52 protein-coding genes, 2 tRNA genes, 1 other RNA gene and 6 pseudogenes (1 of these 61 running past the window's edge) are annotated in these 57,671 nt (G+C 34.9%); 34 read left to right on the top strand and 27 right to left on the bottom strand.

The window, feature by feature from the left end:
- Nucleotides 1-5 precede the first annotated feature (5 nt).
- Nucleotides 6-1,457 (bottom strand): transcription termination factor Rho, encoded by a 1,452-nt coding sequence (gene rho / locus AACK98_RS05275; protein WP_410520026.1) that lies wholly within the window; start codon nucleotides 1,455-1,457, stop codon nucleotides 6-8.
- A 1,922-nt stretch (nucleotides 1,458-3,379) separates the two neighbouring features.
- Between rho and AACK98_RS05270 the strand changes: the two genes are divergently transcribed.
- The 6 genes from AACK98_RS05270 to ssrA all read left to right on the top strand — a co-directional run bounded on the left by AACK98_RS05270 (nucleotide 3,380) and on the right by ssrA (nucleotide 9,562).
- Nucleotides 3,380-3,763 carry a hypothetical protein gene (locus AACK98_RS05270; protein ID WP_339040305.1) on the top strand — a complete coding sequence of 128 codons (384 nt, stop codon included), beginning with the start codon at nucleotides 3,380-3,382 and terminating at the stop codon, nucleotides 3,761-3,763.
- The gene (locus AACK98_RS05265; protein WP_339042611.1) at nucleotides 3,667-4,038 is read left to right on the top strand and encodes an IS1 family transposase; all 372 of its coding nucleotides are present in this window, start codon (nucleotides 3,667-3,669) and stop codon (nucleotides 4,036-4,038) included. Before AACK98_RS05270 ends, AACK98_RS05265 begins: the two co-directional genes overlap by 97 nt.
- A gap of 133 nt (nucleotides 4,039-4,171) precedes the next feature.
- On the top strand, nucleotides 4,172-5,497 hold the full coding sequence (gene murA, locus AACK98_RS05260) for a UDP-N-acetylglucosamine 1-carboxyvinyltransferase (RefSeq protein ID WP_339040521.1): 1,326 nt from the start codon (nucleotides 4,172-4,174) through the stop codon (nucleotides 5,495-5,497).
- Nucleotides 5,498-5,768: 271 nt separating this feature from the next.
- Nucleotides 5,769-6,891 (top strand): peptide chain release factor 2 gene (gene prfB / locus AACK98_RS05255; RefSeq protein ID WP_339040519.1). Its coding sequence is split into 2 segments (ribosomal slippage): nucleotides 5,769-5,840 and nucleotides 5,842-6,891, totalling 1,122 coding nucleotides; the frame shifts between segments, so codons are not numbered across the junction.
- Between the two features lie 370 nt (nucleotides 6,892-7,261).
- A complete protein-coding gene (gene lepA, locus AACK98_RS05250; protein WP_339040517.1) occupies nucleotides 7,262-9,067 on the top strand; it encodes a translation elongation factor 4 in 1,806 nt (601 codons plus the stop codon).
- Between the two features lie 3 nt (nucleotides 9,068-9,070).
- Nucleotides 9,071-9,562, top strand: a transfer-messenger RNA (tmRNA) gene (ssrA, locus tag AACK98_RS05245).
- Nucleotides 9,563-9,893: 331 nt separating this feature from the next.
- Here the strand turns inward: ssrA and AACK98_RS05240 are convergent.
- The 3 genes from AACK98_RS05240 to AACK98_RS05230 form a co-directional block, all read right to left on the bottom strand.
- Nucleotides 9,894-10,967, bottom strand: a complete 1,074-nt coding sequence (locus AACK98_RS05240) for a TAXI family TRAP transporter solute-binding subunit (protein WP_339040515.1) — start codon at nucleotides 10,965-10,967, stop codon at nucleotides 9,894-9,896.
- 117 nt (nucleotides 10,968-11,084) lie between these two features.
- The gene (locus tag AACK98_RS05235; protein WP_339040512.1) at nucleotides 11,085-11,480 is read right to left on the bottom strand and encodes an IS1 family transposase; all 396 of its coding nucleotides are present in this window, start codon (nucleotides 11,478-11,480) and stop codon (nucleotides 11,085-11,087) included.
- On the bottom strand, nucleotides 11,449-11,742 hold the full coding sequence (locus tag AACK98_RS05230; RefSeq protein WP_339040266.1) for a hypothetical protein: 294 nt from the start codon (nucleotides 11,740-11,742) through the stop codon (nucleotides 11,449-11,451). The genes AACK98_RS05235 and AACK98_RS05230 overlap by 32 nt, the downstream gene beginning before the upstream one ends.
- 276 nt (nucleotides 11,743-12,018) lie before the next feature.
- Between AACK98_RS05230 and tilS the strand changes: the two genes are divergently transcribed.
- The 3 genes from tilS to AACK98_RS05215 all read left to right on the top strand — a co-directional run bounded on the left by tilS (nucleotide 12,019) and on the right by AACK98_RS05215 (nucleotide 15,937).
- Nucleotides 12,019-13,344, top strand: coding sequence for a tRNA lysidine(34) synthetase TilS (tilS, locus tag AACK98_RS05225; protein WP_339040510.1), 1,326 nt, complete (start codon nucleotides 12,019-12,021; stop codon nucleotides 13,342-13,344).
- A gap of 141 nt (nucleotides 13,345-13,485) precedes the next feature.
- On the top strand, nucleotides 13,486-14,139 hold the full coding sequence (gene cmk / locus AACK98_RS05220) for a (d)CMP kinase (protein ID WP_339040508.1): 654 nt from the start codon (nucleotides 13,486-13,488) through the stop codon (nucleotides 14,137-14,139).
- A gap of 85 nt (nucleotides 14,140-14,224) precedes the next feature.
- Complete coding sequence (locus tag AACK98_RS05215; RefSeq protein WP_339040506.1) at nucleotides 14,225-15,937, top strand: 30S ribosomal protein S1; 1,713 nt, start codon at nucleotides 14,225-14,227, stop codon at nucleotides 15,935-15,937.
- Nucleotides 15,938-16,308: 371 nt separating this feature from the next.
- Here AACK98_RS05215 and tnpA (AACK98_RS05210) read toward each other — a convergent pair.
- A pseudogene (gene tnpA / locus AACK98_RS05210) lies at nucleotides 16,309-16,710 on the bottom strand (IS200/IS605 family transposase); the annotation flags it as partial.
- Nucleotides 16,711-17,803: 1,093 nt separating this feature from the next.
- On the opposite strand from tnpA (AACK98_RS05210), the gene AACK98_RS05205 reads away from it, so the two are divergent.
- From AACK98_RS05205 to tnpA (AACK98_RS05185), 5 genes and pseudogenes are all read left to right on the top strand, one after another.
- Nucleotides 17,804-17,890 (top strand) — tRNA-Leu (locus AACK98_RS05205).
- Between the two features lie 78 nt (nucleotides 17,891-17,968).
- Entirely contained in the window at nucleotides 17,969-18,415 is a 447-nt protein-coding gene (gene tnpA, locus AACK98_RS05200; RefSeq protein WP_410519973.1) for an IS200/IS605 family transposase, read from the top strand.
- Nucleotides 18,416-19,297: 882 nt separating this feature from the next.
- On the top strand, nucleotides 19,298-19,720 hold the full coding sequence (locus AACK98_RS05195) for a hypothetical protein (RefSeq protein ID WP_339040504.1): 423 nt from the start codon (nucleotides 19,298-19,300) through the stop codon (nucleotides 19,718-19,720).
- A complete protein-coding gene (locus AACK98_RS05190; protein WP_339040502.1) occupies nucleotides 19,717-20,058 on the top strand; it encodes a cell division protein ZapA in 342 nt (113 codons plus the stop codon). The genes AACK98_RS05195 and AACK98_RS05190 overlap by 4 nt, the downstream gene beginning before the upstream one ends.
- Before the next feature lie 313 nt (nucleotides 20,059-20,371).
- Nucleotides 20,372-20,773: pseudogene (gene tnpA, locus AACK98_RS05185) on the top strand (IS200/IS605 family transposase); the annotation flags it as partial.
- Nucleotides 20,774-21,178: 405 nt separating this feature from the next.
- On the opposite strand, the gene AACK98_RS05180 reads toward tnpA (AACK98_RS05185), so the two are convergent.
- Nucleotides 21,179-21,712 (bottom strand): DUF3576 domain-containing protein, encoded by a 534-nt coding sequence (locus AACK98_RS05180; RefSeq protein WP_339040226.1) that lies wholly within the window; start codon nucleotides 21,710-21,712, stop codon nucleotides 21,179-21,181.
- A 230-nt stretch (nucleotides 21,713-21,942) separates the two neighbouring features.
- Here AACK98_RS05180 and AACK98_RS05175 point away from each other — a divergent pair, with 230 nt between their 5' ends.
- Nucleotides 21,943-22,293 (top strand): hypothetical protein, encoded by a 351-nt coding sequence (locus tag AACK98_RS05175; protein WP_339040500.1) that lies wholly within the window; start codon nucleotides 21,943-21,945, stop codon nucleotides 22,291-22,293.
- Complete coding sequence (locus tag AACK98_RS05170) at nucleotides 22,262-22,651, top strand: IS1 family transposase (protein ID WP_339040210.1); 390 nt, start codon at nucleotides 22,262-22,264, stop codon at nucleotides 22,649-22,651. The genes AACK98_RS05175 and AACK98_RS05170 overlap by 32 nt, the downstream gene beginning before the upstream one ends.
- Nucleotides 22,652-23,078: 427 nt before the next feature.
- Here the strand turns inward: AACK98_RS05170 and yidC are convergent, their stop codons facing one another.
- The 4 genes from yidC to AACK98_RS05150 all read right to left on the bottom strand — a co-directional run bounded on the left by yidC (nucleotide 23,079) and on the right by AACK98_RS05150 (nucleotide 26,739).
- Entirely contained in the window at nucleotides 23,079-24,767 is a 1,689-nt protein-coding gene (gene yidC / locus AACK98_RS05165; protein ID WP_339040498.1) for a membrane protein insertase YidC, read from the bottom strand.
- 126 nt (nucleotides 24,768-24,893) lie between these two features.
- Nucleotides 24,894-25,412 (bottom strand): ATP synthase F0 subunit B, encoded by a 519-nt coding sequence (locus AACK98_RS05160; protein ID WP_339040497.1) that lies wholly within the window; start codon nucleotides 25,410-25,412, stop codon nucleotides 24,894-24,896.
- Between the two features lie 683 nt (nucleotides 25,413-26,095).
- A complete protein-coding gene (locus AACK98_RS05155; protein WP_339040495.1) occupies nucleotides 26,096-26,542 on the bottom strand; it encodes a hypothetical protein in 447 nt (148 codons plus the stop codon).
- Nucleotides 26,543-26,565: 23 nt separating this feature from the next.
- Nucleotides 26,566-26,739, bottom strand: a complete 174-nt coding sequence (locus AACK98_RS05150; protein WP_339042607.1) for an ATP synthase subunit C family protein — start codon at nucleotides 26,737-26,739, stop codon at nucleotides 26,566-26,568.
- Between AACK98_RS05150 and AACK98_RS05145 the strand changes: the two genes are divergently transcribed.
- Nucleotides 26,684-26,848, top strand: coding sequence for a hypothetical protein (locus AACK98_RS05145; protein WP_339042723.1), 165 nt, complete (start codon nucleotides 26,684-26,686; stop codon nucleotides 26,846-26,848). The genes AACK98_RS05150 and AACK98_RS05145 overlap by 56 nt on opposite strands.
- A gap of 211 nt (nucleotides 26,849-27,059) precedes the next feature.
- Here AACK98_RS05145 and AACK98_RS05140 read toward each other — a convergent pair whose 3' ends face one another.
- The 8 genes from AACK98_RS05140 to AACK98_RS05105 form a co-directional block, all read right to left on the bottom strand.
- Complete coding sequence (locus tag AACK98_RS05140; RefSeq protein WP_339040493.1) at nucleotides 27,060-27,782, bottom strand: F0F1 ATP synthase subunit A; 723 nt, start codon at nucleotides 27,780-27,782, stop codon at nucleotides 27,060-27,062.
- An 8-nt stretch (nucleotides 27,783-27,790) separates the two neighbouring features.
- Nucleotides 27,791-28,084: an AtpZ/AtpI family protein gene (locus AACK98_RS05135; protein ID WP_339040491.1), complete on the bottom strand. Its 294-nt coding sequence runs from the start codon at nucleotides 28,082-28,084 to the stop codon at nucleotides 27,791-27,793.
- Nucleotides 28,085-28,234: 150 nt separating this feature from the next.
- Nucleotides 28,235-28,969 carry a peptidoglycan editing factor PgeF gene (gene pgeF, locus AACK98_RS05130; RefSeq protein ID WP_339040489.1) on the bottom strand — a complete coding sequence of 245 codons (735 nt, stop codon included), beginning with the start codon at nucleotides 28,967-28,969 and terminating at the stop codon, nucleotides 28,235-28,237.
- 79 nt (nucleotides 28,970-29,048) lie between these two features.
- Nucleotides 29,049-29,327, bottom strand: a complete 279-nt coding sequence (locus AACK98_RS05125; RefSeq protein ID WP_339040487.1) for an HU family DNA-binding protein — start codon at nucleotides 29,325-29,327, stop codon at nucleotides 29,049-29,051.
- A 300-nt stretch (nucleotides 29,328-29,627) separates the two neighbouring features.
- Nucleotides 29,628-29,996 carry an IS1 family transposase gene (locus AACK98_RS05120; RefSeq protein ID WP_339042606.1) on the bottom strand — a complete coding sequence of 123 codons (369 nt, stop codon included), beginning with the start codon at nucleotides 29,994-29,996 and terminating at the stop codon, nucleotides 29,628-29,630.
- A complete protein-coding gene (locus tag AACK98_RS05115; RefSeq protein ID WP_339040485.1) occupies nucleotides 29,903-30,286 on the bottom strand; it encodes a hypothetical protein in 384 nt (127 codons plus the stop codon). The genes AACK98_RS05120 and AACK98_RS05115 overlap by 94 nt, the downstream gene beginning before the upstream one ends.
- Nucleotides 30,287-30,417: 131 nt before the next feature.
- Nucleotides 30,418-30,933 carry a MauE/DoxX family redox-associated membrane protein gene (locus tag AACK98_RS05110; RefSeq protein ID WP_339040483.1) on the bottom strand — a complete coding sequence of 172 codons (516 nt, stop codon included), beginning with the start codon at nucleotides 30,931-30,933 and terminating at the stop codon, nucleotides 30,418-30,420.
- Nucleotides 30,934-31,441: 508 nt separating this feature from the next.
- Nucleotides 31,442-32,053, bottom strand: a complete 612-nt coding sequence (locus AACK98_RS05105; protein ID WP_339040481.1) for a nucleotide exchange factor GrpE — start codon at nucleotides 32,051-32,053, stop codon at nucleotides 31,442-31,444.
- A 594-nt stretch (nucleotides 32,054-32,647) separates the two neighbouring features.
- Between AACK98_RS05105 and AACK98_RS05100 the strand changes: the two genes are divergently transcribed.
- The 5 genes and pseudogenes from AACK98_RS05100 to AACK98_RS05080 all read left to right on the top strand — a co-directional run bounded on the left by AACK98_RS05100 (nucleotide 32,648) and on the right by AACK98_RS05080 (nucleotide 36,490).
- Nucleotides 32,648-32,723, top strand: a tRNA-Thr gene (locus AACK98_RS05100).
- Nucleotides 32,724-32,774: 51 nt separating this feature from the next.
- Nucleotides 32,775-33,683: a stomatin-like protein gene (locus AACK98_RS05095; RefSeq protein ID WP_339040479.1), complete on the top strand. Its 909-nt coding sequence runs from the start codon at nucleotides 32,775-32,777 to the stop codon at nucleotides 33,681-33,683.
- 212 nt (nucleotides 33,684-33,895) lie between these two features.
- A pseudogene (tnpA, locus tag AACK98_RS05090) lies at nucleotides 33,896-34,255 on the top strand (IS200/IS605 family transposase); the annotation flags it as partial.
- A 493-nt stretch (nucleotides 34,256-34,748) separates the two neighbouring features.
- Nucleotides 34,749-35,339 carry a ribosome hibernation-promoting factor, HPF/YfiA family gene (gene hpf / locus AACK98_RS05085; RefSeq protein ID WP_339040477.1) on the top strand — a complete coding sequence of 197 codons (591 nt, stop codon included), beginning with the start codon at nucleotides 34,749-34,751 and terminating at the stop codon, nucleotides 35,337-35,339.
- Complete coding sequence (locus tag AACK98_RS05080) at nucleotides 35,336-36,490, top strand: UDP-N-acetylglucosamine--N-acetylmuramyl-(pentapeptide) pyrophosphoryl-undecaprenol N-acetylglucosamine transferase (protein WP_339040475.1); 1,155 nt, start codon at nucleotides 35,336-35,338, stop codon at nucleotides 36,488-36,490. The genes hpf and AACK98_RS05080 overlap by 4 nt, the downstream gene beginning before the upstream one ends.
- 309 nt (nucleotides 36,491-36,799) lie before the next feature.
- Here AACK98_RS05080 and AACK98_RS08265 read toward each other — a convergent pair whose 3' ends face one another.
- The 3 genes from AACK98_RS08265 to AACK98_RS05070 all read right to left on the bottom strand — a co-directional run bounded on the left by AACK98_RS08265 (nucleotide 36,800) and on the right by AACK98_RS05070 (nucleotide 37,828).
- Nucleotides 36,800-36,931 (bottom strand): transposase, encoded by a 132-nt coding sequence (locus AACK98_RS08265; RefSeq protein ID WP_410520025.1) that lies wholly within the window; start codon nucleotides 36,929-36,931, stop codon nucleotides 36,800-36,802.
- Nucleotides 36,932-37,118: 187 nt separating this feature from the next.
- Nucleotides 37,119-37,493, bottom strand: a complete 375-nt coding sequence (locus AACK98_RS05075; protein ID WP_339040222.1) for an IS1 family transposase — start codon at nucleotides 37,491-37,493, stop codon at nucleotides 37,119-37,121.
- Between the two features lie 35 nt (nucleotides 37,494-37,528).
- Complete coding sequence (locus tag AACK98_RS05070; protein ID WP_339040224.1) at nucleotides 37,529-37,828, bottom strand: hypothetical protein; 300 nt, start codon at nucleotides 37,826-37,828, stop codon at nucleotides 37,529-37,531.
- Nucleotides 37,829-39,071: 1,243 nt separating this feature from the next.
- Here AACK98_RS05070 and tsaB point away from each other — a divergent pair.
- The 3 genes from tsaB (at nucleotide 39,072) to AACK98_RS05055 (ending at nucleotide 41,578) form a co-directional block, all read left to right on the top strand.
- Entirely contained in the window at nucleotides 39,072-39,785 is a 714-nt protein-coding gene (gene tsaB / locus AACK98_RS05065) for a tRNA (adenosine(37)-N6)-threonylcarbamoyltransferase complex dimerization subunit type 1 TsaB (protein WP_339040473.1), read from the top strand.
- Nucleotides 39,786-40,051: 266 nt separating this feature from the next.
- Nucleotides 40,052-41,017, top strand: a complete 966-nt coding sequence (locus AACK98_RS05060) for a ribonucleotide-diphosphate reductase subunit beta (protein ID WP_339040471.1) — start codon at nucleotides 40,052-40,054, stop codon at nucleotides 41,015-41,017.
- Between the two features lie 3 nt (nucleotides 41,018-41,020).
- Nucleotides 41,021-41,578 carry a type II toxin-antitoxin system RatA family toxin gene (locus AACK98_RS05055; RefSeq protein WP_339040469.1) on the top strand — a complete coding sequence of 186 codons (558 nt, stop codon included), beginning with the start codon at nucleotides 41,021-41,023 and terminating at the stop codon, nucleotides 41,576-41,578.
- Between the two features lie 25 nt (nucleotides 41,579-41,603).
- Here the strand turns inward: AACK98_RS05055 and AACK98_RS05050 are convergent, their stop codons facing one another.
- Nucleotides 41,604-42,281 carry a hypothetical protein gene (locus tag AACK98_RS05050; protein WP_339040467.1) on the bottom strand — a complete coding sequence of 226 codons (678 nt, stop codon included), beginning with the start codon at nucleotides 42,279-42,281 and terminating at the stop codon, nucleotides 41,604-41,606.
- Nucleotides 42,282-42,687: 406 nt separating this feature from the next.
- Here AACK98_RS05050 and ppdK point away from each other — a divergent pair, with 406 nt between their 5' ends.
- Complete coding sequence (ppdK, locus tag AACK98_RS05045) at nucleotides 42,688-45,351, top strand: pyruvate, phosphate dikinase (RefSeq protein ID WP_339040465.1); 2,664 nt, start codon at nucleotides 42,688-42,690, stop codon at nucleotides 45,349-45,351.
- Between the two features lie 106 nt (nucleotides 45,352-45,457).
- On the opposite strand, the gene AACK98_RS05040 is transcribed toward ppdK, so the two are convergent.
- Nucleotides 45,458-45,826 (bottom strand): IS1 family transposase, encoded by a 369-nt coding sequence (locus AACK98_RS05040; protein ID WP_339042583.1) that lies wholly within the window; start codon nucleotides 45,824-45,826, stop codon nucleotides 45,458-45,460.
- Nucleotides 45,733-46,116, bottom strand: coding sequence for a hypothetical protein (locus AACK98_RS05035; protein WP_339040357.1), 384 nt, complete (start codon nucleotides 46,114-46,116; stop codon nucleotides 45,733-45,735). The genes AACK98_RS05040 and AACK98_RS05035 overlap by 94 nt, the downstream gene beginning before the upstream one ends.
- 847 nt (nucleotides 46,117-46,963) lie before the next feature.
- Here AACK98_RS05035 and AACK98_RS05030 point away from each other — a divergent pair.
- The 4 genes and pseudogenes from AACK98_RS05030 (at nucleotide 46,964) to AACK98_RS05020 (ending at nucleotide 49,120) form a co-directional block, all read left to right on the top strand.
- Entirely contained in the window at nucleotides 46,964-47,245 is a 282-nt protein-coding gene (locus AACK98_RS05030; RefSeq protein WP_339040463.1) for a hypothetical protein, read from the top strand.
- A 66-nt stretch (nucleotides 47,246-47,311) separates the two neighbouring features.
- Nucleotides 47,312-47,680 (top strand): annotated as a pseudogene (tnpA, locus tag AACK98_RS05025) (IS200/IS605 family transposase); the annotation flags it as partial.
- A 105-nt stretch (nucleotides 47,681-47,785) separates the two neighbouring features.
- Nucleotides 47,786-47,956 (top strand): IS1 family transposase, encoded by a 171-nt coding sequence (locus AACK98_RS08260; protein WP_410520024.1) that lies wholly within the window; start codon nucleotides 47,786-47,788, stop codon nucleotides 47,954-47,956.
- Between the two features lie 293 nt (nucleotides 47,957-48,249).
- Nucleotides 48,250-49,120, top strand: a protein-coding gene (locus tag AACK98_RS05020) for an IS630 family transposase (protein ID WP_339040258.1) whose coding sequence is annotated in 2 segments (ribosomal slippage) — nucleotides 48,250-48,573 and nucleotides 48,575-49,120 — 870 coding nt in all. Because the reading frame shifts where the segments join, the coding sequence is not laid out codon by codon here.
- A gap of 9 nt (nucleotides 49,121-49,129) precedes the next feature.
- Here AACK98_RS05020 and AACK98_RS05015 read toward each other — a convergent pair.
- The 3 genes and pseudogenes from AACK98_RS05015 to AACK98_RS05010 form a co-directional block, all read right to left on the bottom strand.
- Nucleotides 49,130-51,139, bottom strand: a complete 2,010-nt coding sequence (locus AACK98_RS05015; RefSeq protein WP_339040461.1) for an ankyrin repeat domain-containing protein — start codon at nucleotides 51,137-51,139, stop codon at nucleotides 49,130-49,132.
- A 30-nt stretch (nucleotides 51,140-51,169) separates the two neighbouring features.
- Nucleotides 51,170-51,439 (bottom strand): annotated as a pseudogene (locus AACK98_RS08255) (ankyrin repeat domain-containing protein); the annotation flags it as partial.
- Nucleotides 51,440-51,468: 29 nt separating this feature from the next.
- A complete protein-coding gene (locus tag AACK98_RS05010) occupies nucleotides 51,469-51,687 on the bottom strand; it encodes a hypothetical protein (RefSeq protein WP_339040459.1) in 219 nt (72 codons plus the stop codon).
- A 1,975-nt stretch (nucleotides 51,688-53,662) separates the two neighbouring features.
- Here AACK98_RS05010 and AACK98_RS08250 point away from each other — a divergent pair.
- From AACK98_RS08250 to AACK98_RS04995, 4 genes and pseudogenes are all read left to right on the top strand, one after another.
- Nucleotides 53,663-54,100, top strand: a pseudogene (locus tag AACK98_RS08250) (ATP-dependent zinc protease); the annotation flags it as partial.
- A 72-nt stretch (nucleotides 54,101-54,172) separates the two neighbouring features.
- Nucleotides 54,173-55,069: a 30S ribosomal protein S6--L-glutamate ligase gene (gene rimK / locus AACK98_RS08245; protein ID WP_410520023.1), complete on the top strand. Its 897-nt coding sequence runs from the start codon at nucleotides 54,173-54,175 to the stop codon at nucleotides 55,067-55,069.
- Nucleotides 55,070-55,278: 209 nt separating this feature from the next.
- Nucleotides 55,279-56,205, top strand: coding sequence for a LysM peptidoglycan-binding domain-containing M23 family metallopeptidase (locus tag AACK98_RS05000; RefSeq protein WP_339040455.1), 927 nt, complete (start codon nucleotides 55,279-55,281; stop codon nucleotides 56,203-56,205).
- Nucleotides 56,206-57,233: 1,028 nt separating this feature from the next.
- Nucleotides 57,234-57,671, top strand: partial view of a divergent polysaccharide deacetylase family protein gene (locus AACK98_RS04995; protein WP_339040453.1) — the 5' portion only. The gene runs 429 nt beyond the window's last position; 438 of the gene's 867 nt are visible here — the first part of the coding sequence; its start codon is at nucleotides 57,234-57,236; its stop codon lies beyond the right edge, outside the window.

The raw sequence follows: 57,671 nt of genomic DNA, 5'->3' as shown, positions 1-57,671 counted from the left end.
CCTCATTATTTTTGCATATTCATTTGCTCAAAGAAATCATGATTGTTTTTGTGATAACGCAATTTATCATTCAAGAACTCTATTGATTCAGTTGCTCCCATTGTATTCATCACACGCCTTAAAACCCACATTTTAGAGAGTATTGATCTATCAACTAAAAGATCTTCTTTTCTGGTTCCAGATTTTGTAATATCAATAGCAGGAAATATTCTCTTATCTGATATCTTTCTATCAAGCACTATCTCTAAGTTACCAGTTCCTTTGAATTCTTCAAAGATGACTTCGTCCATACGAGAGCCTGTTTCTATCAAAGCAGTTGCTATAATAGTCAGCGAACCGCCCTCTTCCGTATTTCTAGCAGCACCAAAAAGTCTCTTTGGCTTCTGCAGTGCATTTGAATCAACACCACCACTCAAAACCTTACCGGAAGACGGCACTACATCGTTATAAGCTCTAGCAAGCCTTGTGATAGAATCAAGCAATATCACAACATCTTTCTTACGCTCAACCATTCTTTTAGCTTTCTCTATTACCATTTCAGCAAGCTGCACATGTCTATAAGAAGGCTCATCAAATGTAGAACTTACTACCTCACCTCGTACTGATCTTGACATATCTGTGACTTCCTCAGGACGCTCACCAATCAAAAGCACTATCAGAGAGATTTCAGGATAATTTGTACTAATTGAATGCGATATATTTTGCATCAAAATAGTCTTACCAGTTCTTGGTGGCGCAACAATAATTGCTCTTTGGCCTCTGCCAAGAGGTGCGACTATATCTATTATTCTACAGCTTAAATCTTTGGTTTGAGAATCAGTTTCCAACTTAATTTGTTTCATTGGATATATTGGAGTTAAATCATCAAAGTGAACTCTGTGTCTATTTTTTGATATTTCAAGTCCAGTTAATACATGTATGTTAGTTAGTGCAAAATACCTTTCTCCTTTCTTAGGAGCTCTTATTGGACCAATTATTGTATCACCTGTTCTTAGTGCAAACTTTTTTATCTGAATTGGAGAAACATATATATCATCTGGCCCTGGTACATAATTTGCTTCAGAAGATCTTAAAAATCCGTATCCATCTTGCAGTATTTCAAGCATACCATCACCAACTATTACGGCTCCTTGATCTGCTAAAACTTTTAAAATTGTGAAAACTAAATCATGCTTTTGCAAATAACTGGGATTTTCTATTTTCAAAGACTCGGCAAGATTTAAAAGCTCTTCAGGAGTTTTATTTTTCACATCCTTAAGGTTAACGATTGTTTTTTGTGCTTGATTATTGTTGTTACCATCATATGCTGCACTACTTCTATCAACACTTGCTCTACTTGAAGCATCTGTCCATCTCCTAGTCTCAGACTTACTCCTTGTTAAATCCAAAACACCGATTTTGCTGTTTTGAATTCCTAATGTTTCTTTCTTATCACTCGCGTCATTTGTCGCATTCATATTATTCTCACATACTTGTACTTCACTATAATCTTGCTGACTTTCACCGAAATCATATCCTAGTTTTGTCTGCACTCCTTGATTCTTTGAATCTAAAACATCAGATGAAGCACTCTGTTCTGAACGATCTTGAGTTTGCTTATTATTTCTAGAATCATGGAAACGCCCTGTTCTCTTAAGTGATGAACCTTCTCTCTTCTTAGAAGTAGTTCTCAGATCCTCAACTTTTGGCATGTCTTCACCCTCTTCATTATTGTTTATTATATTTGAGATAAACATTTGTTGAGCACCCTGATCCTGATTCAAACCTAAAAAGCTAGACTCTTCTAATAAATCTTGATTATCGCACATCTGAGCAACAGGGACTTTAGGATGACGCCAATTTTTTGTATGCATAAGCTATTAATTCTATTAATTTTAATAATTCATAATATTGTAATAAAAAGCACAAAAATCTCCCAAAGAGATGAAAACACACTCAAGTATTAATGCTGCGTTTAAATAACCGCGTTACAAACCAAGAGCATTTTTACAAAAAGAGAGACAAAAAGAATTTTGTGCAAAGTAAGCAGTGTATATCATATTAGATTTTGTACAGCTTTCATAAAATTCACAGTACAAAAAACTAAGGATACACTATGATTTATCGCCAATAAAAGCAGTTAAATCACCAAAGTAAAAACCATAAGTAGTATAACCATAAGCATTACGGACAACACTCTGAAAGAAATGAATTATCATATCTAAACAGATCTACAAAAATGGGTCTCTACACAAAAAGTCAGATACTTACAACCATCCCCCTAATACCCAACTTATTTAACAAACATTTTTTAAAGAAACTCAGCAAGACACACCTAGAACAAGATTAGAAATATAGACAAGCAAAAGCTCATGCTCAGCAAAGATCACGACAAACGTCATATAAACTAACCTAAATCAAGGTCAATAGATAAAGTCCAAAATCTAACACAAGTGAGTAAATAGACCTCTTGCATAACCTCATTCTGAGGTAGAAATTCTTATAGAGTAGATTTTTGCAAAACGTCACCAAACAATGATCCACGTGAGTGTTTTTATGTTTTAGTGACAATCAAATCACAGTTTGGAACAGGTTATGCAAGAGGTCTAATGTACAATCAATGCAATGAGCTAAAGTCCTTGACTGCTCATCTAATTCTTCAAAAATTGTTGCACAATTTATTACCTACAATAAAACAAGGAACTTACTTGCCAACCGATAAAGTTCACGCACCCACTCCCAATACACTCTTAACCCAAACTTCCAAAGCTTTCAGCACACTACACCATCCATATTAGAAAGTAAAACTACTTTCAAGTACAATGCAAAAAATTCAAAGACCCACACTTTCAGATTGAGTAGTTCTTGAGAATTCAATCATTACTTAAAGCTGAGAGAAACAGGCAAAAAACTAGAAGTCCTGAACATTTCAGTTTATCAAAGACAATGCGCACATGCGCAAGGCAAGAGCACATGTAAAGAACAAAACCTGAGAACTTATGTCGTAGTAACTGGCAGTACACTCCGAACAACAAAAGTACACATACCTATACTTTCACCAGTCATAAACCAGCTTTGTATCTCCTAAAAAACAAGAGGCCAGTGACATGTCTCCTAAATATAACAAAAAAACAACATATGCAACCAGCAGAACATGGGATATAGAACACATGAAAAATCACAACACTAATCATTACGCGGTACTACAGACGTAAGTCTTACTGAATTTTACAAAAAGATCAAGTAGATAAGTTTTGCAGACACTAAAAATAAGCGAGAGTTTTCACAAATTAGATAGAAGTATGATATGATCACTTTTTTAAAAACTAAAGAGTGGTTTTATGGTTTGTTGTAAGGGATGTTGCTCTGATATCTTTGTAAAGAATGGCATTGTGAGGGGGTGTACAGCGTTATAAGTGCAGATCATGTTCTAAATTTTGTTGAGGGCGATCTGGGCAAGAAGCCTCAAACAGCTGTTAAGAAAGCATTATGCGTTATGCTATATAGTCTTGGTAATGGCTCTTTTTCTATGTTAGGCAAGATATTAGGGCATTCGCCGTCCATAATTTATCGCTGGGTAGTAGAGGCGATGGGCAAGACTCAGGAGCCAGTTGTCTCTTCGGATATTATGGAGATGGAATTCGACGAGATGTGGCATTTTATTGGTTCAAAAAAAACAAGCTTTGGATCATTAAGGCAGTTGATCGTAGTACAAGGAGAACAGTTGCCTGGGTTACAGGCAATCGTGATACTGCAACATTCCAAAAGCTCTACAACAAAGTGAGTCATCTGAAAGAATGTCATTTTTATACGGATGATTGGGATGCTTTTTCTAAAATTTTACCCAAAGAGCGTCATACAATTGGAAAGTCTGGCACAGTATGTATCGAGAGAGATAATAGCAACACGCGACATCATTTATGCCGAGTGACACGGCGCACTAAAATCGTTTCTAAAAAAGAGTCAATGGTATACGGATCCATCAAGCTTTGGTGCGCTCTTACTATTACACAAATATTCAAACAATGTCAAGAACAGCTCTTATCTATCTTTATGTGAAAACTCTCAAATAAGCTTATAAAAGCATAACTATCAATACGTTACTTGCAACATATTACTCAGAATTCTCTTGTATACTTACCATATGACATTTATAATACCATTGTTTTTAGAAAAATTTTGAGATCGGTTAGTGCAAAGCAACATTAGTTACAGAATAAATGGTGGACTACCAATATCTGGACAAATCACTTGTATGGGTGCGAAGAACTTCGCTACAAAAGCGATGGTTGCTGCGCTTTTGTGTAACGATATAGTTACGCTTAATAATATTCCAAGAATTGGTGATGTAGAAATAACTGAACTACTCATAAAATCGATAGGAGCAGAGGTAACTTGGAAAGATAGCTCTACGATACAAATTGATTCCAGAAATCTTGATTCGCATATCGTTACTTTGCCCGATTCAAAGAGTAATAGAATCCCTATATTGCTTTTGGGCATACTTCTTCATAGGTTTGGGCAGGCAGATGTTCCAACAGTTAGAGGTGACGAGATCGGCAAGAGGAATGTAGACTTCCATATAGATGCTATAATAAAATTTGGAGCAACAATCGAAAGTACTGATTCCAAATATTCTGCTTATGCGCCAAATGGATTAAAAAGCACTCATATAACACTTCCATACCCATCTGTTGGAGCAACTGAAACCTGTTTATTTCTTGGTGTACTTGCAAAAGGTACTAGTGTGATTAGAAATATCGCAATAGAACCAGAAATCATACAGCTCATTACAATGCTAAGATCAATGGGCGCTGAGATTTTTTTGGATTCAGGCAGAAATCTCACTATCTATGGTGTAAAAAAGCTACGTAAGACTAATATTCACGCCATAGGAGACCGTATAGAAGCGGCATCATGGGCATCTCTTGCATGCGCTTCTGGAGGAAAAATCGAAGTAAGCGGCATAAGACCTGAGCTATTAGGAAATTTTCTTTCATATTATAACCAAATTGGCGGTAGTTACCAACTAGTTGATGCCGAAACTATCTTATTTTATAGTAAAGGTGCATTATCACCAGTTACAATCGAAACCGATGTATATCCCGGATTTTCCACCGATTGGCAGCAGCCTTTTGCAACACTTTTGACGCAAGCAAACGGCATGTCTGTAATACATGAAACCGTATATGAGCAGCGATTTGGTTATTTAGAAGTATTAAACAAACTAGGAGCTAAAACACAGACTACTAAGATGTGCCTTGGTTCATTGGATTGTAGATACAAAGGCTGTGATTATGCGCATAGCGCATTGATACACGGCCCAACACCCCTTACATCTATAGATGAACCTATAGACGTGCCAGATATTAGGGCAGGATTAGCTTATTTAATAGCAGCAGCTCTTGCAGAAGGAACAACAATTCTGACAGCTGCAACTCATATAGAAAGAGGATACGGAAACCTCATTGATAAGCTATCAAAAACAAATCTAGAAATAGAGCGTATTCCAACTTGAAGCTGCTTTTCTATATCACAGCAAACTTAGCTTTGATATTAGACTTTTACAAGAAAAAACAATATGGCACTGCCTTCACAGTATTTAAGCGAGGATTTAAATGGCATGATTGTTTAGAATAGCAGGAATACTAGTTAATTTCTGCTTCAAATACTTTTATATATTTGCGAAGAAATTAGCGAAGTAATACTTTAAAAATGAGGCCAAAAAAGTCTGCGCAAGTGCCTTTGCTGGCAGTGCCATGTAATCAACATTTTATTTTATAGCCAGTATGACGAAACAAGAAATAGCAAAGTATAAAGCAGATATAGAGCGCTCCTTGGAATTTTTGATGAGGTATCTTTGACTGGGATAATGCTTGCAAGAAACTCGATGATATAAATGCAAAGTGTGAAATGCAGGGTTTTTGGGATGATCAAGAATCTGCAAGGCGCACATTGCGAGATAGAAATTATCTAGACAAGTCAATAAAAGGTGTTGTATCACTCAAGCAAGATCTTAAATCATGTATAGAGTTAATAGATATGGCAGAGCAAGCATCTGACCTTCAACTTTTATCAGAAGCTGAATCTTTGCTTCAAGATCTCAGCAAGATTGTTCTCGAGAAAGAAATAGATTGCATGCTCTCTCACGAAGCAGATCAAAATGATGCATTTTTAGAAGTGCATTCCGGAGCAGGAGGGACAGAAAGTGATGACTGGGCTTCTATGCTATTTAGAATGTATTCCAGATGGGCAGAAAGGCACAAATATAAAGTGTCGATAGTACATTCAATGCCAGGAGAGAGTGCAGGCATTAAATCTGCAACAATAAAAATAGAAGGCGAAAATGCATACGGCTGGTTGAAAACAGAGAGTGGCGTACACCGTCTTGTTAGGATATCGCCTTTTAATAGTGCTGGAAAGCGTCATACTAGCTTTGCCAGCGTACATGTATACCCAGTAGTTGATGACAATATAGAAGTCGCTATCAACGAAACTGATCTTAGAATAGACACGTATCGTTCTTCTGGCGCAGGTGGACAGCATGTCAATACTACAGATAGTGCAGTTAGAATTACGCATATTCCAACTGGGATAGTAGTACGGTGCCAAAACAACAGATCTCAACATAGAAACAAAGAAGAATGTATGGCAATGTTGAAATCACGGCTATATGAACTGGAGCTTCGAATTAAAGAAGAAAAATTAAATCAGCAGAATAAAAGCAAAACTGAAATAGGCTGGGGACATCAGATTAGATCATATGTACTGCACCCTTACAAAATGGTAAAAGATAGCAGAACATCTTATCAAGAAGGTGACACAGACGCAGTATTGGATGGGAAAATCGATAACTTTATATATCATACTATGAGGGATTTTGTGAAATATAACAGCAATCCCGAGCATTAGCTATAGTACTGCATTCATGAGTGTTTGTGTGTAGGATTTGAAAGAGCATGATTTTTTAGAGTACCAGTTAATTTCTGAGTCAAATATTTATATATATTTGCGAAGAAAGTAACGAAGTAATACTTGAAAATCATGCCAAAAAGGTCTACGCAAGTTGCTTTGCCTTAAGTGCAATATACGAAAATTAGCGCAGAGCTGCTACTAAGCTAAATTTTGTACATTTAATTTTTCGCAAAAATTTATTTGCGCGGCAAATAAATTTTTAACGGACAGACTAACTAATCGTTTTTGATACAAATGACTATCTTTGATGATAGATATACACTAGATTTTATAAGCGTTATACGCTTGCTTAGAATAGAATAATATAATGAAAAAGATCGATAACATTAGGAATTTCTCTATAGTTGCTCATATTGATCATGGCAAATCTACACTTGCAGACCGTCTAATTGAAACATGTGGCGGACTTCAAAGCAGAGAAATGACAGCTCAAGTCCTAGATTCTATGGAAATTGAGCAAGAAAGAGGAATCACTATTAAAGCTCAAACTGTTAGATTGCAATATAAAGCTCAAGACGGAGCGCAGTATATTCTAAATCTAATAGATACACCTGGACATGTAGACTTCTCATATGAGGTTAGCAGATCACTTGCTGCTTGCGAAGGTTCCATCTTAGTTGTAGACGCAAGCCAGGGTGTTGAAGCACAAACACTAGCCAATGTCTATAATGCTATAGAGAACAATCACGAAATCATAGTTGCACTAAATAAAGTAGATCTACCTGCAGCTGACGTTGATAGAGTGAAATCACAGATTGAAGATGTGATAGGTTTAGATACTTCCAACGCAATTCCAATCTCTGCGAAAACTGGCTTGGGCATCCCTGAGCTACTTGAAGCAATAGTGCGATTTTTGCCTGCTCCTAGTACTTCTACTGACTTGCCACTAAAAGCTATGCTTGTCGACAGTTGGTATGATCAGTATCTTGGCGTAGTAATATTGGTGAGAATTATAGATGGCGTCTTAAAAAAAGGTGCAAAAATCAAAATGATGGCTGCTGGCGCATCCTATAATGTGGAGAGTGTTGGTATATTCACTCCAAAGAAGGTGATGATAGAACAACTTGTTGCTGGAGAAGTTGGATTTATAACTGCTGGAATTAGAGAAGTTGCGGATTGTCATGTAGGAGATACAATTACAGATGAAAAAAATCCATGCAATGGGCCATTACCTGGGTTTAAGGAGAGTCAGCCTGTAGTATTTTGCAGTTTATATCCAACAGATGCGGGCCAATTTCCAATTCTTCGAGATAGTCTAGCTAAGTTAAAGCTGAATGATGCAAGCTTTCAATTTGAAATGGAAAGCTCAGGTGCGCTTGGTTTCGGCTTCAGGTGCGGATTTCTTGGCTTATTACACCTTGAAATTATACAAGAACGCCTTGAAAGAGAGTTCGATCTTGACATAATCACAACAGCTCCAAGCGTAATCTATCATGTACACCTTAGGTCAGGACAAATAGTTCACGTGCATAATGCAGTAGATATGCCAGATCCAACACATATAGATTATATAGAAGAGCCTTGGGTAAAAGCTACTATTATGGTGCCAGAAGAATATTTGGGTTCCGTACTTGCACTTTGTATAGAAAAACGTGGAGTACAAGACAATATAACATATGTAGGAAATAGAGTGATGGTGGTATATGAATTACCACTTAATGAAATTGTTTATGATTTTTATGATAGATTGAAATCCTGTTCTAGAGGTTATGCAAGCTTTGATTGGGAAATCAGTAAACACTTAAGAGGCGACCTAATAAAAATGAGTATACTGATTAATGAAGAAGTGGTTGATGCGCTGTCATTGATATTACATAAAAGCCGGGCAGAAACTAGAGGTCGTGAAATTTGCTTGAGACTGAAAGATTTAATTCCAAGGCATATGTTTTCAATCCCGATACAAGCTGCAATCGGTGGTAAAATAATTGCAAGAGAAACCATAAGCGCAATGAGAAAAGATGTCACGGCCAAGTGTTACGGTGGAGATGTGACACGTAAAAGAAAATTGCTTGAAAAGCAAAAAAAAGGAAAAAAGAAAATGCGCTCTATAGGACGTGTAGAAGTGCCGCAAAGTGCATTTATTGCGGTCTTGAAAGTCGGAGATGGGAAATAAAAATCACTTCAAGAATGCTGCAATATATGCTAAAATACATTCGTCTTTGCAAAAAGACTATGGTAATAGAGTGTTGCTTATAATAGATATTTTGGACTCGGGGGCGGTACCCGACACCTCCACCATCTTATTTTGCGCTTTTACATTCAAGTGAGTTAATTTTTAGAAGCTTTAGATTACGTGAAAATTTAGTATATGCAGTGCTTTCATAGCATCTTGGCTATATGTGCAGACCTGCTTTTCTATTTTACGTTTCGATTTTAACTAATGATCTTGATGTAAAATTCTTATGGGGGGTGAAACAGCTTCGACATGTATTCAAAAAAGCAATTGTTACTCAGGATGATACCTTCTGTGATGGGTCAAAAAAAGTAAATGCAAATAAAGTTTTTGCACCTGCTAACGAAAATTTCGACAGCAGAGCTTTCGCTCTAGCTGCTTAATTTTCGCAAAGCGCGGTTCTTGGGGTTTTCCGGGCAACAGAAAAACCCCTTTAAATCATCTATCCGTAATAGCTCTAAGAAGTGCAGGATTTATCTTGGCATGCAAGCAATTATGATGAACCGAAAGTCTAGCAGAAAAAGTAACAAAACTGTAAAAAACCTTATGGATTTTTACTTCTACAAAACATACTACTTGAAGCCTTAGGTACGAACTTTCTTTAATAAAATTCGCAAGGTCCACTTGATCACGTTGAAGCCTTTAGCTTCAACAAAAGATCTTATCTACATGCTAATATTTGTCTCAATTCAAAAAATTTTTACTTCCGGTTGGTAGACTATTTACAATCTACACAAGTTTCAAGCTTCAGAACTCACGAACAAAGCTATCGATTTTCATTATAGAATTTCATACTTCCTTCATGCAACGGCACTATATTTTGCATTGATAACGTACTGCTCACTATCTCTATATTTGCTAGCGCTTGCATTATCATCTTAAGATATGTACTGTTTTCCACAATTGTTTTTGTTATCTTATAAACTGAATCTTCACTTGTTGCGTCAGTTGTTAAGAGCACAGCTTTTACTCCAACAGTTTCTATATCTTTTGGAACTCCCAGATAAACTCCACCTGGAATAGTAGTTTTTATAAATACTCCATCGTTTTCGATTACTCCAAGTATGGCAGGATCTGTTATTTCTATAATTCTCACTTCACAAAGTCTTGCAACTTTTTGCACTATCTTATTTGGAGTACCTGCTATAAGCAGCATTACATCTGTATACTTATTACACAAAGCTTCTGGCTGTTCCTCCACATTGAAATTTGTAATACGCTTGAATGTAGTATTGCTCCAACCTTTGATTTTGAAGATTAAATCTGTGAGATTTTTCACGTTAGTACTGATATTTTCTCCTAAATTTATGACCTTTCCAGCCAAATCATCTAATGACTTTATTTCACTTTCTGCTCGTACTACAATCACTAGCGGTTCCTCATGTAATGCTGCAACAAGCTTCAATTTATTATTTGGACCAAGTTTTGCAAATAAACCAGAGCCCAGCACTGCATCTCTAGTTAAGTCGGATTGAACTATTGCAAAACTCACCTCTCCGCTTGATAAAAGTTGCAAGTTACGAAAAGATCCTGCACTTAGCAAAGCTCTGCAATCCATATGCAATTTATTCCTGTTATGATTAATAAGCCTACATATATTACTTCCTATCGGATAATACACACCTTGAGCTAACGCTGTTGAGATATCAATCAATGTGTTATTGTCGTCAGGAAATCTCCTGTGATTATTTTGTAAACTTTGTGCTAAAGGAGCAGTTTTTGTGACATCTTGCGGCGCAACATTTTGTTCTGCAGATTTCTGATCATCACATACCGCAATTTTATATCCAATAACTGATATGAAAATAAGCGTCAAAAATGCAATTCTTTTAGTTGGCATACTCATCCGTATATCTAGAATAAAGAATTAGGCTCTTTTCAAGATGAACTTGAAAATGCTTAGCTTAATATACTCTAAATGTTTCCTAAACTCATGCAATAAAAAATTTGAGAGTTTTCACATAAAGATAGATAAGAGCTGTTCTTGATATTGTTTGAATATTTGTGTAATAGTAAGAGCGCACCAAAGCTTGATGGATTCGTATACCATTGACTCTTTTTTAGAAACGATTTTAGTGCGCCGTGTCATTCGGCCTAAATGATGTCGCGTGTTGCTATTATCTCTCTCGATACATACTGTGCCAGACTTTCCAATTGTATGACGCTCTTTGGGTAAAATTTTAGAAAAAGCATCCCAATCATCCGTATAAAAATGACATTCTTTCAGATGACTCACTTTGTTGTAGAGCTTTTGGAATGTTGCAGTATCACGATTGCCTGTAACCCAGGCAACGGTTCTCCTTGTACTACGATCAACTGCCTTAATGATCCAAAGCTTGTTTTTTTGAACCAATAAAATGCCACATCTCGTCGAATTCCATCTCCATAATATCCGAAGAGACAACTGGCTCCTGAGTCTTGCCCATCGCCTCTACTACCCAGCGATAAATTATGGACGGCGAATGCCCTAATATCTTGCATAACATAGAAAAAGAGCCATTACCAAGACTATATAGCATAACGCATAATGCTTTCTTAACAGCTGTTTGAGGCTTCTTGCCCAGATCGCCCTCAACAAAATTTAGAACATGATCTGCACTTATAACGCTGTACACCCCTCACAATGCCATTCTTTACAAAGATATCAGAGCAACATCCCTTACAACAAACCATAAAACCACTCTTTAGTTTTTAAAAAAGTGATCATATCATACTTCTATCTAATTGTGAAAACTCTCTTAATAATTTTTGCAGAGTAAAATATACAGCAGGTAGGCATTTTGCCAGCAGTGCCTAAATGAAGAGTTGGTGTTAGACTGCAAAAAGAGCTATAAAAAAACTTAGGGAATTTGGTATAATTTATTAATATTGGAGAGCTGTATAATAAATCAATGAGCACTAAGACATTATTTACTGGAGCTATCCAGGCGTTAATAGCGCGTTATTCTTTAAAAAAAGTTTTTGTAGCTGTTTCAGGTGGTATAGACAGCATGTGTCTCATTGCTTGTCTAGATGAGTTGAAACATAACATTATAAACTGCGCACCTTTCGATTTTTCTGCTGTAACGATTGATCACTCACTTAGAGATGAATCGCAGGAAGAAGCGTATAAAACATCTATGTACCTTAAATCTAAAGGTATAGATTCAGTAGTAATAAAGTGGGATCATAAGCAAGACTCCAAACTTATAAAAAATATGCATCAAAAAGCAAGAGATGCAAGATATAGTTTATTAATTGAATACTGCAGGAAGAAAAATGTTGATTGTCTTCTTACTGCACACAACAAAGATGACCAAGCAGAAACAGTTATAATGCGCATTATGCGTGGAAGTGGAGTAGATGGAATCGCTGGTATTCCAAGTATCTGCAAGCGAAGCGAGGTGAAAATAATACGTCCTTTTTTAGAATTTTCCAGAGCGCAGATAGAAAGTGTGTATAAAGAAATTGGTTGGGATTATTTTGTGAAAGACCCATCAAATGAGAATCCCAAATATACGCGAGCATCAATTAGAGCACAACTAAAGAAACACCTTGATGATAATAAGTATATCGAATTAATAAACAGGCTAGAATTGCTCGCGGAAAATGCAAAACGAGCAAAGGATTTTTTGCATAATGTGACAGTAGATACCTTCTCTGCAATTTGTAAGACAAGTGAGCTGGGCGTTATTAGTATGAATATACAGAAATTCATTCATTTGCATGAGGAAATCAGACTTCGTTTACTTGTTCATATCCTTCGTAGTATAAGTGGTATGCAACATCCACCTAGATTGAATAGTATTAAACTATTAGATACTCAAATTTGTAGTATAGAATGCTTAAGTGATCGTACTTTAGCTGGATGTCAGATAGTACAGCATCTTGAAGTTTTAGTGTTTTTTCGAGAGAAAAGCAAAATAACGCAAGATAAGCAACACCTTATGCTTGGTGACAATATATGGGATAAGCGTTTTCTTATTCACGTAAACCAAAAAGTAGGTGATAATCTTATTAAAGAACTATATGTGAAGTGCATAACGTCAGAAATGCTAAAAGATGAGGAAATAAATTGGAACTTATTTGAGCCTAGAAAATATTGCAAAGTTATATTGCATTCTACTCCTGGTGTTTTTTACAAAGGGAAATTAGTTTCTCACATTAGCGTAACAAATAAAAATTTAGATTATGAATGTAATTTTATTGCAGAAAATATCTTAGTGCGGTACCTGTGATTACATGCGCTAATGAATACTTTCTATTGTTTCTTATAGATGTGATATAAGTACTAATGCTAGCATTTCAGTTGCGGCAAAAAACTAATTCATATAGTCTGATATCCTTGATTTTTTGAAAATAACAGAATAAAAAATGTCATGCGAAATGAGGGGTGTATAATAATTGCTATAGATGGTCCTGCTGCTTCTGGAAAGGGTAGCATTGCAAGATTACTTGCTAAAATTCTTAATTTTGATTATCTAGATACAGGAATTCTTTATAGAACAGTTGCAGCAAGAATGCTTGAAGCTAAAATAGAGTTAGGTGATATCGAAGAGATAAAAAAGCTGATTAGTAAAACAGACTTTAACGATAATTCGAAACTAGATTTACATGGAACTTTAGTGAGTAAGTTTACTCCACCTGTTGCTGCTATTCCAGAAGTTAGGAATGCATTACTTGATGTGCAGCGTAACTTTCCTTGTGGGAAACGTGGTGTTGTCATTGAGGGCCGTGATATAGGAACAGTTATTTTTCCAAAAGCAGATGTAAAAGTGTTTATAACAGCAGATTTAGAAGTTAGAGCTGAAAGAAGATTTAAACAGTTGCAAAATGCTGGTGAAAATATTATACATGACCAAGTATTGTGTGATTTGAGAGAGCGGGATTTAAAGGACAGCAGCAGAGAGCTTGCACCACTTAAGTTGGGAGCGCCTTATAATGTTATTGATACTACTCACATTACGCTTGGCGAGTCTGTCGAGAAAATTTTGGAGTTGATTCCTGAGGTATATTTCAAAAAATCTAAATAGCTGCCTAGTGCATGATGTGTTATCCCACTTTGTTAAATTTTTTTATCAACTATAAAAAAAGTAGGTCCCAGGTTTAAAGATGAATATGAGTCAAAACAGTATAGAACAACAGAACGATGGTGGTGCTGAGTCCTTTGCTCAGCTGTTTGAAGAGTATGTGCGTTCTGAGAAAAGAGAGGGACAAATTGTTTCTGGTACGGTCACGGCTGTTGAGAGGGACGTTGCTGTGGTTGATGTTGGGCTCAAGAGTGAAGGACGTATCTTTTTGAATGAGTTCACAATAGACGGAGTAGCCCAAGAAATACGTGTTGGCGACACTGTTGATGTTTTTATAGAGAAGTTAGAAGGGAAAGGTGGGAGATTAGTTCTTAGTAGAGAAAAAGCCATTCGAGATGCTGCTTGGATGAATTTTGAGCGTACTTATACTCAAGACCAAAATATAGAAGGTATAATTTTAGGGCGTGTCAAAGGTGGTTTTGCTGTAAATATAGGTGGCGTTGTTGCATTTTTACCTGGAAGTCAGGTTGATATAAGACCTGTTAAAGATTTAGCTGGACTTATGGGTGTTTCTCAAACTTTCAAGATTTTGAAGATCGACAAAGAGCATGGGAATGTTGTAGTTTCACGTAAAGCAATACTTGAAGAGTTGCGTCAAGAGAGTAGAAAGCAGCAGCTTGCTACTATTTCAGAAGGTACAGTGCTCAAAGGTGTAATTAAGAATATTGCAGACTATGGTGTGTTTGTAGATCTTGGATTTATGGATGGCCTTGTGCATATCACTGACATTTCTTGGAATAAAATATCTCACCCTTCTGAAGTATTGAAGTTACAACAACAAGTTGATGTAGTAGTGACAAAATATAATCTTGAACTACAAAGAGTTTCGCTTGGGATAAAGCAGCTTCTCCCTAACCCTTGGGATGGTTTAATCGTGCAATACCCAGTTGGGAAGGTATTTAAAGGTGTTGTTACAACTGTTGTTGATTACGGCGCTTTTGTAGAACTAAAGCCTGGTATTGAAGGGCTTGTACACCATAGTGAGATGGCTTGGCAAATCAAAAATACACACCCTCGTAAACTTGTTAAGCAAGGTGATGAGGTAGATGTTATGATTCTTGAGATAGACGTTGCTAAGCATAGGATAAGTCTCAGCATGAAGCAATGTAAGGAAAATCCTTGGGAACATTTTGCAAAACATTATCCAGTTGGTACGAAAGTAAAAGGAATTGTGAAGACTGTAGTAGATTTTGGTCTTTTTGTTTCCATGCAAGAAGAGGGTGTTGCTTCTACAATTGATATTCTTATTCCTGCAGTTGAAATCAGCTGGGATAAACCTGCAGAAGAAGCAGTACAAGAGTATCAGAAAGGTGATATTGTTGAAGCAGTGATTCTAAATATAGATCTTGAGAGAGAGCGTATCACAGCTGGAATCAAACAAACTGTAGTTGATAGTGTAGCTCAGGCAGTTGCAAATCTAGCTGATGTAGATTCTGTAACTTGTACTGTAACTGGTGTGCAGAAAGATGGTATCGATGTTGAATTGCCTGGTGGAGTGCGTGCATTGATAAAGAAAGCTGAGCTTTCTAGGCATAAAAGTGAGCAAAAGCCTGAAAGATTTGCTGTTGGTGATAAGGTGGACACAAAGGTATTATCATTTGATTCTGGGAGCAGAAACGTTGCGCTTTCTATAAAAGCTTTGGAAATTGCTGAGGAGAAAAAAGCAATGGCTGAGTTTGGCTCTACAGAGAGTGGTGCAAGCTTAGGTGATATATTAGGCGCTGCATTGAAGAAAGAGTAATGCATAAATATAACAGGTTTTACTATATTTGTTTTTGCTCAGTTCTTTCCTCTGTTTTAAGTTGTTTTGCAGTTTGTTGTGTTCTTTTTAAAGTTATGCAGCAAGCAACGTAAGCATGTGGTTATTAAACAGATAAATCTGAGCAGATTGATTTTCTTCTAGTGCTCTTAACCGCAAATGCATCAGTATTATTATCTAGTTTTCAAGCATGTTTTAAAATTTATTTGAGTTTTTTCTGCTGATTTTTGCAGCACAGTGCTTTGGCATATAATTTGCATGTTAAAAAGCTCAGGTATCTCTCTGATCAATTACTACCTGCTAAAGCGCGGTAGTTTGTGTAACGCTTGCAAAGCAGATTAAAAGCGTAAACGCTAAAACTCTGATATTCTAAAATCATCTTTTTTGTGATGTTCCTCATGCTGTTCTATATATTTTTGCACTTCTTCTGAATTCACATTGCCAACTGTCACAACAAAATACCCTCTGGCCCAAAGATGTTGTCCCCAATACCGCTTACGGAGCAGTGCAAATTCCTGTAGCAACTTACGACTACTTATACCTTTAATATATTGCACAGCTTTAGATATTGATATACTAGGCGGAACCAATGCTAATATATGTACGTGATCAGGACTCATACTGCCATTAATTATATTTATGTAATTAGCAGCACATATTTCTCGGATTACTTCCCTAGTTCTAATCGCAACTTGCCTAGTTAAAACTCTATACCTATACTTAGTACAAAATACTATATGATACTTTAGGTCATATAGGCTGTGGGATCATCTCCTATATTCCATTCGTCCTCCCTTAGCACATTTCCTAGATAATAATACTAAAGTGTTCGCCTAAAGGCGAGGGTGTTAACCCTATCCCATATAACTACATAAATGAAGAGTGGGTGTTGATTAATATTGCATTGCATGCATAAGTACACGCGGTGACTTTCACATATTTGCAAAGAAATTAATGAAGTATAGTCAAGAAAGTTAGTGGTATTAATATTATTAAGAGCAGAATCGGCAACCTACTAAAGCATTTGGAATTTGTGAACTAAAGATATAACTTTAGATTTAAAATTTTAAGCTATATGTTCGCTCTATAATGTTTTCAATTTCCTTGACTATAACAATGGAAAATCGGGCCAAAAAGGTTCACATCATGACTTTACTGGCGATGTCATATATAGCTAAAGCACTATCCAGTAGATATGCAAGCGAATATTTAAAATAAATTTTATTCGTTTGGAATCTGCAATATAACTACTATTTCAGACGAAAAGCCGCCTTAAAATTTATCAAAAAGGATAAAGTTTAACATGACTTTTTTTGATGCTGCTTTAGCAATATGAAGTTGGACTTTTAAAAAAGCTAAGAAAAATGAAGCTCCCTGTATATATAAAATACATATTGTTATATATAGTTAGTAACTTTACGTTACTATAATACCTGCATATCTGCATATCTATCGGTTTACTTTGGTAATTAAGTAAAGCTTATGCTATATTAATGTTACTTTAGGTTCAGCAGGTTAATTTTTGCTATTAAGCTGATAATTATTTAGCTAATACTCCTATAAAATACATTAGAATTAGATAGTTTTATGTTATTATTGAGTGTTTCTTTTGTGTGATATTAGAATACATCTCGTAGTTTCTAAAATGAGAATAGTAAGTAAATACATCTATTTTCATGATTTGAAGTGAAATTATAATATCTAATTTTTGAGCTGAATAAGTTGGTATTATGTTGATACTTTCGAAAATAAGTGCCAGCATATTTTTAAAAATGTTATGTATTTCATGATCGCTGATTATTTAGCAGTGCATATCATGAAATTTCATTATAGTTTCACATATTTTTTGCCCATGTGGTGGAATTGGTAGACACGCTAGCTTCAGGTGCTAGTGACCTTTTGGTCATGGAAGTTCGAGTCTTCTCATGGGCACCATGTTTTTATGTAGTTATATGTGATATGGTTAACACCCTCGCCTTTAGGCGAACACTTTAGTATTATTATCTAGGAAATGTGCTAAGGGAGGACGAATGGAATATAGGAGAGGATCCCAGCCTATATGACCTAAAGTATCATGTAGTATTTTGTACTAAGTATAGGTATAGAGTTTTAACTGGGCAAGTTGCGATTAGAACTAGGGAAGTAATCCGAGAAATATGTGCTGCTAATTACATAAATATAATTAGTGGCAGTATGAGTCCTGATCACGTACATATATTAGCATTGGTTCCGCCTAGTATATCAATATCTAAAGCTGTGCAATATATTAAAGGTATAAGTAGTCGTAAGTTGCTACAGGAATTTGCACTGCTCCGTAAGCGGTATTGTGGACAACATCTTTGGGCCAGAGGGTATTTTGTTGTGACAGTTGGCAATGTGAATTCAGAAGAAGTGCAAAAATATATAGAACAGCATGAGGAACATCACAAAAAAGATGATTTTAGAATATCAGAGTTTTAGCGTTTACGCTTTTAATCTGCTTTGCAAGCGTTACACAAACTACCGCGCTTTAGCCGGTAGTAATTGATATGACATATGCTACCATATGACTGCTTTCTAAAACTTAATGTTAATGAGTTTTATAGCTAGAGCTCTATCAAGTAGGTATGGCAAGCGTGGTATTTAGAATAAATTTTTATTTGTTTGAAATCTGCAATATAACTGCTATTTCAAGCAAAAAGCTGACTTAAAACTTATCAAAAATACAAAGTTTAGCATGACTTTTTTATGCTGTTTTAGCTATATTTTAACATTTGCAGCATATTACCATTGCAATTTATAAATATAGAGTATGAGAAATATGTTTTAGAATTCATATGAGAAAGCATGTAATGTTTAGCTTCTTGTGATGTATCAGTATTAACTGTACTCATTATAATAGATTAGATGATTGAGATAGGATTAATTGCTGGCATATCAGTTCTATGCTTATATGATAATAATTGACTAGTTTAAAAAATAAGCAGTGTATTATTTCTGTTAGCAGGCATTTTTATAGTACTTTGTGAATAGTACCATATATTATCGTGTATATACCTATAAAAAACTTATGTATATGCACTAATTCCTCCTAGCTCTTTTTTAAGTCTAACTTCATATATATAAGTAAATACCCACTCTTTGTTATACAGAAGTTTAATTGTTAAGATGAAATTATTTTTGCGTTATAAGTTTATAAAATCCATAATTTTGGTATAATAAAAGATGGGTTTTTATTTGCATTTTTAAGTGCTTTATAAAATTAGTGGTAGTACTTGTATAAATGTTTTAGTATTGCCAATAAAAAATCTTATCTTTGTTTTTATTGTGGCATACTTGTAATGCTCAACAAGGTTGATAAACATGATGATCGAAGAACGTATAGAAAAAGCCAAAAAACGTATTGCTAAAGCTCTGCACAATATCAAATATGCTGCTGATGCTTTATTGAAGCAGAATGCAAAGCTTGAAAAAGAATGCTTAGACCTAAACAACGTACAAAATCATATGAAATCTAGTATAGCTTCACTTGAAGCTGAAAATGCAGCAATCTCAGAAAAGTTAGAAGAGATAAGATCAAAGATTGATAATAAAAGCCAAGTACTGCAAACTGGACTAGCAATAGAAGTTAAGTCTGAACAACAAAGTCAAAGTAGCAGCACTGTTAATGCTGAGCCAGAGCTGCGCACATTACCTGATACGCTAGTTGACAAGAGTACTTCTGAATATATTGATGTATCTATTAATCAATTAAAACGTTTATTAAAACAAAAAATAAATAAATGAGTAAAGTAACCGTTCAGTTTGGTTCTGGAGTACTTGACGTACATTGTGAAGATCCAAATAGGGTAAAATATCTTGCTAATAAAATTAACGAAAGAATCGCGGCACTCAAGTCAGATATCAAAAATGTCAATGATAGTAGAGCGTTGTTTTTAGCAGCTTTAATTATGCAAGATGAAATCGAAACTCTGAAATCTGGAGAAGAAAATGCACAGAGTCTTATGTCTGAGAAAGGCGATTTAGCTAGTTATAATGAACATTTGTTAGAGATTATAGATGATATAGCAAATTATCTTGAAGAGATCGCAAATAATATTCAAACAAATTCAAGAAATAGCTGAATTATAAAAATCTATATTGATTATGGAATATTAGATTTATAGTCGTCTGCGTTATAACTCTAAGTAACATAGGGTTTATCTTGTTCATCCGCTGGAAATATGCATTATAGCTTTTGAAATGCCTTGGTACAACTTTATATTGTGCATTTTATTGCTCAGCTGATGGTATCTGTGTCAATTTGTTGTGATTTTTTATGTAGTTATATGTGATATGGTTAACACCCTCGCCTTTAGGCGAACACTTTAGTATTAGTTATCTAGGAAATGTGCTAAGGGAGGACGAATGGAATATAGGAGATGATCCCACAGCCTATATGACCTAAAGTATCATATAGTATTTTGTACTAAGTATAGGTATAGAGTTTTAACTGGGCAAGTTGCGATTAGAACTAGGGAAGTAATCCGAGAAATACGTGCTGCTAATTACATAAATATAATTAGTGGCAGTATGAGTCCTGATCACGTACATATATTAGCATTGGTTCCGCCTAGTATATCAATATCTAAAGCTGTGCAATATATTAAAGGTATAAGTAGTCGTAAGTTGCTACAGGAATTTGCACTGCTCCGTAAGCGGTATTGTGGACAACATCTTTGGGCCAGAGGGTATTTTGTTGTGACAGTTGGCAATGTGAATTCAGAAGAAGTGCAAAAATATATAGAACAGCATGAGGAACATCACAAAAAAGATGATTTTAGAATATCAGAGTTTTAGCGTTTACGCTTTTAATCTGCTTTGCAAGCGTTACATAAACTACCGCGCTTTAGCCGGTAGTAATTGATAGCAGAATCGGAAAAATGTTTGTAGTACGCGCGCCAGAAATCTATTTACGTAGCAAATAAATTTCTGTGGAGAAGTAAAATGTGCAACAAAGCCGAACTGCCATACGCTAATTTTCGGGTATATTAATTCTCCTATACCTAGCAAATACTACATTCACACAATCCGTAAGGTTTTTGCGTTTATTATAACATTTCCTTACGGATTTAAAGCGCTATTTTTGCGCTCCAAGCACCATTTCATGCTTGTTTTGAGACTTTGTACTAGTTACAATGTATGCTCCTCTTTGTATAGCCAAAAAATCTGCTATACACTTGGATTATGAATAGGTAACTTGAGTTAGTTATTGGTGCAAACAAAATTAATTCTGTTTATGATAAGATTTTGCAGTTTAGATGCAGCTTCCGAGTCTGTTTCGTCATTGCTCCAAGCAGATTTGAAGAATGATTGTTTTAAAGCTGTAACATTTACTGAATAACTATCATTTGAATCTTGCAATAAAAGGATACGATATTTTTTTCTCTCTTGTTTGTTATTTGAATACTGCCAATGTGTAACTGCAGTGCCAGACTCTTTGTCAGTAAAAGCTATTTGAATATCTGATAGAGAATCAAGCATAGTATTCCATACTAGGTTTTTACTGCAGTTTGAGGTTTGTTTCTTTGGTTTTGCAGTAAAATTAGAGTTATCTGTTGAACTATATATTGTAAAACCACCAGTTTCACCTCCAAGCAAGCTTCCAACTCTTTTATTCTCCACTTCTTCTTTGGAAGGTGGGAAAACAGGGTTTTTCTGGCTTATATTAGTACAAGCAGGCAGAAGTAATAGCGAGCATAAGATAAACAAAAGATTTAGTCTGTATTGTCTATTCATAAATTTCATTGCTAATTGTTGTAATATCCTTAATTTATATGTCCATCAAAAAATCGATTTGCCGCGCAAATAAATTTTTGCGGAAAATTAAATGTACAAAAGTTATTGTCAGCAGCCCTGTACTAATTTGTCCTGTACCCTAGGGCATTGCTAACCAAGAATAGATTTTGCTTTTAAATTCGCGTATATGTATACTGCCTTGATAGTAAGTTATATTGGAAGCATTATATATGTTAAGTTGTAAGCATTGTGGCAGCATAGGAAGCACAAAGAATGGCTATATTAAAGGTCGTCAGAGGTATAAGTGCCCAGAGTGTAAAAAGAGCTATAAGTCTGGAGATATGAGAGTAAAGTACAGCCTTAATAAAAAGATGAAGGTTGTTAGTATGTATCTGGAGGGAGTTGGAATTAGATCAATCGAGAGATTAGAAAAGGTCTCGAGTTCACTTATAATAAAGTGGATTAGAAAATTCTCAAAGCTTCTAAAACAAAGGCTGAATGATGTTACGATACCTGAGGATGCCAAGCAAATCTCAATTATTGAGCTGGATGAGCTTTTTAGTTATTGCCAAAAAAACTAACAAAGTCTACATTTGGCTTGCTGTTGATAGGGACAGAAATAAAGTTGTTGATTTTGAAGTGAGCATTGTCAGGGATTTTGCATCCTATCTTCCGATTGCCATGCGATTACAAAGTAGCTACGAGATAGAGATATCATGCAGTGACCATTACGACGTTTATGAAAAATTTAGGATTGCTAAAAAACACTATTCTACTAAGGCAGAAACGTCTTTAGTGGAATCATTCAACTCATTAATACGGCACTATTTAGCCAGGTTTCATCGTAAAACCAAACGTTACAGTAAGGCCATAGATATGATCTATAACTCTATCCTAATGCTTTTTAATAAAGACTTGCTGATATCTATCTTTAGTTAGCAATGCCTACCCTAGCAATACTACTTTAGGTACTTGCGGGCAACACCACTTGCAGAGACCTTTATTGCTTGATTTTCAAGTATTACTTCATTAATTTATTTGCAAATATATATAATTATTTGACACAAAAATTAACGCATGTGAATTTATGAAGACAGTACATAACAAAATCCATAAGGTTGCCACTTTTCCTGCTGGACTTTCTGCGCATCATAATTGCTTGCAGGCCAACATAAATCCTCAGCTTCATAGAGTTTGACACAGGCGACTTAATACATTCTCTCTACTCTAGTAATTATCTTTTTATACTGCTTTGAGCTATATAAAAAGCAAAAATTTGAATATAAAACTATCTTTGATAATCTTCAATATGGCACTACCGGCAGTGCTATATATAAAATGATAGCTATTTCTTTTATAACAACGGTTAATTAGAATGTAATTTCTTGATTACAGCTTGTTGCAATATAGACAATATATTACTCCAAGCCCAATATAACACCAATCCAGAAGGGAAAGAGGCAAACATGAACAGGAATATTAAAGGCAACATCTTCATAACCTTAGCTTGAGTTGGGTCAGACGGCTCCGGGTTTAGTTTTTGTTGTATATGCATGGTTAGAGCCATTATGATAGGTAGTACACCAATCATCAAAAATCCTGGAGGATCCCAAGGAATCAAACCAAACATATTAAATAGGCTTGTAGGATCAGGGGCGGATAAATCATGGATCCAAAGCATGAATGGTGCATGTCTCATCTCTATCGTAACATATAGCACTTTATAAAGAGCGAAAAAGATAGGCATCTGTACTATAATTGGCAAGCAACCAGACATAGGGTTAGCATTTTCCTTTTTATAGAGCTCCATCATTGCTTTATGCATGCTTTGCATATCATCTTTAAATTTTTCCTTAATTTTGGCCATTTGCGGCTGCAGAGCTTTTAGCTTATTCATACTTAGGAAACTCTTATATGAAAGTGGAAAAAGGAGTAACTTTATTACGATTGTTAAAAGAATAATTGCGTAACCAAAATTACCTAAAATCTGATAAAAATAGCTCAGCAACATGAAGATAGGCTTGGTAATAAAGTATAGTATTCCAAAGTCAACCGCTCTATCAAATAGTTCTATATTATAAACTTTTTCATAACTCTCTAGAAGTTTAAGCTGTTTAGGTCCAATAAATAGATTATAGCTGTTATCTATGGAGTTGTTAGGCAGTATAAGTTGAGCTTCCAATATCCCATCTATCTGAAATCTATCTCTATCACTTACCTTAAAAGAAGAAATTTTTGCATTAAATTGACTGCCTTTCTGAGGAATAATAGCTGTGAGCCAATATTTGTCTACCCAGCCAAGCCAGCCACTTTGAGACTTATAAGTTAAATTTTTATCATCTTTGATATCACCAAACGTTACTTCATGTAATTTGCTATTTAACACACCAATTGCTCCTTCATGCATAAGCATGTTAGTGTTCTTACTTTCAGTAAACGTACGATTAACAGCGAAATATGGATGGAGCGAAACAGCGGAACCACTATTATTTTGTACAGACTGCTTGATGTTTAACATATATTTCTCATCAAGTGAGAATTGCAGTTTGAACGTAATACCAGTACTATTTTTCCAATACATATTTATTAAATTCATTGGAGATAAATTATTCCCGCTATGTTGCCAAACTGAGTTTTTAGTAGGAAGCTCTACTTTTTGTCCGGATGAATCAAGCCAACCAAATTCTACAAAAAATACCTCATTAGTATTTCCTGGGGAGAGTAACACAACGTTTTGTGAGTTTGGATCTGCAGTTTCTGTGTATTTCTTTAAAATGACATCATCCAGCCTTCCACCGATTAGGCTTAGCGATCCTTTCATTGTATCGCTTTCTAAGAGTATTCTCTTCCTCTCTGAGAATCCATGTTGTATTACATGTTCTCTAGGTAAAATTTCAATTGGTTTCTTTATATATTCTAATGTTGTAATATCTCTGCTTGTATTATTTTCTGTAACTTTTGTGTTCGTTTCAGGCGTTATAATGAAGTTTTGCCACACTGTTAAGATAATTAGAGATATTATAAGTGCTATTAAAAGTCTTTGATTTTGTGTCATCTTCTAGAATAAATATTTTACAGATACCCCACTTACGAGTTCAAGGGGTGTTTTACTGTTTTACTACTATGTTTGCAAGTTCATTTTTATTTTAATGGAATATAAATATAAAATCTTAACGACACATTATAGTTGTTGATTTGAAGTATTTCGAGTATTAAAAAGTTGAGAAAGAAGTGAAGAGAGTGCTTCATCAAGCACAGATTCTGAGTGTTCTTCATCCCACATTTCATCTTTCATGAATGCCGATGCAATCTCTATGCTTATTTGTAAAATTTCAGATTTTAATTTGACGATTAAGTTATCCATGTTACGTGCTGCAAGGTTATGAGCGCTTTGTATATCACGTTTCATATCTGATTGGATCTTAGAATTTATATTTTCAAGTAGATGTTTTACTTTCTTTTCTGACTGTTTTGCTATGAGATCTCTTTGTTCCACTGCTTTTGTATATTCTAACTTAGCCTCCTCTAGCATTTTCATAGCTTCTGCTCGTATCTTTGTTGCTTCTTCTATATTAGCGCTAATCATCTTTATTTTATTATCCAAGATTGACGCAATAGCCTTTCTACCTTTTGGGAAAACTGCAGCAACAAAAATGAAAAAACAAATGGAAACAAAAAACTCCTCGTTAAACTCAAACATACTTAGGAATACCATCAAAAATAATTTTATGCATAAGCTCTAAGCTTATCAGTTTTTACACATCAAAGGATTTATACATCGTCATACTTTAAAGATTAGCGTCTTTAAAATTCTCCTTATGTGCTTTGTATGCAACCTGAGCTGCCGATTAATAACACAAATATATAGTAGATTTTTTCTGCAATACAAAGAAATGCATACATGACACTTTAGTAGTGGCTTGCAACATACCTACTCACTACAACATCGTTGAATTTTATATTTCGAAAACTTTAGAAAAGCTACTTCTTGACTCAATTTTCGAAACATTGAGACGAGTTGCTAATTATCAAATAATTGGTAACTCGCTTCTCCTAACCTTTACTCAGTTTAACTTCGTATGTACATAAATACCAACTCTTCATTTGCCGGAGCCATATGTACATATACCATGAGCTATAGCTAAAGCACTATAAAATATGCACGGCAAACGAGTATTTAGAACAAATTTTTATTCACTTGAAATCTGCAATATAACTCTATTTCAGACGAGAGGCTGACTTAAAATTTATCAAAAAGACAAAGTTTAGCATAACTCTTTTATACTGCCTTAGATATATCATGACACAAAAGCTAGATAATAACAACGCATACAAATATCGTAATACAACAAAGTACGGAATAAGATATTGCAAGCGATATCATTACGAAATCTTATTCTTCTGCTGAAAGAAATGCAAAATTTCATTCTTTACATCATCTGCAACAAACGGCACTTGCGCGCGTATTTCTTGTTCGAGGTCTGCTAACTTTTTAGATTCTGCTACTAAAAATGCTTCAACTTTATCATTAGATATAGCAACAGCTTCTTCCATCATTACTCTAGCTTTAGCATCTGCTTCTTTTTGTAGTAATACAGAATGCTCTCTAGCTTGATGCATAATTTGAGCAATCTCAGATTTCAATTTTTGGCATTCTAAAACAAGAGTCTCTGACTTTGCTATCGCATCATCCACAATAGCGTTGCGCAGCGCTATTTTTTTAGACATTCTAGGGAAGAAAAAATATCTAACGAAACAGTATAGAGCAGAAAAAACTAATATTAGCCAAACAATCTGCATCAAATATGTGGAAATATCTAGTTGTGGCATTGGCAGACAGTATCAAATCATTATTAACTAAAATATATAAGTAGAGTCATCAAGAACGCAAATATACCCATAGCTTCTGCAAGGCCAGCGCCTATATATGCATACTTGCTAAGCTGGGACTCAGCTGAAGGATTGCGCGCTATGCTTTTTATCAGCGCAGCAAAAATATTACCCACTCCAATTGCAGCGCCTAGCATTCCGAGGGTTGCAAGACCTACTCCAACATATTTTAGTGACAACAATTCCATAAAAAACATTCCTCAATTATTAGTAAATATAAAACAAAGCAAAAATTTATCACAATAGCAAATATCACCTAAGTATCGTTTTAAATCAATAACTTAATTATACAAGCAGTATAAATTTCTAAAGGATTATGTCACAACATTTCCTTAAAAGCGAATTTAGAACCACACTAGGTTACTTTAAAATAGATAAATGTCTCAATAAGATAAAGTAACAAAAGAAGTTATTGGAATTATTACAAGAGGCGAGAATAGCATAGAGATAGATAAAATTAGTGTAAATTTAAAGCATCACTTAGATATACACATGTTAAAATAGAAAAAATATAAGCCTGTAAAACTGCAACAAATATCTCAAATCCTGTAAGTAGCGTCAGTAACATAAGTGGAAAAATACCAAAAAATCCTGCCATAATCGCCATAGATGCTAAAACTTTAAGCACAACATGCCCTGCTATCATATTTGCAGCAAGACGTATAGAAAGGCTAACAGGCCTTGCAAGATATGCTATCAATTCTATCACAAAAAGCATAGGAGCCATTAAGATAGGTGTGCCAGACGGAACTAGCAATGAGAAGTAGTGCATTCCATGCTTGTAAAAGCCTATAACTGTGACACAGACAAAGATGAATGCTGCAAATGCCATAGTGACTGCTATATGACTTGTTACAGTAAATGCATATGGAAGCATACTAAATAGATTGCAGAATAATATAAAAATGAACAGAGAAAAAATGAATGGGAAATATTTACGAGCCTCGCTACCGGCTGTACTTTTTACCATATTTTCTATCATATCATACAATACCTCAACAGCGGCTTCTAGCCTATTTGGCACAGCCTTGCTAGAGCTAGTTCCCAAAAAGAGAAATAGAGCAGTGATGAAAAGCACAATCAACATCATGAGTGAAGAGTTGCTAAATGAAACATCAAGTCCTGCTACCTTAATAGGAAGCAAAACTTTTATATTAAATTGCTCTAGAGGGCTATGCATAAGATGTTCTAATATCTACTTATGTTATGAATTCCAGCGAACAAGCCTAATATTGTAAAAATAAACAAAAAAGCAGGCATTGTACCAAAGTATAGATCAACATAATAACCTACAAAAACACCTATTGCAATCCCAGCAAGTATGTCAGCAAGTATGTTTATTCCACTGCCACTTTTATTTGTTGATTTTTTTTTATAATTGGCATTAAAAATACTGCCATGTTTTGCTTGCATGCGTTCTTGGTAGCATGTTTTAGATTTTAAATCATCTATCCTAGATTTGAGGCTATCTTTATTTGACATTATAAAATTATGGGATTTTAAGAAGATTGTGCAGTTTGAAAGGTAGTTATGCAAGATTTAATACAACTCAAATGCTAGAGCAAAATGCTGAATACAGTGAATTGTGACACACTCATGCGCAGCTGAATTTGTAAAAAGATAATACAGATATCAAGCAAAGCGAATTAGAGAAAGTTGTCCGAAGCCAGAACGAGCTTGAGTATTAGAACGATTAATCTTCCTATAGCTGTATAAAATATCAGAATTTGTATAGGTATCTATGCATAGATCTTCTATTTCAACACCCATCTCAGATAATACTGATCTGCAGTATCCAGGTAAATCAAACAGATACTTTTCTCCGTTATTTTTAAAGAAAATGCTGTTACTTTTAGATTGTTTTATAAATCTGTCATGTAATTCATATGATACCTCATAGCTATATTGTCTAATTGATGGGCCAAGACACGCCGCAATACTACTGACATTTGCACCTAAGGATTCCATAGCGAGCACAGTGTTTTGTAAGATGCCACTGAATGCACCGCGCCAACCCGCATGGGCGGCTCCCGATATTTTATTTTTTTCATCGTATAAGAGTATAGGTACACAATCAGCAGTCTTAACGCCAATCACAGCCCCTGGAATATCTGTTACTATAGAGTCAGCTGGCATATCGCTACTAAACATAGCCGCGTCCTTGCGCGACAATACCAGCACCTTATCTGTATGTTCTTGTTTAGGCATTGCAATTATGTCACCATCGCAAATCTCAAAAACATTGCTTATATACTTAGCTCTGGAGCGTTTTTCTACCAACTCTGCAAAATCTACATGCTTCAAAAAAAAATAACCATACGCACCGCGAGCACTCAAAAGCCCGGATTTTATATAATGCTTTAGCATATATATTCCGATGTTGTTACATTATTGTACGAGTATATAAAACGTATTTTTAGCAAAAACTGTGACATAATTACTACCTTTACTTGCGATTTACCGCCTCTTTCAAGTCTTTTCCAGGAATAAACTTTGGTCTTTTGCAAGCTGGGACGTTGATCTTTTGTCCGTTTTGTGGATTGCGTACAACCTTAGCTCTTACATCTGCTACTTTAAATGCTCCAAAACCAACTATCCTGATCTCATCGCCACTTTCTAGCGCTTTTTGTATAGTGGATAATACAGCCGAAACAGCATCTGCAGCTTTAGTTTTAGAAACACTCATAGCACCAGCAACAGCTTCAATAAATTCAGTTTTATTCATTTATGATCCTCAATTATGATTATTTTAAGATGATAATTATCTCGACAGAGTATTTCAGACGCAAAAACATATCAAGATAATTTTAGGGTAGGCCGTGAAAATCTTATAAATTTTGTGCTTTTGTTTACCCTTAATGGCAATTTGGCTAGATTATACGCCTTAAGATTGTTAATAAAGTTATAGTATATGCGAAACTAATTCTTTAATGGCATAAGGTTTTACTACATAGATTATGTGAGATTGCTTAAAGAGATTAAATATATATTTATTATGCATATCATAATGAAAAATTGAGAGTTTTCACATAAAGATAGATAAGAGCTGTTCTTGATATTGTTTGAATATTTGTGTAATAGTAAGAGCGCACCAAAGCTTGATGGATTCGTATACCATTGACTCTTTTTTAGAAACGATTTTAGTGCGCCGTGTCATTCGGCATAAATGATGTCGCGTGTTGCTATTATCTCTCTCGATACATACTGTGCCAGACTTTCCAATTGTATGACGCTCTTTGGGTAAAATTTTAGAAAAAGCCTCCCAATCATCCGTATAAAAATGACATTCTTTCAGATGACTCACTTTGTTGTAGAGCTTTTGGAATGTTGCAGTATCACGATTGCCTGTAACCCAGGCAACTGTTCTCCTTGTACTACGATCAACTGCCTTAATGATCCAAAGCTTGTTTTTTTTGAACCAATAAAATGCCACATCTCGTCGAATTCCATCTCCATAATATCCGAAGAGACAACTGGCTCCTGAGTCTTGCCCATCGCCTCTACTACCCAGCGATAAATTATGGACGGCGAATGCCCCAATATCTTGCATAACATAGAAAAAGAGCCATTACCAAGACTATATAGCATAACGCATAATGCTTTCTTAACAGCTGTTTGAGGCTTCTTGCCCAGATCGCCCTCAACAAAATTTAGAACATGATCTGCACTTATAACGCTGTACACCCCCTCACAATGCCATTCTTTACAAAGATATCAGAGCAACATCCCTTACAACAAACAATAAAACCACTCTTTAGTTTTTAAAAAAGTGATCATATCATACTTCTATCTAATTGTGAAAACTCTCGAAAAATTTATAAAAATATGATATTATATGCCGCAAGAAATCCCATGCCGAAATTTTCAATTGCACTTATTACGCCAAGTGGAATATTTAGAGCACTTCCTAAACAGGCGCACTTTATTTTTTGACCTGATAGTAAGCTTTTTACTACACCTATTCCGCTGATTGTCATTACTGTAAAAGTGACGATATTCACAAAAAGTGGCAGAAATGCGCATAGATACGATATTCCAAGGCTGAATTCGATGAATGGATAGCAATATCCATAAAATCGAAACTTTTGTGCCAAAAGATCATATGCCGCAAATGCTTTGACAAATCCATTTATATCGAGAAACTTGAAAAGTGAAAGAAATATGAAGAAGTATGCCATGAAATATTGCATTAGAGTCCCACCATTAGCATTGTGCATGGCAATCATCATCACACAAGATAGGGCAAAACAAAATATCAGAATAATAAAAAGAGAGGTGTATTTTGATAAGTAATCAGTTATTTTTTGCATAATTCCTCCATATAATGACATGATAGCACCTCGCTTTATAGATGATATATTTTTAGAAAGAGCAGGAAGTCTTAATACTTTTGGAGCTATAAGTTCATCATATAAACTAGAAGGTGAATCATAATTTGTTAAATTGTTGTTATTTTGCTAAAATTAGTGATGCTTTATAATTGAAAAGCAATGTTAGTCAAATTAAACATTTTACTAATTTATTTTTTTTGTGAAGATTATTTTTATATTATCGTCTGCTTTGATCAATCATTAATTTTTGATGAGGGCGTATTAAGATCTTCAAGATCTATTATAATCAAAAGAAAGATAAGTTTGCTGCTGCGAAAGTTGATTTGCGTGGTAGTGGCAAAATAGTGCAGTTATGTTTCACGTGTTGGCATGGCCTTGTTAATCAAGTCAATTTAGGCGAGTTGCTTAATTATGAAATAATTAGCAACCCGCGTTGCATAAAGAGCATTTTGACTATGTCAATTTTTGAAATATTTATTTTTAGATTTGAGTCTGCTGATGTCCTGCTTTATCCAACAACTATAACTAGTGCTGGGCGTAGCAAGCGTGAGTCTATAATATATCCTGCTTGTACGACCTGAGCTATTGTATTTTTCTTCTTTGTTGTGTCTTCTTGCTGACTCAGTGCTTCATGATACCTGTGATCAAACTCGCTTTCTATCTCTGGGTAAATTCTTTGAATGCCATGTTTTTCGAATGCACTTAGCAATATTTTCTGCGTCATTAAAACACCATCACTCATGCTTTGCATTTCCGGCGTAATTTCAGCGTTATCTGAGATGTTTTCTGTTACTCTATACAAGTTTTCTAGAACCTCAACTAGTTCTTTTGCAAAGTTTGCAATGGCATACTTTTTTGCATCCTCGAGCTCACGCGCGAAGCGTTTCCTGAGATTATCATTCTCTGCAATCTCTAAGAGTAGCTTATTGTTCAACTCTTTCACAAGACTCTGCAGTTCTGCTACTTGATTTTTCTGCTCATTTTCTTTTTCTTCCATAACTAGTTTTGAATCTTCAGTAGTTACGTCCTGATTCTCATTTTGTTGTAATGTAGCATTATGCTCTTTTTCAGAATGGTTTTCTTGCTGCATTTTATTTTCCTGAAGCTTATCTGTTTGCATGATTAATACGTTTTAAAAAAGTATTTTGACAAATTCTCAGTATTAGATAGTATACCACTGAGACGATTTCAAGGCAAAAAACGGCTTTGGTGAAATATTGAGTTTGAATTGTTAAATCGCAGCTGCTATGTAACACGAGTTAAAGTATTTCGTTATGAATTTACCTTTATTGAAAAAAGTTTTGAGAGTAGCAAATTGCTTGCGTATTTCATTTGAAATGAATATGGTTAGTTTTTCAAGTGATTATATTATTGCTATCGAGCGAAAATATAAAAGAAATTTCACTATTTCTAGAATAAACTAAATACTGATTTTTATTTAACTTCGGGCAGACTAGCTATGTCCTATGTTAATTATATACAAGCTTAAAAACATAGTGAATAGACCTCTTGCATAACCTCATTCTGAGGTAGAAATTCTTATAGAGTAGATTTTTGCAAAACGTCACCAAACAATGATCCACGTGAGTGTTTTTATGTTTTAGTGACAATCAAATCACAGTTTGGAACAGGTTATGCAAGAGGTCTAATGAATACGCCTCTTGAAGAGCTGATATTCTATTATAGCACTATTAACAATGCTGTATACAAAAACGCCGTTGTAGCTCAGTTGGTAGAGCAACGCATTCGTAATGCGTGGGTCGGGGGTTCGACTCCCTTCAACGGCACCAAACGTCGGGTTTTATTATAATTTACTTTAGCTTTAGGTAAAGGAGTGATACATGGAGCTTTTATTTTCTTTGGCTGTTATTATTTTTATTTTAGCGTTTTCTGCTATCAAAATTGTTCCGCAGCAAGAAGCTTGGATAGTTGAGAGATTTGGTAAATATCACCAATCCATGGTTGCTGGTCTGAATTTTATTATTCCATTCATCGATAGGGTCGCATACAAGCATACTCTAAAAGAAAGACCGATAGATGTTCTCGAACAAGCTGCTATTACAAAGGATAATGTAACTTTATTGCTTGATGGAGTTCTTTATGTTCGTATAGTAAATCCTGTTGATGCATCATACGGCGTTGAGAATCCTTATTATGCTGTTACACAGCTTGCGCAAACATCAATGCGTTCTGCTATAGGAAAAATTTCTATGGATAATACATTCGAAGAGCGCGAATTGTTGAATGTGCAAATTGTAAATGCGATAAATGAAGCTGCCACTACCTGGGGCATACAATGTATGCGCTATGAAATACGAGATATTAAGCCACCAGTTGGTGTTGTGAAGGCAATGGAGACGCAGGTTGCAGCAGAGAGGCAGAAGCGTGCTGTTATACTTGAGTCTGAGGGGCAGAAGCAGGCAACTATTAACTCTGCAGAGGCTAGAAAGTGTGAAGTTGTACTAAGTTCCGAAGCTATTATGACAGAGCAAGTGAACAGAGCAAAGGGTGAGGCTGAAGCAATAGAGATGATTGCAAATGCGACTGCAGCAAGCATAGTAAGGGTTGCTGCTGCTATCCAGAATAATGGTGGATCTGATGCCGCAGCTCTTAGAGTTGCAGAACAATACATAGAGGCATTTAAACTTCTTGCTAAGGAGAATAATACTCTTATCATTCCTTCTAATACAGGAGATGCAAGTGCTATGGTTGCGCAAGCTCTTGGCATCTTCAAAGGAATGAAGTCTTAAGATAAGGTTTGAATAAAGCTTGCTTTACTAAAAATGCTAAAAAGTGTTATTTTTTATCAATGCATTTTGATTTAGAGAGTATATACCTGATTTATGTAGTTATATGTGATATGGTTAACACCCTCGCCTTTAGGCGAACACTTTAGTATTAGTTATCTAGGAAATGTGCTAAGGGAGGACGAATGGAATATAGGAGATGATCCCACAGCCTATATGACCTAAAGTATAATATAGTATTTTGTACTAAGTATAGGTATAGAGTTTTAACTGGGCAAGTTGCGATTAGAACTAGGGAAGTAATCCGAGAAATATGTGCTGCTAATTACATAAATATAATTAGTGGCAGTATGAGTCCTGATCACGTACATATATTAGCATTGGTTCCGCCTAGTATATCAATATCTAAAGCTGTGCAATATATTAAAGGTATAAGTAGTCGTAAGTTGCTACAGGAATTTGCACTGCTCCGTAAGCGGTATTGGGGGACAACATCTTTGGGCCAGAGGGTATTTTGTTGTGACAGTTGGCAATGTGAATTCAGAAGAAGTGCAAAAATATATAGAACAGCATGAGGAACATCACAAAAAAGATGATTTTAGAATATCAGAGTTTTAGCGTTTACGCTTTTAATCTGCTTTGCAAGCGTTACACAAACTACCGCGCTTTAGCCGGTAGTAATTGATACTTTATTATATACATACAAACTTAGACTTTAAAAAGAGCTAAGAAACGCGAATTGTTAATTATAAAATAATTTAATTGGCAACTCCTCTAGATATGTGCGAAAATTGAGTCAGGAGTGACCTTCCTAAAATTTTCAAAATGTATAAATTCAACGATCTTTGTATGGCAGATATGTTGTAAGTCATTACTAAATTGACAAAATTTGTATATATGCATCTCTTTGTGTTGTCGAAAAATCTGCCATACACTTTTAGTTATTAATCAGTAATTTGTTTTGTATACAAAATACATAAGGAGCATTTTAAAGACGCTAATTTTGAAAAGTATGACAAATATATACTACTTGTGATCAAAGATTTTTAATGTTTGGAGAAAATACAGATGGAAGTCATAATAACCGGAAAACATATTAGTATAGGTGATTCATTGCGTGTTCATGTAGAAGAAAGCCTAAAGTCCAGAGTTAAGAGATACTTTGAGAACGCAATTAGTGCTCATGTTACAATTTCTAAAAATAACAGTATGTTTCACTCGAACGTTATAGTGAACGATGGTACTGGACGTGGCGTTGTAATAAAAAGTAATAACGAAGATGCAGATCCGTATAATAGTGTAGATGGTGCGATACAGAAAGCAGAGAAGCAGTTGCAAAAATACAAAGAGCGTTTCAAGGATAAGCATAAAGTGCGCAGTGTTAGAGATCCTGAAGTGCTTGATGAACTAATGGCAATTAAATATGTGCTTGCAGCAAGTGATCATGAAGTTTTGGATGAATGTCCAATCGTTGTAGCAGAGAGACAATCTCCATTACTCAGAATGACTGTGAGTGATGCTGTTATGCATATGGATTTAATGGATTTAACTACGTTGTTATTCATTAACTTAGAAAGTGGAATGATAAGTGTTGTATACCGTAGAAAAGACGGCAAAATAGCTTGGATAGAAACACAAATTCCTTATATGGTAAAATGAAAGTTGATAAAAGAAATACGGTAGTAATCGTAACAGGTGGAACTGGTGGTCACGTATATCCTGCTGAAGCTCTTTCGCGCCATATAGAAAAGAAGTTTAATGTAGTATTTACAATAGATGATCGAGGATTTAATTTTATAAAAGATATTGTGGATGTATCGAAAGTTTTTAGGATCTTTAGTGTAAGTTCGGCAACTTTATTGTCTTCATACATAAAGATTTTACTTTTATTTGTGAATTGCTTGAGATTGCTCCATTTGTTTGTTGCTATAAAGCCTAGGTGCGTTGTATGTTTTGGTGGATATGCGTCTCTGGCTCCTGCTTTTGCTGCTTTTTTAATGAGGATTCCAGTTGTAGTACATGAACAAAATTCTGTCCTTGGAAAGTCTAATAAGATAATTTCATACTTTTGCAGGAGTTTAGCTGTCTCCTTTCCAGATACTGTTGGATTGCCAAGTACTGTATTAAATAAAGTTGTTGTCACTGGTTTGCCGATGCGGCCTGAGCTGCTTGACATAGCAAGAAGTACACAATATAAGGCAGAGTCAACCACAAGTCTTGTTGCGGGTGATGAAGTTGAAAGCAGTGCTATATTAGGAAAAACAGAAAGTGATGCTGATCACTCCATTCTTTCTATTTTAGTAATAGGTGGAAGTCAGGGAGCAAAGGTATTTTCTGATATTTTTCCAAGTGCTATTAGTTTGCTACCGCTTGATAAGCAAAAACAGATTGCAGTGACTCAGCAGGTTAGGCAAGAGGATATGGAAAATGTTAATGAATTTTATAGCAAAACAAGCGCAAGAGTTGAGTTAAGCACTTTCTTTAAAGATATTGGGAGGAAAATTGCGACACATGACTTGATAGTTTCAAGAGCTGGAGCAGCAACAGTATTTGAGTTAATTTTGTTTCAAAAGCAATCGATACTTGTGCCATTTCCAAGTGCAGCTGATAATCATCAATTCCATAATGCGATATTTATTCGTGATAATTTGGGGGCTATCTTGATTCCTCAAGATGAGTTTAGTAGTGCAAAGCTATGTGATATAATTCTTAGATTTTTAAGTAATAGGAGTGAATTGAAAACGTCTAGTAAAATAAATCGTAGATTTTTTTGTGAGAGTGCTGCGAAGAATCTTGCTGAACTACTTTAAGAGTTTTGAAGGTATATTATTTTCGACTGAAAATGTTATATACTGCGGGTAAAGTGAAGAGTTGCTATTTAACTTGCATGCACCACTTGAGTTGCCGATTAATAACTTAAATATATGGGAGATTTTTTCAGCAAGACAAAGATGTGTATATACAAGTTTTGCCACTTTAGTGTAAGTCTGCAACATGTCTAACATGCAGAAATAGTTGAATTGATTTTATATTTCGAAAAACTTTAGGTAAATCGCTCCTGGTTCAATTTTCGTATATCGTGCTGTTAACAGCATCATATTTAGACGAGTTACTAATTATCAATTACTACCGCGCTTTAGCCGGTAGTAATTGATGTAATTAGCAGCACATGTTTCTCGGATTACTTCCCTAGTTCTAATCGCAACTTGCCCAGTTAAAACTCTATACCTATACTTAGTACAAAATACTATATGATCAAAATACTATATGATACTTTAGGTCATATAGGCTGTGGGATCCTCTCCTATATTCCATTCGTCCTCCCTTAGCACATTTCCTAGATAATAATACTAAAGTGTTCGCCTAAAGGCGAGGGTGTTAACCCTATCACATATAACTACATAAAACAAGAATTCTTTGATACAGCTATGGGCATTGCTAACTAAAGATAGATATCAGCAAGTCTTTATTAAAAAGCATTAGGATAGAGTTATAGATCATATCTATGGCCTTACTGTAACGTTTGGTTTTACGATGAAACCTGGCTAAATAGTGCCGTATTAATGAGTTGAATGATTCCACTAAAGACGTTTCTGCCTTAGTAGAATAGTGTTTTTTAGCAATCCTAAATTTTTCATAAACGTCGTAATGGTCACTGCATGATATCTCTATCTCGTAGCTACTTTGTAATCGCATGGCAATCGGAAGATAGGATGCAAAATCCCTGACAATGCTCACTTCAAAATCAACAACTTTATTTCTGTCCCTATCAACAGCAAGCCAAATGTAGACTTTGTTAGTTTTTTTTGGCAATAACTAAAAAGCTCATCCAGCTCAATAATTGAGATTTACTTGGCATCCTCAGGTATCGTAACATCATTCAGCCTTTGTTTTAGAAGCTTTGAGAATTTTCTAATCCACTTTATTATAAGTGGACTCGAGACCTTTTCTAATCTCTCGATTGATCTAATTCCAACTCCCTCCAGATACATACTAACAACCTTCATCTTTTTATTAAGGCTGTACTTTACTCTCATATCTCCAGACTTATAGCTCTTTTTACACTCTAGGCACTTATACCTCTGACGACCTTTAATATAGCCATTCTTTGTGCTTCCTATGCTGCCACAATGCTTACAACTTAACATATATAATGCTTCCAATATAACTTACTATCAAGGCAGTATACATATACGCGAATTTAAAAGCAAAATCTATTCTTGGTTAGCAATGCCGGTAATTCGCGTTAGTATAATTAGTTCATTCTGAAGAATTAGTGTAGATTAGAAATGATGTGAAAGGTTTAAGGATGAAAGTATATAAAGATTTGCAAAGTAATATTTATTTAACGTTAAGAATTTTGCAAAAAATGTATCCTAAAAAATAGATAATCGTTAGAATACAATTTTTGCAAGTCGCCTGAGTTGGTTTTACTGTCAGAGAAGATATAATGAAAGTTGACTTGAGGATGAAATTTCTGAAGTTTATCTTGGAAATGAAAATAGACCTCTTTCGAAACTAGCTTCTGGCAAAAAAGTGGTAGAAGATTTAGATACGGCAAGACAAGAGTATATTTGGTATATATGAGGAGCTGCGAACACAAAATCGACGCACAAATTCTTGTCATAAGTAGAGTCCGCGAAAGATGTCTAATATTTTAATCTCAATTCTCTAACACGAAATATTATATTTATTGTATTCTTCAGAATAGAAGAATTAGATTGAAAAAGTTTAATAGACTTCTTCTTCAAACTTGTATTAGTGCGGCAAGTGCAAGGAGTATACGGAGCTTAGGGAAGCACCGAAGTTGTACAAAGAAGTACATAAGCATCTCTCATGAAGGCTTAGGATACGACAAAGCAATTGTTCGCTGTAACAAGCGTTTGAAGAATCAGTCTAATGAAAGGTGAAAACTTATCTGTCAATTTATATAACGCGAGTTGCCAATTAATTGATTGCCGTGTGGTAGATTTTTAGCACTCTATATGTTGCTGAGGGTTTTGAAAATAAACAAAAATAACATATGAAAAAGGTTTTTGCATCAAGGTACTGTTTTTTGATGATTTTATGAAAGATCTATTTATCCACATTGCTGGTAATTAGTAGCTTAGATGCTTCATATTAATTGGCAACTCGCGCTATATAGCAGAGTAATTTATCATGGCTTGGTAGAAATTGGCAATATTTGCGAATGTAATGTTTTGATCAAGTGCAGATAACAGTTTTGATATTAGCTAAATACAAAAAAGTTCGTTGGTTTTTGAATTCTAGCGTATATTTTTCCAGCAGTTCCTGTGTTCATATGATGAAGTCGGTCATTTGTAAGCATCCTATAACATATTTGTATATTGTATTTTTACATATAACACTTTCCAAATTGAGTTGGTTATTATGAAAATTTTAGCATTAGATACATGTTTTGGTACTTGCTCAGTGACGTTGTTGATAGACGGAAGTGTACATATAACAAAGCTTGAAGAGCGTTATTCAATGCAAGCAGAAAGGCTTTTACTAATGATTGAGGAATTATTGAGCGAAGCAAACTTAATATATAGTGATTTAGATTATATATCTGTTACTATTGGGCCAGGTGGCTTTACAGGAGTGAGGATAGGTCTTGCTGCTGCATATGGAATATGTATAGTTTCTAAAATACCATTGATATATTTCAGTACACTTGAGGTTGTTGCTTTTGAGTCAGAATATAATACAAAGAAGTTTCCACTCAAGGTCATTGCTTTAAACGCAAGTTTTGACAAGTTTTATTGTCAGTCCTTTATAAGTTCCAGTATTAAAAATACGGTTGATTTAGGAGATCAATTTAAGTCAATTATGGAGCCATGTATTGTAGATATAGATTTCTTAAATGAAGTTGCGCAGCGCTATGAAGTATTTGGTAATTACTCACTACACAATAGATCGTTATATAATAGTGAGCCAGAAAAGTACGGGTTAAAAGAAGTTATTATGCCAACAGCAAATGGCTTAGCGTTATTGTCATATGAAAAAATTATCAATGATAATGTGGGTTCGAACATGATAGATTTTGCAAATCGTGGCGATATCAAGTTTATTGAGCCTATATACTTGCGTTCATTCATTTAGGAGTAAAATGATTACTGTTTTTGTTTGCAGCGGAAATATAGTAGGAGTATAATTGCCTAAACAATTTGGTGAGAATGAAAAAAAGAAATCGAATTTTACAGTGTGTCTTTATATTATTTGAAGCATGGCATATGCTTAGCTCATGCATTTGATGTTTATCATACATAGAATATGCAACTATACTTAGTGTTTCAAGTTTTCTCTCCTATATTTTATTGTTTTATAATTTGCATTATTTCATTAACTAAAAAATTTACTTGTATCACATGTCACTTTTATCATCAGCTCCTATATATAAGCCATTTCAATATCCATGGGCGTATGACGCTTGGAAACTGCAGCAGCAATTGCACTGGCTACCAGAGGAAGTCCCAATGGCAGATGATGTTCAGGATTGGAAGCATGAGCTGACTGAGAATGAAAGACATCTGCTTACGCAAATTTTTAGATTTTTTACCCAGGCTGACATTGAAGTGAATAATTGCTATATGAGGCATTATGCCAGAGTTTTCCAGCCAACAGAGGTGCAGATGATGTTGGCTGCATTCTCTAATATGGAGACAATACATATAGATGGTTATTCTCAGTTGCTCGATACTATAGGGATGCCGGATGTTGAATACCAGGCCTTCATGAAATATAAAGAAATGAAGGATAAGTATGATTATATGCAAAATTTTAATGTCGATTCTAAGCTTGAGATAGCCAAGACCTTAGCTGTATTTGGTGCTTTTACAGAAGGACTGCAACTTTTTGCTTCATTTGCTATGCTGCTTAACTTCCAGAGATTTGGCAAGATGAAAGGTATGGGGCAGATAATTACTTGGTCTGTGCGAGATGAGACTTTGCATACAGACTCTATAATTAAGCTTTTCAGGACTTTTGTACATGAAAATCCAGAAGTTTTTGTACCTGAGCTTCATGAATTTTTATATGAAGCGTGCAGAACTATAGTTCATCATGAAGATGCATTTATAGATCTAGCATTTGGCTTTGATGGCGCAATAGAAGGTATGTCATCTGGTGATATTAAGTTATATATCAGATATATAGCTGATCGTAGATTAAAACAGCTTTGGATGACTCAAATATATAATGTTGAGAAAAATCCGTTACCTTGGCTTGACGAAATGCTTAATTCTCCAGAACATACTAATTTTTTTGAAAATAGGGTGACTGAGTATACAAGGGCTGCAACCACTGGAACATGGGAAGAAGCATTTGCGAAGTAGTGATTGTTACTGCATTGTTTAGTAAAAATTTTTAGTCAATTTGCAATAAAATGTTTAATGCATACTTTTCAAAAAACAATAAGCTTAGATAGTGATATAGAAAGTGTATATCGCTTGATATCAGATATTCAAAAGTACCATGAGTTTATTCCTTGGTGTTCTGCGAGTAAAATAATATCTCGAGAGGTAATAGAGCGTAATGAGAAGTCTGATGCTGTTATTCTGGAAAAATTAGTTGCTGATCTTAATATTGGTTTTGGTTTTATAACGCAGAAATATTCCTCATTAGTTCTTTTGTCTCCACCAAGAGTAATTGAGGATGATCAGCATGGTATGGTGAAATATAGTGTTGCATCTGTGATTGCTGAGGTGCTTGAATCTGCCACTATTCAATTTTTAAAAACTTCTTGGAAGTTGAGGGAAGTGTCGGAGAATAACACGGAGGTAGATTTTCATATTGAAATTGAGCTTGCCTCAAAAACGTTTTCTGTGATGCTTTCTAAGTTATTTCCTGGATTATGTGATAAGATGGTAGAAGCATTTTCCAAGAGATTGTTTTAGAATTCAAGGCATAGACTATTTACTTTTATAACTCACCATCTATCCAATGACCTGTGTGATTTGTAACTAATATATCTTGGTATAAAATACCTTGATCCTCAAATTTGTTTTTTACAAATTGTAACGGCATGTTGTAATAGTCTGCTGCAAACAAAAAATCATCCCAAACTGATGCAAATGTTTCAGCATATTCACAAGCAGCAGGCTCTCCTTTAAATAATACATTGTAATACGGCATTAACATAGCTTCAACCATATGCATAACTGTGTGAGGCTTCTCATATATTTCGTCATAATAAGGTTGCATAAAATCTGGCGGTCCTAAGTTGAAATATTCCACAGATTCAAATGGAGAAGTAGAGAAAAATTCTAATACCCTATATAACGGCACTCTTTCAAGAAAAGCATTTGGTAATAAGCTTATTACCTTCTCAGCTGATGCGCGTATCGCAAAGCCATCTGCAACTTCATATGCATGGTGCTCTAAATAATCAGAAAGCGAATATTCTTCATGCTTTTTACACTGTACAGTGTTTGCAGGAAAATTATTCCCTTTATAACTATTTACGATAGATCTACCAGTTACGATATCATGTAATAAATCCGCAATGAATATATTAGCTGACCTTATCGCACCAAATATTATACTCTCGCATAATTTATCCGTAATAAATCCAAACGCAACAAACCTAATAGTTTGCATGAGACATAAGTTTCGCATTAACATCCACACCCCTTTCAGTATTTCACAAGCGTCATGGACTTATATTAAAAATATTTGCAATAGTCAAATGATATGTGTATACAAGTGCTAGGAGTTTGGTGCTTTATATCTGGTACACTAGATGTACACGATTGTTTAAATAGCTAGGTTTTTCATACTGAGATCTAAGAGATTATATGTATACCGCAGGTAAATGAAGAATTGGTGTTTATTATGGTACTGCCTTCATAAGTGCTAGCGTGAGGATTTTTTGGGGTCCAACGTATATGTGTGAAACGTGAAAAAGTTAAATTAAGCAACTAGAGAGCTGTAGTTTACCCTCATTATAATATCGGCTAGAATCCCAACTTAACTTATTAATCAATCTAAGACGAAGAATAATTGGATGAAACCAGAAACTGTTCAATACGTCTATAAATTTAGTCAAAATCATATTGACGGAGATTGCTCAATGAAGTCTCTGCTTGGTTCTAAAGGTGCAAATCTTGCAGAAATGCTTAAGATTGGCATACCAGTACCACCTGGTTTTACTATTTCTACAGCTGCTTGTTTCGAATATTATCAGAACTCCAGATCTTTGTTGGATGTGATAAAGAGTCAAGTCGTTGAAGGAATTATTCATCTAGAAAATACTCTTGGAAAAAGGTTTGGTGGACCAAATAGTAACTTACTCGTTTCTGTAAGGTCTGGTGCTGCAATCTCAATGCCTGGTATGATGGATACAATATTGAACTTGGGGCTAAACGATAGTTCAGTGAAGTTACTTGCTACAAGCTCAAAGAACGAAAGATTTGCGTATGATAGTTATAGAAGATTTATTCAAATGTATTCTTCTGTAGTACTTGGCATAGATTTATATGAATTTGAAAAAATCTTTAATAATAAAAGAAGGGAAAACATCTCTCAAGACCAAGATATTGATTCAACATTAATGAATAAGATCATAGATGAATATAAAGATCTAATAATAAAAAGAACAGGGAGAGAATTTCCAGAAGACCCATGGGAACAACTTTGGGGTGCTGTGTGTGCAGTTTTTGACTCTTGGCATAGTAACAGAGCAAAGAAATATAGAGCTATTCATTCAATATCAGATGATATATGGACAGCTGCGAATGTACAGGCAATGGTATTTGGTAACTTTGGTGACAACAGTGCAACTGGTGTAATGTTTACGCGCTGCCCATCAAATGGAGAGAAAAGAATATTTGGTGAGTTTTTGCCTAATGCTCAAGGGGAGGATATAGTATCTGGTACCTATACCCCATTGCCAATTTCCATTAGTTGCAAACCTGAGTTTGGAGGTAGTGATATAGAATCACTTGAGGAGAAAATGCCTCAAATTTTTTCTAATCTAATTAAAATAGCTGAGAAACTTGAGAAACACTATAAAGAAATGCAGGATATAGAATTCACAATTGAGGATGGAAAGTTGTGGATTTTACAAACTAGAACTGGAAAAAGAAGTGCTCAAGCAAATATCAAAATTGCTCTTGATATGGTTGATGATAGAATTTTATCAGATAAAGAAGCTCTTATGAAAGTTAGTGCAAAAAACATAGAGCAGTTGATACACCCAGTAATAGATCCAAATGAAACAAGCAAAGTGATTGCAAGAGGGCTTCCTGCTTCTCCTGGAGCTGCTAGCGGACAGATTGTTTTTTCATCAAAAGCGGCAGAAGATATGTCACGAGGTAAAAGTGTAATACTAGTGAGGCATGAAACTAGTCCAGAAGATATTGCTGGTATGAACGCATCTTGCGGAATACTAACTGCACGTGGTGGCATGACTTCTCATGCAGCTGTTGTTGCAAGAAGTATGGGAAAGCCGTGTGTATGTGGAGCATCTAGCATAACAATAGATGTAGAGAAGAGGACGCTGAAGATCGGCACTACGATCCTTAAAGAAGGGGATTGGATCACGATAAATGGAATGAATGGAGATATCATTGCAGGTAAAGTAGCAACAGTTTTACAAGGCGTTTCTAATGAATATAGAAGAATAACAAAAATTGCAGACAGCTTTGCTAAAATGTCAGTGATGGCAAACGCTGAGACTAAGCAAGATGCTAAAATAGCTTTAGAATTTGGTGCGCTTGGAATAGGGCTATGTAGAACGGAACATATGTTTTTTCAGTCTGAGAGAATATTTTGGATGCGCAAAATGATTCTTTCGAAAGAAAAAGAAGAAAGAGTAAAAGCGCTTAACATGTTATTGCCGTATCAGCAGCAGGATTTTCTTGATCTTTTTGAAATTATGCTGGAAAAGCCTATTGTAATTAGATTGCTTGATCCACCGTTGCATGAATTTCTTCCACTGACAAATGAGGAAATAGAGAGATTTGCAGGAGCTAGTGACAATAGTTTAGATTATGTTGCAACTGAGATTGCAAGATTAAAAGAAGTAAATCCAATGCTTGGGCATAGAGGTTCTAGGCTTGCTGTTACGTATCCGGAAATCTATTCAATGCAAGTGAAGGCTATTCTACTTGCCGCGAGGCAATTTTCGCAGCAATCTAGTACCTATGTTATTCCTGAAATAATGGTGCCGCTTATTATGAACGCAGCTGAGCTGCAAATAGTTAAAAAAATTGTTTGTGAAACGGCTTTGGAAGTACAGGCTCAGTTCGACTTTGAAGCTAAATTTTTGTTCGGAACTATGATAGAGCTACCAAAACTTGCTCTTGAAGCAGATAAAATAGCTCCACTCGTTGATTTTTGTAGCTTTGGTACAAATGACCTAACACAAATGGTCATGGGTATCTCTCGAGATGACTGTGCCAAGTTTTTACCAACATATCTAGAACAAAAGATTTTTCAGAAAGATCCGTTTGTTTCGATAGATACAAACGGAGTTGGCCAACTTATCAGACTTGCCGTGCAAAAAGCAAAATCAACAAACCCGAACATTAAGTTAGGTGTTTGTGGAGAGCATGGAGGTGATCCAGAATCAATAAAATTTTTTCACGATTCAGGTCTAGATTATGTTTCATGTTCGCCATATAGAGTCTCTATAGCAAGGCTCGCAGCTGGGCAATCTGCATTGTAATATTGATTTTGGTAAATATAGTGAATAATTTTAGTCTATTTTCATTTATTACACTAGCGCGAGTTGTTAATAATCTGAGTATACAAGTTTCGTAACTTGAGAGTTTTCACATAAAGATAGATAAGAGCTGTTCTTGATATTGTTTGAATATTTGTGTAATAGTAAGAGCGCACCAAAGCTTGATGGATCCGTATACCATTGACTCTTTTTTAGAAACGATTTTAGTGCGCCGTGTCATTCGGCATAAATGATGTCGCGTGTTGCTATTATCTCTCTCGATACATACTGTGCCAGACTTTCCAATTGTATGACGCTCTTTGGGTAAAATTTTAGAAAAAGCCTCCCAATCATCCGTATAAAAATGACATTCTTTCAGATGACTCACTTTGTTGTAGAGCTTTTGGAATGTTGCAGTATCACGATTGCCTGTAACCCAGGCAACTGTTCTCCTTGTACTACGATCAACTGCCTTAATGATCCAAAGCTTGTTTTTTTTGAACCAATAAAATGCCACATCTCGTCGAATTCCATCTCCATAATATCCGAAGAGACAACTGGCTCCTGAGTCTTGCCCATCGCCTCTACTACCCAGCGATAAATTATGGACGCCGAATGCCATAATATCTTGCATAACATAGAAAAAGAGCCATTACCAAGACTATATAGCATAACGCATAATGCTTTCTTAACAGCTGTTTGAGGCTTCTTGCCCAGATCGCCCTCAACAAAATTTAGAACATGATCTGCACTTATAACGCTGTACATCCCTCACAATGCCATTTTTTACCAAGCTATCAGAGCAACATCCCTTACAACAAACCATAAAACCACTCTTTAGTTTTTAAAAAAGTGATCATATCATACTTCTATCTAATTGTGAAAACCCTCCGTAACTTTAATAGCGTCTGTAACATATAATACTTCTTTGCAAAAATCGTTGAATTTTATCTTTCACAAACTTTAGAAAAGTTGTTCATGACTAAAGTTTTGAAACATATTCATTAAGTTTTTTTGAACACTTGATTTCAGTTAAGGCAAGTGCAAGGAACATACGGAATCATACAAGTCGCACGCGGCACGAAGTATATGAGCATTCCATTAAGCTAAGGATACGACAAAGCAATTGGCTGCTAAAGCAAACGTTTAAAGAAGTTTAATCATTAGATCCTCTCATGTTAATCATCTGATATTTACACAAAGTTCTTTGCTGAGGCTATATACTAGTAATATTTTCAAAACTGGCGCCTTTTTATCAGACCGTTTGTTGTGACTGATTTTACACACATGCACCATTTCCTAATTCTTTTTGATATATAACTTCATATATGTATAAGTTTTAAATGCCAACTCTTCATTTACCAGGGGTTATACAACTAATACGATACAACTAAACTTTTAGTTGTTGCTAAAGAGCACTGCTTCCTTTATAATTCGCAGATCAAACTTCAGGGTATTTTTGTTGTGAGTATATAAGAGATTTTTTGTAAATGAGATTGATACTACATCAAAGGTTTGTTTTCTAGGTTACTCAGTATATTAAAAAAACTGAGAGTTTTCACAATTAGATAGAAGTATGATATGATCACTTTTTTAAAAACTAAAGAGTGGTTTTATGGTTTGTTGTAAGGGATGTTGCTCTGATATCTTTGTAAAAAATGGCATTGTGAGGGGTGTACAGCGTTATAAGTGCAGATCATGCTTTCTAAATTTTGTTGAGGGCGATCTGGGCAAGAAGCCTCAAACAGCTGTTAAGAAAGCATTATGCGTTATACTATATAGTCTTGGTAAGGGCTCTTTTTCTATGTTAGGCAAGATATTAGGGCATTCGCCGTCCATAATTTATGTAGTTATATGCGATATGGTTAACACCCTCGCCTTTAGGCGAACACTTTAGTATTAGTTATCTAGGAAATGTGCTAAGGGAGGACGAATGGAATATAGGAGATGATCCCACAGCCTATATGACCTAAAGTATCATATAGTATTTTGTACTAAGTATAGGTATAGAGTTTTAACTGGGCAAGTTGCGATTAGAACTAGGGAAGTAATCCGAGAAATATGTGCTGCTAATTACATAAATATAATTAGTGGCAGTATGAGTCCTGATCACGTACATATATTAGCATTGGTTCCGCCTAGTATATCAATATCTAAAGCTGTGCAATATATTAAAGGTATAAGTAGTCGTAAGTTGCTACAGGAATTTGCACTGCTCCGTAAGCGGTATTGGGGACAACATCTTTGGGCCAGAGGGTATTTTGTTGTGACAGTTTGCAATGTGAATTCAGAAGAAGTGCAAAAATATATAGAACAGCATAGAACAGCATGAGGAACATCACAAAAAAGATGATTTTAGAATATCAGAGTTTTAGCGTTTACGCTTTTAATCTGCTTTGCAAGCGTTACACAAACTACCGCGCTTTAGCCGGTAGTAATTGATACGGATGATTGGGATGCTTTTTCTAAAATTTTACCCAAAGAGCGTCATACAATTGGAAAGTCTGGCACAGTATGTATCGAGAGAGATAATAGCAACACGCGACATCATTTATGCCGAATGACACGGCGCACTAAAATCGTTTCTAAAAAAGAGTCAATGGTATAAGGATCCATCAAGCTTTGGTGCGCTCTTACTATTACACAAACATTCAAACAATATCAAGAACAGCTCTTATCTATCTTTATGTGAAAACTCTCTAATCTTTCAATCAGCAGTTCCAATGCTTTTGTATTACGTAGAGCGGCATAATGCGCCACAGTCTCGCCATTTCGCGCTCTAACTTCCAGCACTTGTTCTGGAAATTTATTCATCAAGAGTATAGCATAAGTGACTAAGATACTGACAAAAGTTAGGAATTAAGATATAAAAAGTGAGTATGAAATAAAAAGCATAAAATTATGGCAAGAGCATATCCAATAGAACTTAGGGTAAGAGTAATAGAAGCATTAGAAAATGGTGCAAGAATCACTAAAGTGAGTAAACTATTTAGAGTGAGTCGTGATACTATCTATAAGTGGAAAATTCTGCAAGATAAGCACGGTTCTTTGAAAGCAGCAAGTGGTTATCAAAAAGGTCACAGTCATAAGATCAAAAATCTAGAAGATTTTAAAGAATTTTTTGAATTAAATATTGCTATGACATCAAAAGAACTAGCAAAGAAGTGGTGTAATATATCACCTACAACGATCTTACAGGCGATAAAAAAACTTGGTTATAGCTATAAAAAAAACTCATCTTCATCCGAAAAGAGATATTCCGTTAAGACATGAATTTATTGAAAAGATAAAAACCATCACAAGAGATAAAATAGTATATCTTGATGAATCTGGAATAGAAGATAATGCTTGTAAAGGATATGGTTGTAGTATTTTAGGAGAAAGGTGCTATGGGGAAAAGGTGTATCAACATAAAACTAGAATAAGTATGATAGCTGGTCTTTGTAATTGTAATCTTATTGCTCCCGTAATATTTGAGGGTAATTGCAATAAAGAGGTCTTTGAAGCTTATATTAGGGAGATGTTAATTAAAGAATTAAAACCTGGACAAACTGTTGTTATGGATAACATTAACTTCCATAAGAATCCTAAAGTGAAAGAGTTAATTGAATCTGTGGGTTGTTACATATTATTTTTACCAACTTACTCTCCTGATTTAAATCCTATAGAGCATTACTGGTTTAAGATAAAAAATGAAATTAGAAAAACTATAGATTTATTTGATACTCTTTATGATGCTGTTTTTAATACAATTAAATTGTCAGCACCTTAGTCACTTATGCTATATTAGTGAATTATCGTTAAATTGAACGGCGTGATGTAATATTGTATCGCCATATTTATCCTTCAATTGCAAGATTTTTCCTTGGTGCTGCTCTATTAAGATCTCAAGTGATTTGCTGGAGATTTGAGTAGCATGGTGGAAAGCTGTGTAGCCATTTTTATCTCTAAATTCTAATAATCCCTTACTTACTTTAAAGTTCTCTATTAGCATCGCTAGTGACTCTTCATTCTGTGCTGCCCAATGCAGAACAGTTTCGCCATTGTTATCTTCTTTCCAAAGCAAGCTTTCCACTTTCTTTGGAAAGCGGGTTATCAGAAGCCTTAGCGAATTTGGCTCAAGAGTTGCCAAGTGCAACGGAGTTTTACCGTGGTTATTTTGTATATCTAAAAATCTTTCGACTTCTTTTGGAAAGTCACTTATCAATAGTTTTAAGGAGTCTGGAGTTTTGATAGAAGAATGCAGTATGCTATCGCCTGCAAGGATATTTGGCCGAATATCTAGCATACTTCGCACTGTTATCTTAAATTCATCTTCATCTAATAAGCATTTCAGTGAATTTGGAACCTGAACAGCAATATGTAGTGGAGTATGAGCATATTTATTTGGTATATATAACAGATCATCTATTGTGTTTTTAAATTGGTCTATCAATAGCAGCAGAGAGGGTGAAAACTGAACAGCAAAGTGCAGTACAGTATCATTATCTTTATTTTGTGCTTTTAGCAGATTCTCTACAGTGCTTGAAAATTCATCCATCAAGAGGTGTAGAGATTCTTGAAACTGAACAGCAAAATGTAGTACAGTATCGCCATCTCTGTTTTTCACTTTCAGCAAGCTATCTACTGTAAGCGGAAACTTTTCTACTAAAAGCTGCAGTGAATTTGGAATTTTAGCAGCAAAGTGTACCACAGTGTCGCCATCGCCATTTTGCCACTCCAACATAGTTTCCACTTGTTTTGGAAATGTACTTATCAAAAGTTTCAGTGAATCTGGAAAGTTAGAAGCAAAGTGCAAGGCTATTGCACCAGAATAATTCTGTATTTCAAGCATTCTTTCTACTTGTTCTTTGAACTTATCTATCAAAATATGTAATGATTCTGGATTGGGAATTGCAAAGCGTAGCACTGTGTCATCATAATCATTTTGCATCTCTAGCAATTGCTCTACTTTTTCTGGAAATTTGTCTATTAGTAGCTTGAGCGCGTCTGGATTGAAACGCGCGGCATGATGCAACACTGTGTGGCCACGGCTATCTTTTACTTCAAAAATATCTTCCTGAAACTGATCTATCAGGAGATTTAGCGAATCTTTGTTAAGTTGAGCTGCATGGTGCAAAGCTGTATAGCCATCTTCATCTCTAATTTCTAAAAAAGCTCGCATTATTTCAAATTGTTCCAGCAGAAATTTTAATGATTCTGAGTTTTGAACGGCAAAGTGTAATGCGGTTTCACCATAGTTATTTTGCTCGTCTAGCAAGTTTGCTACATCAAGTGGAAATTTTGCTGTTAATAATTTTAGCGAATTGCTCTCTAAAGCTGCGTGATGTACTGCTGTATTGCCATCTTTTTCTTTGACGCTGAGTAGATCTCTAATTTTGTTTGGAAATGTATAGATTAAAAGTTTTAGCGAATCTATATTGTACATTACTGCATATCGCAGCATTGTTTGAGCATCTTGCTCATTCTTTTTCTCCTCTAATAAGTTTTTAATTTCTAGTGAAAATTTTAGTATCAGGCTTTTTAATGCATGGACGTTATGCCGTGTTGCATAGTTTAGCACTGTATCACCGTAACTATCTCTTACTTTAAGCATTTGCTTTGGAAATCTATTCATAAGAAGCCTCAGTGAATCCAGGTTCAGCTGCATCGCTTGATATGACACTGTTTCGCCATTTTCATCAGCAATATCAAGTATATCTTCTTGAAACTTGTCTATTAGAATCTCAAATGATGCTGGATTGAGCTGCGCCGCATGATGAAATATTTTAGCGCCATTTTGATCTTTCATCTTAAACGCTTCCTTTGGAAACATATCTATGAGAAGTTTCAGAGAATCTTTGTTACATTGCGCGGCTATGTGTAGTGCTGTATAGCCATGTGCCTCTGTGAGTGGAAGTAGTGCTTTAACTTCTTCTTGAAATCTATCTATTAATATTTGCAGAGAATCTTTGTCGTATGCGGCAGTGTAGTGCAGCGCTGTCATTCCATATTTATTTTGCTCACCTAATAAGCTCTTTGCTACATCTGGAAATTCATCTAACAGAAATTTAAACGAATCTTTGTTAAACTGTGCTGCAAAATATAGCAAATTATCGCCATTATTATTCTTTATAGCAATTAAGTCTTTAACTTTTTCCTGAATTCATTTGTTAATATTTGCAGCGAGTCTTTGTTATAAGCGGCGAAGTGCAGTGCTGTATTTCCATGATTATCTTTTTTGAGCAGAAATTTCTCCACTCTACTTCGATATTCTTTTATGAAATTTTTTAGTTGCTCTGGATTTTCTTGAGCGACGAGACGTAATGTTTGGTAATTAATGTTACTGACGCCTTTCATAAATTACTCCTCATGATTTATCTGATTTTGAAAGCTTAAAAGCAATAAATCGAAATTTCTCATCACAAAGCCTCACAAAGAGCTATAGCAAATGAGCACGCAACCATAAGTGAAATAAATTGTAGTATTTTAGTAGGCTATTTGAAAGAGAGGCGGATAATGCATTGATAATAGTAACAAATGAAGAGTTATTATTTAAATTATGCATATATGAAGTTAGATTTCAAAAAGAGCTATGAGAATGATATGCAAGTGTTAATAAAATGCATAAGAATCATTCTAAAGGCGCTAATTTTGAAAAGTGTAACGAGTATACTCAACTGTTAGGATATATCTCGATAAAGAGAAGAGTCAATAGTAAAAATAGAATTTTGCTATATTCTTCGCTTTAACGCAGATAATGCAGATAATATTAGGGTTTTCTCCATGGTTACTTGCAATAGATAGCAACAAGAAGTATATACATGAGGTAAATGACAGAAAGATGTAAGAAAATAATGATATAGCATGAAATATCACATATTATTTTAGCATAGATGCGGCTGGATTGCATAAATAGGTATGGCTCTGATCTTCTTGTGTTTATGAAATGCTAAGTGTTATATGTATTGCAATATTCTTTGATTTGAAATTCACAGTGGTCATTTAGATTCGTTTTATTAATGTTTAGTTCTATGCGCTGCTTTGTATCAAAAATCCAAAATGCAAGCTCTTCATTTACCTGGCGGTAATGTATATTGGTACGTATTTGTTGAAATAAAAATTAAAGATTTGAAGGGTGAAGTATTAAAACATATTTTGTAATACGGATAAAGCAAAAAGCATGAGGTTTTATATGATAATCTCGACTGTTTTTTGTTATATTTCATACTGAAGTTAAATATAATAATAAGCACTTTTGTTAGGTTAATTTCTTTGCTTTATATGCATCTTTAAATCTTGATTTATTATGTTGCTGCATTTATATTCGCCCCTGGAACTATATTGCTTGCTAAGCTTGATTTAGATTTTGCTTGACAGATTTTTGAATAATTGAATGCATTTATAGTTATATTTTTATTAAACACTATCTCAAGTAAGTGCACTAAGCGAGGATTTTGAGAGCATGATTTTTTAGAGTAATGAATTAGTCGTCTGCGTCATAACTTTAAGAAGCTAGAGTGATTTATCTTTGCCTGCAAGCAATTATGATGCACAGAAAGTCCTGCAGAAAAATTGACAAAATCGCTCAAAACCTTATGGATTTTGTGAGAGTAGTGTTTACTAAGTACAGGAATATTATAGATGAAAATTAGCACATGACGGTTGCTAAGCTAATTTTGCTACATTTAACTTTTCACAAAAATTTATTTGCTTAGCAAATCGATTTTTGATGGGCAGACTAATTAATTTTTTTTGCATAACAATTTTTACATATTTGCCAAAAAATTAACTGAGTAATATAGAAAATTAGGCAAAAAAGGTTTGTAACAATGATTTTGCAAGCAGTGCTTAAATTATGTATAGTTGATTCAATTTAAAGTTATTGCATATTACGTATTAAGTTTTTGCGAGTGGCAAATTAGACGCTATAGACTGCAGAAGTAAACAATGATAATTTCATCTGAAATTTTATTGCTTTAATGAAGTAATGTATCAAGGTGAGTATTTATGCATGCAGCAATTAATGATGCTTGGAATTCAGAAAATATAGCGATAATGTTTGTATATTAAAAGTTATATTATGAAATATAGCCTTTATTGTGAGTTATAAAATCTGTTACTGAAGCTGGCAGATTTTAGGTTTGTTTGCCGATATTATTGCTTGCTTATATAAAAAAGTAGAGTAACTTTTTATTGCTTATAGCTTTTTTAAATAAATCTTTGTCTTTATTTGTGATGGTAATTTCAGATAGTTTTGCTATGCCTTTTTATTTTACAAATTTTTTCCAAAGAAGAATTTGTAATCCTATATAATTATAAATGACTGGTGATAATGCAGAACTTTGGTGCTTCTACTCCGTACTACGAAAAATTTCTCATAGGCTCTGAGGAATGGTGTTCACTTCCATCTTTAGGATTGCCAATCATCAAAATTAGAATTGATTCTGGTGCAAAGACTTCGGCATTACATGCGGTGAATATAGCACCATATATAGAAAATGGTGTTGAATATGTTAAGTTTGATATACACCCAATACAGGATAATAGGCGTATAGTGAGGTCTTGTGTTGCTCCTGTTGTATCCAAGAAAGTTGTGAGAAGTTCGAATGATGTACTAGAACATAGATTTGTCATTTCTACTAAGATCAAAATGGGTGACTCTATTTGGGATATAGATGTAAGTCTAACGAATAGAGACTCTATGGGGTATAGAATGATACTTGGAAGAGAAGGGATGCGAAATAGAGTTTTTGTAGATCCAGATTCATCATTTTTAACTCATAAAATTTCTGATAAAAAGGCGCTACAGTTATATAGCAGCAAAGTAGTTTCCAGATCTGGTTTGAATATAATATTGCTTGCTTCAAATCCAGAATTATACTCAAATAAGCGTATTATGGAGGCTGCGCGTGCTAGAAATCATAATATTTCATTTGTGAATATTGGAGACTGCTATATTAACGTGCAGTATGGTGGTTATTCTATATACCATGCAGTTACTAAAAAGGAGTTAAAGGAAGTTGATGCAGTTATTCCAAGACTGAGACCTTCTATGACATTCTATGGATGCGCTCTCACAAGGCAGTTTAATTCTTTGGGTGCGTTTTGTTTAAATGATGCAGTTTCTATATCAAATTCCAGAGATAAGCTTAGATGCCTTCAGATTTTAGCTGGTAAAGGTATAAATCTTCCAGTTACTAGTTTTGCAAGTGCTCCTGATGCTACTCAACATTTAATAGAGACTGTTGGTGGTGCTCCTGTTATAATAAAATTGCTGGAAGGAACGCAAGGTATGGGAGTTGTACTTGCAGAGACTAGAAAGGCTGCAGCTAGTGTTATTAATGCATTTAAAAGTGTAAAAGCTAATATTCTTGTACAAGAGTATATTAAAGAAGCTGGTGGTTCAGATATCAGGTGCTTTGTTATAGAAGATAAGGTTGTAGCTGCAATGCAAAGACGTTCTGCCCCAGATGATTTTAGATCGAATCTTCATTTGGGAGGAAGAGCATATAAAGTACAACTTACAAAAGAAGAGGTGAAGATTGCAATATCTGCTTCAAGAACTTTGGGGTTAAAAGTTGCTGGAGTGGATATTATAAGGTCAAAAGATGGTCCAAAAGTGATAGAGGTGAATTCTTCTCCTGGACTTGAGGGAGTAGAGACAATTACAGGGAAGGATATAGCAACTATGATGATAAGATGCATAGAGAAAAACATATACGGGATATCTTCGATGTAGAAAAATAAAATGAATTATATTAAGTTCTTACATTAGATTTCTTGTGAAACTTGTTTCACAAGTGAGGCAAGTGTAAGGAGCATAGTATACGTGAGGTATATGAGCATTCTTAGTACCAGGAGTGGCAAAATAATTAGCAGCTGAAATAGAGTTTATAAAGCAGTCTATTATCCGCCAAATAGTTGGTTATATAATCGATGGAGAGTTTTGTGCGAAATATTATAGTTTTACTGGGGTTGCTGGCTTTATGTACTTCTTGTACATCAAATAAAGAGAAGCCTTTGATAGAAAACAAGCAAGAATTGTATTATGGTCGTAGTGGTGTAGTAAAATTTGTCACAGTTGAACGAGATTATTCATTAAAACAGTTTGCTGAAGTACAGGGTGTGCCAGTATCTGAGATTGCTAGAGCAAATGGTTTGCGCACAGATGCTTATCTTTATGCCGGGCAAGTTGTGAGGGTTCCAATGTTTAGTACACACCTTGAGGGAGAAGTTGTTTTTATACCAGATTCAAGTGATAAAGAGCCTGAGTATGTGGAAGAAGTAAGATCTTTAATGGGTGAACAAGATGATGTTGATTTAGAGAAAAGTGGTGTTAGTGCTGGAAGTGCTTTAGAAAACGATTCTAGAATGACCAAAGGTGATAAAGGCGGTATTGCAGATAGTAGAGCTGCTGTGAATGCAGATTCAAAGAATGTTACTACAAAAAGTTCCTCTAGTACTCAAACAAAAAGTGGCTTTAAATACTCAACACCTTTAAATTCTGATGAATTTATTTGGCCTCTGCATGGGAGAATAGTATCGAGGTATAGTCAAGTTGCAGGTAAGAGTAATGAGGGAATAAATATAGCTGCGCCTGCAGGGACTAAAGTTCTTGCGATTGCAGGTGGTGAAGTTATATATGTTGGTAGAGAACCAAAAGTATATGGTAATTTGATTGTAATTAAGCACGATGGCGGTTATCTCTCTGCATATGCGCATAATGAGAAAATTTTAGTAAAGAAAGGTGCATTTGTGAAACAAGGACAGTCAATTGCTCTAGTTGGTGCGACTGGTTCTGTAAAATCACCGCAATTGCATTTTTCAATGCGTAAAGGGAAGAAAACTTTAAATCCTGAGTCTGATACTGAATAAAGTGATTGATAGTCTTTTCGCGCTTTGTGATTTGCGATTCAGTAATGCTTTATAACATTATTTGTAGAGTATTAAGTGCAAGATATACCAGAAGAGTTGGCATTTCAGATTTTGATACGAAGCTATAAGCACTGCTCGCAAAGTTATTTCGCAGACTCCTCTGGCCTGATTTTCAAGCATTATTTTGTTAAATTTTTGCAAATATATATAATATTTAACTCAAAAAATTAACTTATACTCTAAAAAATCATGTCTTCAAAATTCGCGCGCGTATCACTTACTTGGGCGCAGTGCCTAGGAAGAGTGAATTTGGCATGTAATTATCAATATATAATTAGTGCTCTTGGCGGAACGCGAATTTTGAAAAGTATGACGACTATATAGCTTGAAATTTCAAAGCTAAAGTTAGATCCTCAGTTCACAAATTTCAAACGCTTCAGCACGTTGCTGATTTTTCTTTCAATATATCAATGTCTCTAACTTCCTTAACTATAATGTTTTTTTGCAAATCACAGAGAGTAATAGCTCATTTTAGAAAAATACTTCACTCTTTATGTTGTTACAAAAATGCAATACGCTCTATAGTTAAAAAATTCGCTTGTAACTAGAAAAATTATATTTAGAATCTTTTTATATATTCCTGGTACTAATCAGGAATTTGCTTAGTCGTTTGTATAGTTTCTTTTATTTTGAAGAGCCCATTTTGTTGCTCTATGCTTCACTATGCTTCAAATATTATATATTTTATATTGCATTTAAAATTTTAATTAATTGGGATTTTTTATAGAGTAATAAGATTGAATTGGAAATTTACTATAATGATTCAATGTTTTTTTGCTTGTATTTTTTATAGATGCGATTTTATAAAAGATATGGTGAAAAACAAAGAATCATAAAAAGTTCGTGATCAGAATGATATTAGGTCATGGCTGTTCTAGGCTTATATTAAAGAATTAAATATAAATATAACTCGAGAAATATTTTTGATGAAAAGAGTTTTTTATGCAGTAGCTCTAATAATTTGTTTATTGGGGCTCGGGTTTATAGCACTACGCGACATTTCTAATGATAGTGTTGTTGATAGTAATACTACATCCGCTGTTATGAGTGAAAAGGGTGATATAGCAGTAGAAGATGAGTCTACTTCTACATCACAAACAGATAATGTTGCTCAGGATAGAAAGATGTATATTGCAATCATTATAGATGACATAGGTATAAATAAATCTACATTTGAGAATATAATTAAACTACCTAATTCTGTTACTTTAGGGTTTTCACCTTATCCAGATGATGTGACAGAGTTAATTGCAAGAGCAGTAGATCTAGGTTTTGAAGCAATCATAAAAATTCCAATGCAGACTAAATCTTATCCAATGGAGGATCTTGGTCCTTATACTTTACTTGATGATTTAAGTGATTATGAAAACGACTCTAGAGTACAGATAGTTTTTTCTCGCTCTGAC

The sequence above is a fragment of the Candidatus Lariskella endosymbiont of Hedychridium roseum genome (genome assembly GCF_964020185.1).
In the GTDB taxonomy this organism is placed as follows: Bacteria; Pseudomonadota; Alphaproteobacteria; order Rickettsiales; family Midichloriaceae; genus Lariskella.
The sequence above is the reverse complement of the archived record's forward strand: the minus strand, read 5'-3'. Positions and strand labels throughout refer to the sequence as shown.

What these genes read in the sequence shown, in the direction of transcription:
- AACK98_RS05110 (WP_339040483.1), bottom strand. Translation starts at nt 30,933, where the DNA reads ATGTCATTATATGGAGGAATTATGCAAAAAATAACTGATTACTTATCA.
- AACK98_RS05060 (WP_339040471.1), top strand. Translation starts at nt 40,052, where the DNA reads ATGTCACTTTTATCATCAGCTCCTATATATAAGCCATTTCAATATCCA.
- AACK98_RS05035 (WP_339040357.1), bottom strand. Translation starts at nt 46,116, where the DNA reads ATGTACAGCGTTATAAGTGCAGATCATGTTCTAAATTTTGTTGAGGGC.
- AACK98_RS05190 (WP_339040502.1), top strand. Translation starts at nt 19,717, where the DNA reads ATGAGTAAAGTAACCGTTCAGTTTGGTTCTGGAGTACTTGACGTACAT.
- AACK98_RS05140 (WP_339040493.1), bottom strand. Translation starts at nt 27,782, where the DNA reads ATGCATAGCCCTCTAGAGCAATTTAATATAAAAGTTTTGCTTCCTATT.
- lepA (WP_339040517.1), top strand. Translation starts at nt 7,262, where the DNA reads ATGAAAAAGATCGATAACATTAGGAATTTCTCTATAGTTGCTCATATT.
- AACK98_RS05150 (WP_339042607.1), bottom strand. Translation starts at nt 26,739, where the DNA reads ATGCTAGGCGCTGCAATTGGAGTGGGTAATATTTTTGCTGCGCTGATA.
- AACK98_RS05170 (WP_339040210.1), top strand. Translation starts at nt 22,262, where the DNA reads ATGAGCTTTTTAGTTATTGCCAAAAAAACTAACAAAGTCTACATTTGG.
- AACK98_RS05240 (WP_339040515.1), bottom strand. Translation starts at nt 10,967, where the DNA reads ATGCCAACTAAAAGAATTGCATTTTTGACGCTTATTTTCATATCAGTT.
- hpf (WP_339040477.1), top strand. Translation starts at nt 34,749, where the DNA reads ATGGAAGTCATAATAACCGGAAAACATATTAGTATAGGTGATTCATTG.
- AACK98_RS05105 (WP_339040481.1), bottom strand. Translation starts at nt 32,053, where the DNA reads ATGCAAACAGATAAGCTTCAGGAAAATAAAATGCAGCAAGAAAACCAT.
- ppdK (WP_339040465.1), top strand. Translation starts at nt 42,688, where the DNA reads ATGAAACCAGAAACTGTTCAATACGTCTATAAATTTAGTCAAAATCAT.
- AACK98_RS05030 (WP_339040463.1), top strand. Translation starts at nt 46,964, where the DNA reads ATGGTTTGTTGTAAGGGATGTTGCTCTGATATCTTTGTAAAAAATGGC.
- AACK98_RS05095 (WP_339040479.1), top strand. Translation starts at nt 32,775, where the DNA reads ATGGAGCTTTTATTTTCTTTGGCTGTTATTATTTTTATTTTAGCGTTT.
- AACK98_RS05145 (WP_339042723.1), top strand. Translation starts at nt 26,684, where the DNA reads ATGCTTTTTATCAGCGCAGCAAAAATATTACCCACTCCAATTGCAGCG.
- AACK98_RS05135 (WP_339040491.1), bottom strand. Translation starts at nt 28,084, where the DNA reads ATGTCAAATAAAGATAGCCTCAAATCTAGGATAGATGATTTAAAATCT.
- AACK98_RS05195 (WP_339040504.1), top strand. Translation starts at nt 19,298, where the DNA reads ATGATGATCGAAGAACGTATAGAAAAAGCCAAAAAACGTATTGCTAAA.
- rho (WP_410520026.1), bottom strand. Translation starts at nt 1,457, where the DNA reads ATGAATGCGACAAATGACGCGAGTGATAAGAAAGAAACATTAGGAATT.
- AACK98_RS05050 (WP_339040467.1), bottom strand. Translation starts at nt 42,281, where the DNA reads ATGCAAACTATTAGGTTTGTTGCGTTTGGATTTATTACGGATAAATTA.
- tsaB (WP_339040473.1), top strand. Translation starts at nt 39,072, where the DNA reads ATGAAAATTTTAGCATTAGATACATGTTTTGGTACTTGCTCAGTGACG.
- pgeF (WP_339040489.1), bottom strand. Translation starts at nt 28,969, where the DNA reads ATGCTAAAGCATTATATAAAATCCGGGCTTTTGAGTGCTCGCGGTGCG.
- AACK98_RS05175 (WP_339040500.1), top strand. Translation starts at nt 21,943, where the DNA reads ATGTTAAGTTGTAAGCATTGTGGCAGCATAGGAAGCACAAAGAATGGC.
- AACK98_RS05015 (WP_339040461.1), bottom strand. Translation starts at nt 51,139, where the DNA reads ATGAAAGATCAAAATGGCGCTAAAATATTTCATCATGCGGCGCAGCTC.
- AACK98_RS05180 (WP_339040226.1), bottom strand. Translation starts at nt 21,712, where the DNA reads ATGAATAGACAATACAGACTAAATCTTTTGTTTATCTTATGCTCGCTA.
- AACK98_RS05010 (WP_339040459.1), bottom strand. Translation starts at nt 51,687, where the DNA reads ATGAAAGGCGTCAGTAACATTAATTACCAAACATTACGTCTCGTCGCT.
- AACK98_RS05080 (WP_339040475.1), top strand. Translation starts at nt 35,336, where the DNA reads ATGAAAGTTGATAAAAGAAATACGGTAGTAATCGTAACAGGTGGAACT.
- AACK98_RS05215 (WP_339040506.1), top strand. Translation starts at nt 14,225, where the DNA reads ATGAGTCAAAACAGTATAGAACAACAGAACGATGGTGGTGCTGAGTCC.
- cmk (WP_339040508.1), top strand. Translation starts at nt 13,486, where the DNA reads ATGCGAAATGAGGGGTGTATAATAATTGCTATAGATGGTCCTGCTGCT.
- AACK98_RS05125 (WP_339040487.1), bottom strand. Translation starts at nt 29,327, where the DNA reads ATGAATAAAACTGAATTTATTGAAGCTGTTGCTGGTGCTATGAGTGTT.
- AACK98_RS05160 (WP_339040497.1), bottom strand. Translation starts at nt 25,412, where the DNA reads ATGTTTGAGTTTAACGAGGAGTTTTTTGTTTCCATTTGTTTTTTCATT.
- yidC (WP_339040498.1), bottom strand. Translation starts at nt 24,767, where the DNA reads ATGACACAAAATCAAAGACTTTTAATAGCACTTATAATATCTCTAATT.
- tilS (WP_339040510.1), top strand. Translation starts at nt 12,019, where the DNA reads ATGAGCACTAAGACATTATTTACTGGAGCTATCCAGGCGTTAATAGCG.
- AACK98_RS05070 (WP_339040224.1), bottom strand. Translation starts at nt 37,828, where the DNA reads ATGTTAAGTTGTAAGCATTGTGGCAGCATAGGAAGCACAAAGAATGGC.
- AACK98_RS05155 (WP_339040495.1), bottom strand. Translation starts at nt 26,542, where the DNA reads ATGCCACAACTAGATATTTCCACATATTTGATGCAGATTGTTTGGCTA.